Annotated in this window: 48 protein-coding genes and 3 pseudogenes (2 of these 51 cut by a window edge); 30 read left to right on the plus strand and 21 right to left on the minus strand. The window is 60.8% G+C overall.

Annotated features, from left to right (window positions below; translation table 11 throughout):
- The 11 genes from ggt to ntrC form a co-directional block, all read left to right on the plus strand.
- A protein-coding gene (ggt, locus tag V9K97_RS18250) for a gamma-glutamyltransferase (protein ID WP_337319775.1) crosses the window boundary here: on the plus strand, window positions 1-534 show its final stretch. Its footprint begins 1,203 nt before the window's first position; the window shows 534 of its 1,737 coding nt (coding positions 1,204-1,737); the start codon falls outside the window, past its left edge; its stop codon occupies window positions 532-534.
- A 55-nt stretch (window positions 535-589) separates the two neighbouring features.
- Complete coding sequence (locus V9K97_RS18255) at window positions 590-1,324, plus strand: pseudouridine synthase (protein ID WP_337319777.1); 735 nt, start codon at window positions 590-592, stop codon at window positions 1,322-1,324.
- 77 nt (window positions 1,325-1,401) lie between these two features.
- Entirely contained in the window at window positions 1,402-2,409 is a 1,008-nt protein-coding gene (locus tag V9K97_RS18260) for a YncE family protein (RefSeq protein ID WP_337319779.1), read from the plus strand.
- A 76-nt stretch (window positions 2,410-2,485) separates the two neighbouring features.
- A complete protein-coding gene (locus V9K97_RS18265) occupies window positions 2,486-3,232 on the plus strand; it encodes a polysaccharide deacetylase family protein (protein ID WP_337319781.1) in 747 nt (248 codons plus the stop codon).
- Between the two features lie 10 nt (window positions 3,233-3,242).
- Window positions 3,243-4,217 (plus strand): sterol desaturase family protein, encoded by a 975-nt coding sequence (locus V9K97_RS18270; RefSeq protein ID WP_258505070.1) that lies wholly within the window; start codon window positions 3,243-3,245, stop codon window positions 4,215-4,217.
- Between the two features lie 38 nt (window positions 4,218-4,255).
- Entirely contained in the window at window positions 4,256-5,131 is an 876-nt protein-coding gene (locus tag V9K97_RS18275; protein ID WP_337319784.1) for an EI24 domain-containing protein, read from the plus strand.
- Window positions 5,128-5,928: a competence/damage-inducible protein A gene (locus tag V9K97_RS18280; protein ID WP_337295395.1), complete on the plus strand. Its 801-nt coding sequence runs from the start codon at window positions 5,128-5,130 to the stop codon at window positions 5,926-5,928. The genes V9K97_RS18275 and V9K97_RS18280 overlap by 4 nt, the downstream gene beginning before the upstream one ends.
- 146 nt (window positions 5,929-6,074) lie before the next feature.
- A complete protein-coding gene (gene glnA, locus V9K97_RS18285; protein ID WP_126747480.1) occupies window positions 6,075-7,490 on the plus strand; it encodes a type I glutamate--ammonia ligase in 1,416 nt (471 codons plus the stop codon).
- Between the two features lie 143 nt (window positions 7,491-7,633).
- Entirely contained in the window at window positions 7,634-8,152 is a 519-nt protein-coding gene (locus tag V9K97_RS18290) for a hypothetical protein (RefSeq protein WP_126747479.1), read from the plus strand.
- A gap of 15 nt (window positions 8,153-8,167) precedes the next feature.
- A complete protein-coding gene (glnL, locus tag V9K97_RS18295) occupies window positions 8,168-9,247 on the plus strand; it encodes a nitrogen regulation protein NR(II) (protein WP_126747478.1) in 1,080 nt (359 codons plus the stop codon).
- A 23-nt stretch (window positions 9,248-9,270) separates the two neighbouring features.
- On the plus strand, window positions 9,271-10,809 hold the full coding sequence (gene ntrC, locus V9K97_RS18300; RefSeq protein ID WP_337319786.1) for a nitrogen regulation protein NR(I): 1,539 nt from the start codon (window positions 9,271-9,273) through the stop codon (window positions 10,807-10,809).
- A 21-nt stretch (window positions 10,810-10,830) separates the two neighbouring features.
- On the opposite strand, the gene V9K97_RS18305 is transcribed toward ntrC, so the two are convergent.
- Both V9K97_RS18305 and xth read right to left on the minus strand, forming a co-directional pair.
- The gene (locus V9K97_RS18305) at window positions 10,831-11,337 is read right to left on the minus strand and encodes a hypothetical protein (RefSeq protein ID WP_258505079.1); all 507 of its coding nucleotides are present in this window, start codon (window positions 11,335-11,337) and stop codon (window positions 10,831-10,833) included.
- Window positions 11,338-11,342: 5 nt separating this feature from the next.
- Entirely contained in the window at window positions 11,343-12,128 is a 786-nt protein-coding gene (xth, locus tag V9K97_RS18310; RefSeq protein ID WP_258505080.1) for an exodeoxyribonuclease III, read from the minus strand.
- An 855-nt stretch (window positions 12,129-12,983) separates the two neighbouring features.
- Between xth and V9K97_RS18315 the strand changes: the two genes are divergently transcribed.
- The gene (locus tag V9K97_RS18315) at window positions 12,984-13,355 is read left to right on the plus strand and encodes a type I restriction endonuclease subunit M (RefSeq protein ID WP_337319790.1); all 372 of its coding nucleotides are present in this window, start codon (window positions 12,984-12,986) and stop codon (window positions 13,353-13,355) included.
- Between the two features lie 32 nt (window positions 13,356-13,387).
- Here V9K97_RS18315 and V9K97_RS18320 read toward each other — a convergent pair whose 3' ends face one another.
- Window positions 13,388-13,675 (minus strand): helix-turn-helix domain-containing protein, encoded by a 288-nt coding sequence (locus V9K97_RS18320; protein WP_337319792.1) that lies wholly within the window; start codon window positions 13,673-13,675, stop codon window positions 13,388-13,390.
- A 236-nt stretch (window positions 13,676-13,911) separates the two neighbouring features.
- Between V9K97_RS18320 and V9K97_RS18325 the strand changes: the two genes are divergently transcribed.
- The 7 genes from V9K97_RS18325 (at window position 13,912) to V9K97_RS18355 (ending at window position 28,774) form a co-directional block, all read left to right on the plus strand.
- Window positions 13,912-15,267 (plus strand): hypothetical protein, encoded by a 1,356-nt coding sequence (locus tag V9K97_RS18325; RefSeq protein WP_337319795.1) that lies wholly within the window; start codon window positions 13,912-13,914, stop codon window positions 15,265-15,267.
- Window positions 15,268-15,414: 147 nt separating this feature from the next.
- On the plus strand, window positions 15,415-16,296 hold the full coding sequence (locus V9K97_RS18330; protein WP_337319797.1) for a hypothetical protein: 882 nt from the start codon (window positions 15,415-15,417) through the stop codon (window positions 16,294-16,296).
- Window positions 16,297-16,416: 120 nt separating this feature from the next.
- Window positions 16,417-17,412, plus strand: a complete 996-nt coding sequence (locus tag V9K97_RS18335) for a tyrosine-type recombinase/integrase (RefSeq protein ID WP_337319799.1) — start codon at window positions 16,417-16,419, stop codon at window positions 17,410-17,412.
- Between the two features lie 350 nt (window positions 17,413-17,762).
- A complete protein-coding gene (locus tag V9K97_RS18340) occupies window positions 17,763-19,526 on the plus strand; it encodes an HsdM family class I SAM-dependent methyltransferase (RefSeq protein WP_337319801.1) in 1,764 nt (587 codons plus the stop codon).
- A gap of 206 nt (window positions 19,527-19,732) precedes the next feature.
- On the plus strand, window positions 19,733-22,333 hold the full coding sequence (locus V9K97_RS18345) for a hypothetical protein (protein ID WP_337319803.1): 2,601 nt from the start codon (window positions 19,733-19,735) through the stop codon (window positions 22,331-22,333).
- Window positions 22,330-26,541: a DEAD/DEAH box helicase family protein gene (locus tag V9K97_RS18350; protein ID WP_337319805.1), complete on the plus strand. Its 4,212-nt coding sequence runs from the start codon at window positions 22,330-22,332 to the stop codon at window positions 26,539-26,541. The genes V9K97_RS18345 and V9K97_RS18350 overlap by 4 nt, the downstream gene beginning before the upstream one ends.
- A 1-nt stretch (window position 26,542) precedes the next feature.
- On the plus strand, window positions 26,543-28,774 hold the full coding sequence (locus tag V9K97_RS18355; RefSeq protein ID WP_337319807.1) for a hypothetical protein: 2,232 nt from the start codon (window positions 26,543-26,545) through the stop codon (window positions 28,772-28,774).
- Between the two features lie 208 nt (window positions 28,775-28,982).
- Here V9K97_RS18355 and V9K97_RS18360 read toward each other — a convergent pair whose 3' ends face one another.
- Together V9K97_RS18360 and V9K97_RS18365 are read right to left on the minus strand one after the other, a co-directional pair.
- Complete coding sequence (locus tag V9K97_RS18360; RefSeq protein WP_443303643.1) at window positions 28,983-30,062, minus strand: DUF4917 family protein; 1,080 nt, start codon at window positions 30,060-30,062, stop codon at window positions 28,983-28,985.
- Between the two features lie 148 nt (window positions 30,063-30,210).
- Window positions 30,211-32,103, minus strand: coding sequence for an endonuclease NucS domain-containing protein (locus tag V9K97_RS18365; RefSeq protein ID WP_337319809.1), 1,893 nt, complete (start codon window positions 32,101-32,103; stop codon window positions 30,211-30,213).
- Between the two features lie 422 nt (window positions 32,104-32,525).
- Between V9K97_RS18365 and V9K97_RS18370 the strand changes: the two genes are divergently transcribed.
- Window positions 32,526-33,923, plus strand: a complete 1,398-nt coding sequence (locus V9K97_RS18370) for a hypothetical protein (protein WP_337319811.1) — start codon at window positions 32,526-32,528, stop codon at window positions 33,921-33,923.
- Between the two features lie 167 nt (window positions 33,924-34,090).
- A complete protein-coding gene (locus tag V9K97_RS18375) occupies window positions 34,091-34,669 on the plus strand; it encodes a hypothetical protein (protein WP_337319813.1) in 579 nt (192 codons plus the stop codon).
- 111 nt (window positions 34,670-34,780) lie between these two features.
- Here the strand turns inward: V9K97_RS18375 and V9K97_RS18380 are convergent, their stop codons facing one another.
- Window positions 34,781-35,515 carry a hypothetical protein gene (locus tag V9K97_RS18380; RefSeq protein ID WP_337319815.1) on the minus strand — a complete coding sequence of 245 codons (735 nt, stop codon included), beginning with the start codon at window positions 35,513-35,515 and terminating at the stop codon, window positions 34,781-34,783.
- Between the two features lie 563 nt (window positions 35,516-36,078).
- Between V9K97_RS18380 and V9K97_RS18385 the strand changes: the two genes are divergently transcribed.
- Both V9K97_RS18385 and V9K97_RS18390 read left to right on the plus strand, forming a co-directional pair.
- Window positions 36,079-36,561 (plus strand): hypothetical protein, encoded by a 483-nt coding sequence (locus V9K97_RS18385; RefSeq protein WP_337319817.1) that lies wholly within the window; start codon window positions 36,079-36,081, stop codon window positions 36,559-36,561.
- Window positions 36,558-36,908, plus strand: a complete 351-nt coding sequence (locus V9K97_RS18390) for a hypothetical protein (protein WP_337319819.1) — start codon at window positions 36,558-36,560, stop codon at window positions 36,906-36,908. The genes V9K97_RS18385 and V9K97_RS18390 overlap by 4 nt, the downstream gene beginning before the upstream one ends.
- A 139-nt stretch (window positions 36,909-37,047) precedes the next feature.
- On the opposite strand, the gene V9K97_RS18395 is transcribed toward V9K97_RS18390, so the two are convergent.
- The 4 genes and pseudogenes from V9K97_RS18395 to V9K97_RS18410 all read right to left on the minus strand — a co-directional run bounded on the left by V9K97_RS18395 (window position 37,048) and on the right by V9K97_RS18410 (window position 41,532).
- Window positions 37,048-37,761, minus strand: coding sequence for a plasmid partitioning protein RepB C-terminal domain-containing protein (locus V9K97_RS18395; RefSeq protein WP_337319821.1), 714 nt, complete (start codon window positions 37,759-37,761; stop codon window positions 37,048-37,050).
- 220 nt (window positions 37,762-37,981) lie between these two features.
- Window positions 37,982-39,439 carry a phospholipase D family protein gene (locus V9K97_RS18400; RefSeq protein WP_337319823.1) on the minus strand — a complete coding sequence of 486 codons (1,458 nt, stop codon included), beginning with the start codon at window positions 39,437-39,439 and terminating at the stop codon, window positions 37,982-37,984.
- Window positions 39,440-39,707: 268 nt separating this feature from the next.
- Window positions 39,708-39,860 (minus strand): annotated as a pseudogene (locus tag V9K97_RS18405) (SDR family NAD(P)-dependent oxidoreductase); the annotation flags it as partial.
- 733 nt (window positions 39,861-40,593) lie between these two features.
- On the minus strand, window positions 40,594-41,532 hold the full coding sequence (locus tag V9K97_RS18410; protein ID WP_337319825.1) for a LysR family transcriptional regulator: 939 nt from the start codon (window positions 41,530-41,532) through the stop codon (window positions 40,594-40,596).
- 97 nt (window positions 41,533-41,629) lie between these two features.
- Between V9K97_RS18410 and V9K97_RS18415 the strand changes: the two genes are divergently transcribed.
- Genes V9K97_RS18415 through V9K97_RS18425 form a run of 3 tightly spaced genes read left to right on the plus strand, consistent with a single transcriptional unit; the run spans window position 41,630 to window position 43,166 of the window.
- Window positions 41,630-42,433, plus strand: a complete 804-nt coding sequence (locus tag V9K97_RS18415) for an NAD(P)H-dependent oxidoreductase (RefSeq protein WP_337319827.1) — start codon at window positions 41,630-41,632, stop codon at window positions 42,431-42,433.
- Window positions 42,430-42,741: a hypothetical protein gene (locus V9K97_RS18420; protein ID WP_337319829.1), complete on the plus strand. Its 312-nt coding sequence runs from the start codon at window positions 42,430-42,432 to the stop codon at window positions 42,739-42,741. The genes V9K97_RS18415 and V9K97_RS18420 overlap by 4 nt, the downstream gene beginning before the upstream one ends.
- The gene (locus V9K97_RS18425; protein ID WP_337319831.1) at window positions 42,738-43,166 is read left to right on the plus strand and encodes a RidA family protein; all 429 of its coding nucleotides are present in this window, start codon (window positions 42,738-42,740) and stop codon (window positions 43,164-43,166) included. Before V9K97_RS18420 ends, V9K97_RS18425 begins: the two co-directional genes overlap by 4 nt.
- A 534-nt stretch (window positions 43,167-43,700) precedes the next feature.
- Here the strand turns inward: V9K97_RS18425 and V9K97_RS18430 are convergent.
- The 4 genes and pseudogenes from V9K97_RS18430 to V9K97_RS18445 all read right to left on the minus strand — a co-directional run.
- Window positions 43,701-45,317, minus strand: coding sequence for an FAD-dependent oxidoreductase (locus tag V9K97_RS18430; RefSeq protein WP_337319833.1), 1,617 nt, complete (start codon window positions 45,315-45,317; stop codon window positions 43,701-43,703).
- A gap of 81 nt (window positions 45,318-45,398) precedes the next feature.
- On the minus strand, window positions 45,399-46,202 hold the full coding sequence (locus tag V9K97_RS18435) for an alpha/beta fold hydrolase (RefSeq protein ID WP_337319836.1): 804 nt from the start codon (window positions 46,200-46,202) through the stop codon (window positions 45,399-45,401).
- A gap of 87 nt (window positions 46,203-46,289) precedes the next feature.
- Entirely contained in the window at window positions 46,290-46,706 is a 417-nt protein-coding gene (locus V9K97_RS18440; RefSeq protein ID WP_337319838.1) for a hypothetical protein, read from the minus strand.
- A 231-nt stretch (window positions 46,707-46,937) separates the two neighbouring features.
- Window positions 46,938-47,113 (minus strand): annotated as a pseudogene (locus tag V9K97_RS18445) (quinone oxidoreductase); the annotation flags it as partial.
- Between the two features lie 141 nt (window positions 47,114-47,254).
- On the opposite strand from V9K97_RS18445, the gene V9K97_RS18450 reads away from it, so the two are divergent.
- From V9K97_RS18450 to V9K97_RS18460, 3 genes and pseudogenes are all read left to right on the plus strand, one after another.
- The gene (locus V9K97_RS18450) at window positions 47,255-47,584 is read left to right on the plus strand and encodes a hypothetical protein (protein WP_337319875.1); all 330 of its coding nucleotides are present in this window, start codon (window positions 47,255-47,257) and stop codon (window positions 47,582-47,584) included.
- Window positions 47,535-47,945: pseudogene (locus tag V9K97_RS18455) on the plus strand (IS66 family transposase); the annotation flags it as partial. The gene V9K97_RS18450 and the pseudogene V9K97_RS18455, both read left to right, overlap by 50 nt.
- Before the next feature lie 164 nt (window positions 47,946-48,109).
- Window positions 48,110-48,670: a hypothetical protein gene (locus V9K97_RS18460; protein ID WP_337319840.1), complete on the plus strand. Its 561-nt coding sequence runs from the start codon at window positions 48,110-48,112 to the stop codon at window positions 48,668-48,670.
- A 615-nt stretch (window positions 48,671-49,285) separates the two neighbouring features.
- Here the strand turns inward: V9K97_RS18460 and V9K97_RS18465 are convergent.
- The 7 genes from V9K97_RS18465 to V9K97_RS18495 form a co-directional block, all read right to left on the minus strand.
- A complete protein-coding gene (locus V9K97_RS18465; RefSeq protein ID WP_337319842.1) occupies window positions 49,286-49,951 on the minus strand; it encodes an Isoquinoline 1-oxidoreductase subunit in 666 nt (221 codons plus the stop codon).
- Window positions 49,952-49,953: 2 nt separating this feature from the next.
- On the minus strand, window positions 49,954-52,215 hold the full coding sequence (locus V9K97_RS18470) for a xanthine dehydrogenase family protein molybdopterin-binding subunit (RefSeq protein WP_337319844.1): 2,262 nt from the start codon (window positions 52,213-52,215) through the stop codon (window positions 49,954-49,956).
- The gene (locus tag V9K97_RS18475; protein ID WP_337319846.1) at window positions 52,212-52,688 is read right to left on the minus strand and encodes a (2Fe-2S)-binding protein; all 477 of its coding nucleotides are present in this window, start codon (window positions 52,686-52,688) and stop codon (window positions 52,212-52,214) included. The genes V9K97_RS18470 and V9K97_RS18475 overlap by 4 nt, the downstream gene beginning before the upstream one ends.
- A 583-nt stretch (window positions 52,689-53,271) precedes the next feature.
- Window positions 53,272-53,757 carry a hypothetical protein gene (locus V9K97_RS18480; RefSeq protein WP_337319848.1) on the minus strand — a complete coding sequence of 162 codons (486 nt, stop codon included), beginning with the start codon at window positions 53,755-53,757 and terminating at the stop codon, window positions 53,272-53,274.
- Window positions 53,758-54,836: 1,079 nt separating this feature from the next.
- Entirely contained in the window at window positions 54,837-55,292 is a 456-nt protein-coding gene (locus V9K97_RS18485; RefSeq protein WP_337319873.1) for an AraC family transcriptional regulator, read from the minus strand.
- 605 nt (window positions 55,293-55,897) lie between these two features.
- Entirely contained in the window at window positions 55,898-56,299 is a 402-nt protein-coding gene (locus tag V9K97_RS18490; RefSeq protein WP_337319850.1) for a RidA family protein, read from the minus strand.
- A gap of 62 nt (window positions 56,300-56,361) precedes the next feature.
- The gene (locus V9K97_RS18495) at window positions 56,362-56,949 is read right to left on the minus strand and encodes a CGNR zinc finger domain-containing protein (RefSeq protein ID WP_337319852.1); all 588 of its coding nucleotides are present in this window, start codon (window positions 56,947-56,949) and stop codon (window positions 56,362-56,364) included.
- A gap of 93 nt (window positions 56,950-57,042) precedes the next feature.
- On the opposite strand from V9K97_RS18495, the gene V9K97_RS18500 reads away from it, so the two are divergent.
- On the plus strand, window positions 57,043-57,671 hold the 5' portion of the coding sequence (locus V9K97_RS18500) for an alpha/beta fold hydrolase (protein WP_337319853.1). The gene runs 307 nt beyond the window's last position; the window shows 629 of its 936 coding nt (coding positions 1-629); the start codon lies at window positions 57,043-57,045; the stop codon falls past the right edge of the window.

Raw genomic sequence — 57,671 nt, forward strand, 5'->3', positions numbered from 1 at the left:
TTCGGCGCCAAGGTCACCGCCGACAAGACCGGCGTGCTGCTGAACAACGAGATGGACGACTTCACCGCGAAGATCGGCGTGCCCAACATGTACGGGCTGGTTCAGGGTGAGGCCAATGCCATTGCCCCGGGCAAGCGTCCGCTGAGTTCGATGAGCCCGACCATCGTCTCGAAGGACGGCAAGCCGGTGTTCGTGGTCGGTACGCCGGGCGGCAGCCGCATCATCACGGCCGTGCTCCACACCATCCTGAACGTGGTCGACTACGGCATGAACGTGCAGGAAGCCGTCGATGCGCCGCGCTTCCACCAGCAATGGCTGCCTGACGTGACCAACGTCGAAACCTTTGCCATCAGCCCCGACACCCGCAAGATCCTGACCGACATGGGCCACAACCTGGGCGTGCCGCAGCCGGCCAACCACATGGCGGCGATCATCGTCGGCGCGCCGTCGCTGGGCGGCAAGCCGGTGGGAGCCAACCGCTTCTACGGCGCCAACGACCCGCGCCGCAACACCGGCCTTGCCGCCGGCTACTGAACCTGCAAACCAAAGGCGGTCGTGCCATGCCGGCGCGGCCGCTTTTTTCATTTCCATGCACCTGCAAGACATTCTCTATTCCCAAGGCTTCGGCACGCGGCGCGTGTGCGCGGGGCTGATTCAGCAAGGCCACGTGACCATCGGCGGCAAGGTGGCCGACGATCCCTTCGACGATCTCGACCCTGAAGGCCTGCTTTTCACTGTTCAGGGCACCGAATGGGCGTATCACGAGAAGGCCTACCTGATGCTGCACAAGCCGGCCGGGACGGAGTGCTCGCAAAAGCCTTCCACCTACCCGAGCATCTACACGCTGCTGCCATCGCCGCTGCGTCTTCGGCCCAACAAGGGCGCGGTGCAGGGCGTGCAGGCCATCGGCAGGCTCGACCAGGACACGACCGGGCTGCTGTTGCTGACGGACGACGGCCAGTTCATCCACAAGATGGGCTCGCCCAAGCACCATGTTCCCAAGGTGTACGAGGTCACGGCCAAGCACCCGGTGGACGCCGCGCAGATCGAAAAACTGCTGGCCGGCGTGGTGCTCGACGACGACCCGAAGCCGGTGCGCGCCGCCGCCTGCGAGTCGGACAGCCCGCTGCACCTGCGGCTGACGCTCACCGAAGGCAAGTACCACCAGGTCAAGCGCATGCTAGCGGCGGTGGGCAACCGGGTCGAAGGGCTGCACCGTTCGCGCATCGGGCAACTGGCGCTGCCCGAAGACCTGGCACCGGGCCAATGGCGATGGCTCACGGCCGAACAGGTCGCGGCATTGCGTGCAAAAACAACGGTATAGGCGTTGCAAACACTGCCGGTCAGCCGCCGGTCGGGTCGGGCCGTTGATAATCGAAAGCACTCTTTCGGAACTTCCCCTTGCGATTCCTTGCCCGACCGAATGGCCGCCTTGCGGCCTTCCTGTTTTCTTGCCTGACGGTCTGGGCGGCACAATCCGCCGCCGCTGCGCCCCCCGAACCCCCGCCGATCTTCGTGCTCAATTCGCTCGACGCCAGCGTCAGCGTGATCAATCCGGTCGACTGGACTGAAAAGCAGCGCATCGCCACCGGCAAGGAACCGCACCACATCTACATGACGCCCGACGAAAAGTCGGTCATCGTGGCCAATTCGGCGGGCGACTCGCTGACTTTTCTCAACCCGAGAACGGCCGAAGTGCAGCGGGTGGTCTACGGCATCATCGATCCGTACCAGCTGCAGTTCTCGCGCGACATGAAGTGGTTCGTCACGGCGGCCAACCGGCTCAATCACGTTGACGTCTACCGCTGGGACGGCAAGGACCTGAAGCTCGTCAAGCGCATTGCCACCGGCAAGACGCCCAGCCACATCTGGATCGACCACACCAGCACCGTCGCCTACGTGACCATGCAGGACAGCGACGAGCTCATCGCCGTCGACCTGGCGACGCAGACCATCCGCTGGCGCACGACCACCGGCGCCATGCCGGCCGACATCTACGGCGTGCACAACGACAAGACCCTGCTCGTGGGCCTTACCGGCAGCGACGGCGTGCAGGTGTTCGACGTGGCGGGCGCCGAGCCCAAGCTGGTCGGCAAGATCCTGACAGGCAAGGGTGCCCACGCCTTCCGTTCGGCCGGCGACGGCAAGAGCGTCTTCGTGAGCAACCGCGTGGCCAACACCATCAGCCGCATCGACCTGGCGACGCTCAAGGTCAGCGCCACCTACGCAGTTCCGGGCGGCCCCGACTGCATGGATGTGTCCGCCGACGGCAAGACGCTGTACGTCACCTCGCGCTGGGCCAAGAAGCTCAGCGTGATCGACCTGGACAGCCAGAAGGTCGTGCGCCAGGTCAATGTCGGCCGTTCGCCGCACGGCGTCTGGACCCTGGCCCATGCGAAAAGAATCTGAACGGGTTCCTTCGGCAAGCCGGCAAAGCCGATTCCGCGGTGTTCCAGGAGTTGTCTTCGCCGTCGCCTGTGCCGCCATGCCGGCTGCCTGGGCGCAGGGCGCCTCGTGCGAAAAGCCGGTCTACCTGACCTTCGACACCGGCCACATGGGCGTTGCGGCGCTCGTGGCCGACGTGCTAAAGCGCCAGAACGTACGCGTTACCTTCTTTGCCGCCGCCGAGCGCACCCAGACGGATGGCGACAGCCTCGACAGCCACTGGGCGCCATGGTGGAAGGCGAGGGCGGCCGAAGGCCATGAATTCGCCTCGCACACCTACGACCACGCGTACTGGCGCGGCGATCTCAAGGGCGTGGCGCCGAGCTTCCGCATCAAGCCTTCGGCTGGCGCGCTCGCGGGCCGCGAGTTCACCTGGAGCGCGGCCGAGTACTGCGCCAACATCGGCAAGGCGTCTGAGCGGCTGGCTTTCATCACCGGCAAGAAGCCGCTGCCGCTGTACCGCGCGCCGGGCGGCAAGACCTCGCCCCGCCTGCTCGCCGCGGCCAAGGCCTGCGGCTTCGAGCATGTGGGCTGGTCGCCGGCCGGCTTCCTGGGCGACGAGCTGCCGAGCGAGAAGTTCAGCAACGAAAAGCTCCTGGCGCAGGCGCTGGAAACCATCCGCCCCGGCGACATCCTGCTCGCGCACCTGGGCATCTGGTCGCGCAAGGACCCGTGGGCGCCAGCCAACCTCGAGCCGCTGATCGTCGGCCTCAAGGCCAAGGGCTTCTGCTTCGAAACGTTGCGCCAGCATCCGCAATACCGCGCCTGGATCGCATCCCACCCTTGAGGCTGTCGTCGTGATCGATTGGTTGACGGACTCTTTTTCCGCGCTGCAGGGCTGGTTCTTCGAGACGCTGATCCAGCCGCTGGTGTTCGCGGTCGGCCTCGGCGGCTGGACCGAAGACGCCTTCGACGCCACCGGCTGGCTGCTGGTCGGGTTCATTCAAGTCGCGGTGCTGCTCATGGTCATCGGGCCGCTGCAGCGCTGGCGCGCCGTCGAACCGGTCACCGACCGCCGCGCCATCCGCATCGACGTGCTCTACACGCTGATCCATCGCCTCGGCCTGTTCCGGCTGGCCATGTTCTTCACGCTCGAGCCGTTCTTCGACGACGCCATCGGGAGCCTGCGCATCGCGGGCTGGGGCACGTTTCACCTCGACGAAGCCTGGCCCGGCGTCACCGACGTGCCGTGGGTCGCCTTTGCGATCTATCTGGTGGTGCTCGATTTCGTGGGCTATTGGATTCATCGCGGCCAGCACCAGCTCAACTGGTGGTGGGGCCTGCATTCGCTGCACCATTCGCAGCGCCAGATGACCATGTGGAGCGACGACCGCAACCACCTGCTCGACGACATCATTCATGACACCCTCATCGTCATCGTGGCGCAGCTCATCGGCGTGGCGCCCGGCCAGTTCATTGCGTTCGTCGCGTTCACGCAGCTCAGCGAAAGCCTGCAGCACGCCAACCTGAAGCTCGGATTTGGCGCCATCGGCGAGCGGCTGTGGATCAGCCCGCGCTTTCACCGGCTGCACCACAGCATCGGGCTGGGCCACGAGTCGCGCGGCGCCCATACGCTGGGCGGCCACAATTTCGGCGTGCTGCTGCCCTGGTGGGACATGCTTTTTCGCACGGCCAACTTCGAGAAGCGCTACGACCCGACCGGCATCCGCGATCAGGTCGAGCCCGGCGCCGATGGCCGGGTGCGCGACTACGGCAGCGGCTTCTGGGCCCAGCAATGGCTCGGGCTGAAGCGGATGGTCGGCCGCGGCTGACCGCCAGGGCGGCGCCCAGGCGTTATCCTTCGCACCCAATGCGTCTGCTTCTCGACTCTTTCTGGCGTGCCGTTGCCTATTGCATGCTGCCGCGCGTGATCGTGCTGTCTTTGCTGCCGCTCGCCCTGATGGTGCTGCTGGCCGCGGGCTTCGGCTATTTCTACTGGGACGCGACCGTGGCATGGACGCGCGAGGCGCTCGAGGCCTGGCCCCTGCTGGCGAGCTTCTGGGGCTGGATCGGGCGGCTCTTTTCGGGCGATGTCACGGCCATGCTGGCGCCCCTTGTGGTGGTGTTTGCCGCCACGCCGCTGATCGTGGTGGTTTCGCTGGTCATCGTGGCCGGTTTGATGGCGCCTCCGTTGACCGCACTGGTGGCGCACCGCCGCTTCCCCACCCTCGAGCGTAAGAAGGGCGCGTCGTTTTTCGGCAGCGTGGCGCGGTCGCTGGGCCTGACGGTGCTGGCGCTGGTGGCGCTCGTCGTCTCGATGCCGCTCTGGCTCATTCCGCCGCTGGTGCTCATCCTGCCGCCGCTGATCTGGGGCTGGCTCACCTACCGCGTGATGAGCTTCGATGCGCTGGCCGAACACGCAAGCCCCGAGGAGCGGGCCACGCTCCTGCGCGCGCACCGCCTGCCGCTGCTGTGCATCGGCGTGCTGTGCGGCTACCTCGGTGCCGCGCCCAGCATCGTCTGGGCATCGGGCCTGCTGTTCGCCGCCGCCTTCTTCGTGCTGGTGCCGCTCGCGATCTGGATCTATACGCTGGTATTCGCCTTCTCATCGCTCTGGTTCGGCCACTACTGCCTCGATGCCCTGGCGCAATTGCGGGCGCAACGTGCGGCAGCCGCGGCTTCGTCCGGCGGCGCACCGGCCATCGAAGCCGACCAGGCCGTACTTTCTCAATGGAAATCGCCATGACCCGCGCATTCGGCCTGATCGTCGTCGGAGACGAAATTCTTTCGGGCAAGCGTGCCGACAAGCACATGCCCAAGGTCATCGAACTGCTCGCCGCCCGCGGCCTGCAGCTTGGCTGGGCCGAATACGTCGGCGACGAACCCACGCGCATCACGGCCGCGCTCGGCCGGGCCTTTGCTTCGGGCGACATCGTTTTCTCGACCGGCGGCATTGGCGCCACCCCGGACGACCACACCCGCCAATGCGCCGCTCAGGCGCTGCGGGTGCCGCTCGAACTGCACCCCGAGGCCGAACTGCTGATTCGCGAACGCATGCAGGACACGGCGCGCGAGCAGGGCATTGCCTACGAGCCCGACCGGCCCGACAACATTCACCGCCTCAACATGGGCGTGTTTCCCAAGGGCGCGACGATCATCCGCAACCCCTACAACAAGATTCCGGGCTTCAGCGTCGATCACGTCCATTTCGTGCCCGGCTTTCCCGTCATGGCCTGGCCGATGATCGAATCGGTGCTCGACAGCCGCTACGCCGACATGTTCACCAGCGGCCAGTCGGCGGAAAAGTCGGTCATCGTTTTTGGTGCAATGGAGGCCACCCTCACGCCGCTGATGCAAGCCATCGAAGCCACGCATGCCGGCGTCAAGGTGTTCAGCCTGCCGAGCGTCGACCATCCCCAATATGGCCGGCACATCGAACTCGGCGTCAAAGGCGACCCGGTGCTGCTCGATGCCGCCTATTCCCAGCTGATCGAAGGGTTGCACGCCTTTGATGCCAAGCTTGGCCCAGAATTGGTGCGCTGAAATCGAGCGCACCAAATTGGTGATTATTCGCCTTCTTTTGGGGTTTGTACCCGTCGCTGGAGCCTCTTCGCAAGGGGCGACAATGGCACAGAAACTGCATCCCCCGTCCCTGTATTCCTAACCACCATCCAACTCAGGAGAAACTGATGGCAAAGACCGTCGCCGATGTACTCAAGCTCGTCAAGGAAAACGAGGTCAAGTTCATCGACTTCCGCTTCACCGACACCCGTGGCAAAGAGCAGCACGTGACCGTGCCGGTCTCGGCATTCGATGAAGACAAATTCACCTCGGGCCACGCGTTCGACGGCTCGTCCATTGCTGGCTGGAAGGGAATCGAAGCTTCGGACATGCAGCTCATGCCCGACCCGAACACTGCCAACATCGACCCCTTCTTCGAAGAAACGACGCTGATCCTGACCTGCGACGTGATCGACCCGGCCGACGGCAAGGCCTACGAGCGCGACCCGCGTTCGCTCGCCAAGCGCGCCGAGGCGTACATGAAGGCTTCGGGCCTGGGCGACACCGCCTACTTCGGTCCGGAACCCGAATTCTTCGTGTTCGACGGCGTTCGCTGGAAGAACGACATGTCGGGCTGCTTCGTCAAGATCGAGTCCGAAGAAGCCTCGTGGAACACCGACAAGGAATACGAGCACGGCAACACCGGCCATCGCCCGGCAGTCAAGGGCGGCTACTTCCCGGTTCCCCCGGTCGACAGCTTCCAGGACATGCGCTCGGAAATGTGCCTGGTGCTCGAATCGCTCGGCATCCCGGTCGAAGTGCATCACCATGAAGTAGCCAACGCCGGCCAGATGGAGCTCGGCACCAAGTTCAGCACGCTGGTTCAGCGCGCCGACTGGGTCCAGCTGCAGAAGTACGTGATCCATAACGTGGCCCACGCCTACGGCAAGACCGCCACCTTCATGCCCAAGCCCATCGTCGGCGACAACGGCTCCGGCATGCATGTGCACCAGTCGGTCTGGAAGGACGGCAAGAACCTGTTCGCGGGCGACGGCTATGCAGGCCTCTCGGACTTCGCGCTGCACTACATCGGCGGCATCATCAAGCACGCCCGTGCCCTGAACGCCATCACGAACCCCGGCACCAACAGCTACAAGCGCCTGGTGCCCGGCTTCGAAGCCCCGGTGAAGCTGGCCTACTCGGCCAAGAACCGCTCGGCCTCGATCCGCATCCCGTTCGTGGCCAACCCGAAGGGCCGCCGCGTCGAAGCGCGCTTCCCCGATCCGCTGATGAACCCGTACCTCGGCTTTGCCGCGCTGCTGATGGCCGGCCTCGACGGCGTGGAAAACAAGATCCATCCGGGCGAAGCCGCCAGCAAGGACCTGTACCACCTGCCGCCGGAAGAAGACGCGCTGATCCCGACCGTGTGCCACAGCCTCGACCAGGCTCTGGAATACCTCGACAAGGACCGTGCGTTCCTGACCAAGGGCGGCGTGTTCACCGACGCGTACATCGATGCGTACATCGAACTGAAGATGCAGGAAGTCACGCGCTTCCGCATGGCGACCCATCCGGTCGAGTTCGACATGTACTACTCGCTCTAAATCGGCGGGCGCAAGCCCCTGACGGGTAAGTAAGACAGAAAGGACGGCTTCGGCCGTCCTTTTTGCTTGGCGCGGAACATCTTGTCACCGATGGAGTCGAATTGCAGGAAAATGCGCCTTTGTCGCGGCATCCACCGATTCACATGAAGACTGCTTCCCTCATTTTTCTGGCTGGTTCATTGTTGGCCCTCGCCCTGCCGGCGTCGGCCCAGGAGCGCGTGTGGCGCTGCGGCAATGAATACACCAACAACTCGACCATTGCGCAGCAAAAAGGCTGCAAGGTCATGGAAGGCGGCAACGTCACCGTCGTGCAGGGCTCCGGCATGCCGGCCCCGGCCGCCAGGTCGTCGGGTGGCGGCGGTGGCTCTTCCGCCGCGCGTGCGCCGGCCGGCAGTCCGCGCGTGGAAGGCGTCGACCAGCGCGCCCGCGACGGCGAGGCCCGTTCGGTGCTCGAAGCCGAGCTCAAGAAGGCCGAAGCTCGCCAGGCCGAGCTCCAGAAGGAATACAACAACGGCGAGCCCGAGAAGCAGGGCAGCGAAGGCCGCAACTACCAGAAGTACCTCGACCGGGTGGCTGAAATGAAGGCCGAACTCGCGCGCAACGAGAGCGACATTGCAGGCATTCGCCGCGAACTCGGCCGCCTGCCGGCCAAGCAGCAGTAAGCATCAGGACATTCAATGGCATTTGGGAAGAAGGCGGCCGGCGCCAATCCGCGCTTTCAGTCCTTCGACCTGCTGTCCACGCTCATCGCAGTGGTCAGCACCAACGGTTCGGTGCTGTTTGCCAACGCAGCCCTGGAGGACGCGCTGGGCACTTCGCGCCGCACGCTCGAAGGCTCTCAGTTCGGGGCCTGCTTTCATGAGCCGCACGTGCTGCGCACCGCCATCGACGGCGCTCGCAGCAACGACTTTGCCACCCTGCGCTACGAAGCCTTCCTGCGCCGCGTCAATCATGAATTGATGCCGGTGCAGGTCACGCTGGCGCAGGGCGACAAGTCGGGCGAGCTCATCATCGAGATGTCGCCGCTGGAGCAGCAGGTGCGGCAGGACCGCGAAGAGCGCTTGCTCGACCAGGCGCAGGCCAACAAGGAACTCATCCGCAATCTCGCGCATGAAATCAAGAACCCGCTGGGCGGCATTCGCGGCGCGGCGCAGTTGCTGCAGATGGAAGTCGAGTCGCGCGACCTCATCGAGTACACGCAAGTCATCATCCATGAAGCCGACCGGCTGCAAACGCTGGTCGACCGCCTGCTGGCCCCGCACCGTCGCCCGCACGTGGTGGGCGACGTCAACATCCACGAGGTGTGCGAGCGCGTGCGCTCGGTCATCCTTGCGGAGTTTCCGCGCGACCTGCACATCGAGCGTGACTTCGACGTCTCGATTCCCGAGTTTCGCGGCGACCGCGAACAACTCATCCAGGCCACGCTCAACATCGTGCACAACGCGGCGCAGGCCCTTGCCGAGCGCCGTGCGGCGGGTGACGCGCAGATCACTTTCAAGACGCGCATCGCCCGCCAGGTCATATTCAACAAGCAGTGGTATCGATTGGCACTGGAATTGCATGTCATCGACAACGGACCGGGTGTGCCGGACACGATCAAGGACCGCATCTTCTATCCGCTCGTATCGGGAAGAGAAGGCGGGACAGGGCTTGGATTGACGCTCGCACAAACTTTTGTGCAACAGCATCACGGCGTGATCGAGTGCGACAGTGTCCCGGGCCGAACCGATTTCAAGATATTGATTCCGCTGCCCTAGCAGCCACGGCAACAAGGAGATGCATGAAGCCGATCTGGATAGTTGATGACGACCAATCGATCCGCTTCGTGCTGGAGAAGGCCTTGTTGCGCGAAGACCTGCCCACGCGCAGCTTCACCAACACACGTGAGGTGCTGGCCGCCCTCGAACTCGCCGCCGACGACGAACAGCAGGGCCCCCAAGTCCTGGTGAGCGACATCCGTATGCCCGGCGGCTCCGGGCTCGACCTGCTCGACAAGATCAAGGCCAAGCACCCCGGCCTGCCCGTCATCATCATGACGGCGTTCTCCGACCTCGACAGCGCCGTTTCGGCGTTTCAGGGCGGCGCCTTCGAATACCTGCCCAAGCCCTTCGACCTGCCGCGCGCCGTCGAGCTCATCCGCCGCGCCGTCGATGAAAGCCAGCGCGAGGAAGTGGCCGAAGAACGCATGGTCGCCGCGCCCGAAATGCTGGGCCAGGCGCCCGCCATGCAGGACGTGTTCCGCGCCATCGGCCGGCTCTCGCAGAGCAACGTCACGGTGCTCATCACCGGCGAATCGGGCTCGGGCAAGGAACTGGTGGCGCGCGCGCTGCACAAGCATTCGCCGCGCGCCAACGGCCCCTTCGTGGCCATCAACACCGCGGCCATTCCCAAGGACCTGCTCGAGAGCGAACTCTTCGGCCACGAGCGCGGCGCTTTCACCGGCGCTCAGACCATGCGGCGCGGCCGCTTCGAACAGGCCGAGGGCGGCACGCTCTTTCTCGACGAAATCGGCGACATGCCTTTCGACCTGCAGACGCGCCTGCTGCGCGTGCTGAGCGACGGACACTTCTACCGCGTGGGCGGCCACAACTCGGTCAAGGCCAACGTGCGCGTGATCGCGGCCACCCACCAGGACCTGGAGCAGCGCGTCAAGCTAGGGGGCTTCCGCGAAGACTTGTTCCACCGCCTCAACGTGATTCGCCTGCGCCTGCCCGCGCTGCGCGAGCGCGGCGAAGACGTGCCCGCACTCACGCGGCACTTCCTGCAGGTGAGTGCGCGCCAGCTCGGCGTCGAGCCCAAGCGCATCTCCGACGCCGCATTGGCCAAGCTCGCCGCCTTCAGCTTCCCGGGCAACGTACGCCAGCTCGAGAACATCTGCCACTGGCTCACCGTGATGGCGCCGGCCCAACTCATCGAAGCCAAGGACCTGCCGCCCGAAGTCATGGCCGCTGGAACCGGAGCAGAAGCGCATGCGCACGCCGGTGAAGCTGCCGTTGCTGCAACCCAGACCGCCGTGCAGCCCGCACCGCTGCTCTCACCCAGCCCCGAGCGCGAATTCGCTCCGCCAAGCGCCGCGCCCGAAGCCGCTGAAGGCCTGGTGGGCGCCAGCAGCTGGGAGAGCGGCCTCGAGGTCGAGGCGCAGGCGCTGCTGGCCGCCGGCCGCACCGATGTCTGGGATGTACTGTCGCGCCGCTTCGAATCACGGCTCATCCTCACCGCGCTGGCCAACACCCGCGGCCGCCGCATCGAAGCCGCTCAGAAACTGGGCATCGGCCGCAACACCATCACCCGGAAAATCCAGGAACTGGGCATCGAGTAGCTCGGCCCTGCCGGGCCTTGGCTAGCGGCTTCGCTGACCCAGGGTCAGCGAGTCGAGCTGGAAGTTTTCGCTCTTGTCCCAGAGCCAGGTGTCCACATAGGTGTGGCCGCCCAGGCGCCCGGGGCTCGGCAAGGGCGATGCCGCCTTGATCAGAGCCGCGATCTTGCCCGGCACTTCGGGGGCATGGCTCGGCACGCGGCTGAACGTCACGTTCGTGACGTTGCCATTGGCATCGAGCTCCGTCTCGACCACCACCACCGCATACACCAGCGGCGGAATCTTCCCCTTGTAGATGCGCTGCGCGTAGGTCTTGTAGATCTGCCGCGCGCCGGTCTTGCGGTAGGCCCGCACGGCCGGCGTTTGTGCCGTGATCAGGCGCACGGTCGGCACGTCGGTCTTTGCGCCTGCCACTTCATCGGGTGCGGAGGCGGCGGACTTGTCATCGCCCGTTTTGTCCGCCGGCTTCAAGGCCGAGCAGGCTACCAGGGCGAGCGCGGCTGCAACGGTTGCCAGAGTGCGAAGAGTCATTTTCATCAGGTACCTTGGTCGAGATCGAGCACCACCGGTGCATGGTCGCTTGGCTTTTCCCACTTGCGCGGCACGCGGTCGATGATGCAACCCTTAACGCGCGGCACCAGCGGTTCGCTCACAAGAATGTGGTCGATGCGCAGCCCGCGGTTCTTTTGATAGCCGAGCATCCGGTAGTCCCACCACGAATAGCTCTTCTCGGGCTGCTCGAAGAGGCGGAAGCTGTCCACCAGCCCAAGCTGCAGCAGCGCCTTGAACTGCTCGCGCTCCTCCGTCGTGTGATGGATGGTTTCCGCCAGCCCCACCGGGTCGTAGCTGTCCCGGTCTTCGGGTGTGATGTTGAAGTCGCCGAGCAGCACCAGGTTCGGATGCGCCGCCATTTCGGCCCGCAGCCATTCGCGCAGGGCGCGCAGCCAGCCCATCTTGTATTCGAACTTGTCGGTGCCCGGCGCCTGGCCGTTGACGAAGTAGCCGTTCACCACGCGCAGCGGGCCGGCCGCCGTGTCGATGGTGGCGGCGATCACCCGCGACTGGTCGTCGGTAAAGCCGCCGATGTTCTTTGCCACGTCCCGCATCGGCGCCAGGCTCAGGATGGCCACGCCGTTGTAGGTTTTCTGGCCGAACACCGCGCATTCGTAACCGGCCGACTTGAGCACCTCGAGAGGGAACTTGTCGTCGCTCATCTTGAGTTCCTGCAGGCACAGCACGTCCACAGGGTTGGCGATCAGCCAGTCGAGCACATGCTGCAGGCGGGCGGTGAGGGAGTTGACATTCCAGGTGGCAATTTTCATGAATTATGGTAACCTATTGATTTTAAAAGGCTTTCTAACGTGTTCTAGGCGCCTGTTTGGGTGCATACCCGCCAGCGTACCCGTTTTATGTTTCGCTACGCTTGGCCGCTGGAACGAAGTTAGCCAGCTTAGCAAAAGCCCTCGGCTTTGCCTTGTGGGTGCCCCAACAGGGTGCAACAGCGAGTTGAGTGGAAACGGGGGGCGGGGCTTTGGCACCCGTGCGCGGGGCGCGCTAAAGTGGGTAAGGCCTAAGCACGAGCCTATCGCCGGTAGCGTGGCGCATCGGCGGACACACTCTCCGCCGGCAACCCAGTATCCATGCGGGTTTGCTGGCAGGGCAGTCACTTTACCCCCCATTTTTACCCCCTTTTATTTTTGCGCTCAGGTGGGCTGCTTTGGATCACCTTGGGCAAGGCGCGGCGAACCACCGGTCTCTAGGCGCTGGCGTCCTAGGGCCTTTAGCTCAGCTCAGGCTCTGCGCAACCCGTTGCGGCACTACCCCCGGCCGGGCAGGCCGGCGCTTGCCGCCGCCTGGCAAATGCCGTTTTTGAGCCCAATCCGACAGGCCAATTGGACCCGGTTGAGCTAGCTTTTGTCCAAAAAATGTTACATTTTGTCGCATTTATGCCATAATTTACCCACGGGCCAGGCCTGCCGGCGCAAGCTAGGCTAGACCCTGCCCGTCTGTAGGCGCACGCCGCCTGTGGCCCCTGATGGCCGCCAAGCCAGCGCATTTGCCGCTGGCCTTGGCGGCCGTTTTTGTTTCCTCCCTGCGCTTTTTTTCGACTGCTGCACCTCGCCCCCGGGGCCCGGTGCGGCCGCCGCATGGGCGCTTCTTTTGTACGGAGATTTCAAGTGAAAGACCTTCTGAGCACCTTCCTCCAGCCCGGCAGCACACCACGCTTTGCGCTGGGCCGCGTTGTCGCAACACCGGGCGCCCTGGCGCTCATGCATGCCACCAACAGTAACCCGTTCGTGCTGCTGGCCAAGCATGTCACCGGTGACTGGGGCGAGATCGATCCCGAAGACGTAGTCACCAATGAAGACGCGCTTGAGCACGGCTTGCGTGTGCTCTCGGTCTACCGATTGCCGCTGCAAGCGGTGGTCGAAAAGGGTGCAGCACCAGCACAGCCATCACAGGAAGCTGATGACCACGACAACCGCATCTGGTTGATCACCGAAGCGGATCGAAGCGCCACGACACTGCTGCTGCCCGAGGAGTACTGACGATGGCTAGCCAAACCAAGCAGCGCAAGGGATCACTTTGCTTTCCGTCGACGCGAAGTGGGGGAGGGGCGGACCGGGGATCTCGGTGCCCTCACGAGCGTCGTGTCAAACCCTCGCTGTTCCGCCAGCTTTGGGTCAAGCAATTCGTGAGCCGGGATCTTCAGCGCCTCCGCGATCAATGCGATGTTGTCGATGGAGATATTCCTGATCCCCTGTTCAAGGCTCCCAATGAAAGTCCGGTCGAGGCCGCACTCGAATGCCAGCCTTTCCTGAGACAACTCGGCGGCGATGCGCGCCATGCGCACGTTCTTGGCAAACATCGAGCGAAGGGTGGGGTGCGGGGACTTTTTCGAAGGCGACGGTGGCATCCAACCGATGGTTGAAAAAAGACGTGTTTGAAACCACGGTGTTTGAATATCATTAGGATGTCCTTGGGGGCCTCTGAGCCGGCGCAGCACGCAAACTGGTCTGTCCAAAAAAGATACTTAAACACATCATTAATTGCGCGACTGGACACGTCGCGTGCATCGGAATTTGGAAAGTAAGGAGAAGAGATATGTTCAAAGCGATACGCATGCGTTTCTGCCGCTGGTCCTGCACTGGCGCACTGTTCGTTTCGGTGCTTGCGGGCTGCGCCCCCGAGGCCCCGCCCTGCAATGACGCCGAGGTCACGAGCTCCCTGCTCGAGATGCTTCACCAAGCACACGATGACCGACTCAAAGACCTTCAGGTCAAGAGCAAGGACCTCGCAACCATCAGCCTCGATGCGCCCGAAGTCACCGCCTACGACGACAAGCTCAAGACCCGCAGCTGTAAGGTCACCTACCGGGTGCAGGCGCCACAGGATCGAGTTCCAAGCATGTTCAAGTACATGAACGCGATCCAAAGTCCGATGATCAACTTGATGGGCAACTTGGGCGCGCTCTCTGCCGCGTTCGGTGGGCCGGATCCTCGCAAGGAGTTGGCCCAGCAGCAAACGGATGCCGCCGTGTTTCAACAGTGGAACCAGGGGCCACTGACGAGCGACCCGATACGCAAGTCCGTGGCGTACCGCATCCAAAAGGAGGAGGGCGGTCGGGATTTTGTCGTTCGCACCAACGTCGATGTGACCGGCTCCCTCCAATACCTTCGTATTGCTGCGCTGACCGACGTTCAGCTCAAGCGCCAAGCCGAGCAAGACAAGGTGCAATTGGCCAAGCAGGCCGAAATCGATCGACTCTCGGCCAGCGGCAACTGGCGCAAGGCGGTGGTGATTCTGGACTTCTCGACAGGCCACAACGACCCTTATCACTGCAGCAAGAACAAGCTCTATTGCATGCAGGCGCGCGACGTAGAGGATGGCAAAACCATTGTTCGCTATGAGCTCGATGCGCAGAAGGTGGACGAGCGCGGTGCTGAGTCCCTGCTGGCTTCTCAGCGCAGCGGCCAGGCAGTGTGCCTGGTGGGTGTGCAGAAGACACAGAACCCGCTGATCTTTAGCGTCAAGGGCTACTCGACGTTCCGTAACCAGAAGGGCGAGGCTGTCGATTGCCTGCCAGGTGCGGAGAAGGAGAACTGGGCCGCATTGGTATCGCAGACGAAGAAGGAGGAGGCGGCCGCGGCTGTAGGCTCGGGCGCCGCACCCGCGACGACGGCCGCAGCCACTGCTCCGCCACCTTCGAATGCTCTCCCTAGCACTGGGCCCGAGAGTCTCATGTCGCTCATCACCAAGTACGAGCCATGCGGCGAGGAGGCCGTGTGCCTGCACACCGGCAAGGGCAACGTCGTCTGGATGCAGGCCAGCATGATGCGGCGCATGGACTACGCACTGCTCGACAAGGCGATCAGCAGCAAGACGCCGGTGTGCCTGCGCGACTTGACGCGCACCGATGCCAAGAACTTCGCGGCCGATGGCCTGGACAGCGCGTGCTGAGGTCCATGCAGTAGCGGCAACACGCTACTGATACCGCCTTTTGCGAAGGCGCCGTGCTGGCCGAGAGGCTGGTGCGGCGCTTTTTGCTTTTTCCGTCTTCATTCCATCGCCGCCGCCCACGTGCGCGCGGCATCACAGGTAACTCCCATGAATGTTCTACACACGCCCGCCGACAGCGGGGCGAACGCCGCTGTCCGCTTGATCGGCATCGGCTCCCTGGGCCGGCACTTTGTCCAACGCTTTCACGCCGACATCGACGGGCCGCCGCACACGCCACTGGCCGATTTGCTGGTCCAGCCACCTTGCGTCCTCGAGGTGGTCGCCGGCCAGGCGGCCGAAGCGGCCGTCAACCAAGTGGAGCTGGCGGACACGCGGATCCTGTGCCTGGCCTTTGGACTCGATCTCACCCCGGTAGAGATCGAAGCGGCGATGCTGCTGGTCTGGCGCCTCTGGGCACAGGAGGCGCACGTCATCGGCGTGGTTCTCGGGGCGCACCAGCCTCCGCCGCCGGACCGCGACTCGCTCCTCGGCATCCTTTGTGATTCGATTGACGCACGCGTCGACATCTCGGATCCAGACGATCCGGTCGAATTGGCACCGCTGCAGTGGTTCTATGTAGGGCTGCAGCGCTCGGTGCTGGCGGGCCTGTCGATCATGGAAGCGGCCTGGGACCACAGCGATGTGGTCGAAACCCTGGACTTCGGCCAGGTGCGGCTGGAGCTTTTTACGCAACCGCTGGACAAGCCGGCGCAGCTGGATGCCGCCATGGTGGAAATCCTGGAAGAGCTCCATCATCGGGGCGTGTGGCTGGAAGACGCGCTGGGTGCTGTCCTCGTGCTGTGGGCGCCGTCCGAGTACCAGCTCACGGTGCGCATGGTGCGCGGTCTGGGGCGCAGCTTGAGCGAGGCATTGGGAGCGGGGGCCTTGCACCTGACCATCCGGTTGCGCAGCCGGCCTACCGGTGAAGACCAGACCGCGTATCTGACGCTGGTGGTAAGCACGCCGCGATTGCGCACCCATCTCCAGTAGACCCCCTCCAAACGGCCATGGGCATTTGCCATGGCGCTCAACGCCAACCGACGCCCGCCCACGCGGGCGTTGCTCATTTCCAAGAACAAACCCCATCCGCTTCAACAGCGAGCAAACATCATGAAGAAGGTTCGCATCGATTCATCGACCGGCGCCTCCGTCGCGCACAGGCCCACCAGGGCGGTCAAGGCTCGGAAGGCCCATGCCCAGTTCGATCACTATGTCGCCAGCGCCGTTGCCGACAGCACAAGGCGCGCCTATGCCGGCGACCTGAGACATTTCCGAGATTGGGGCGGAAGGGTGCCGGCCACACCGGCGATGGTGGCCCGGTACTTGGCGGCCTTTGCCGGCAAGGTCAAGGCGAGCACCTTGAACCGGCGTCTGGCTGCGATTGCCAGCGCGCACACGGTGCTGGGCAAGCCGTCGCCCACACGGTCAGAACTGGTGCAGACCACAATGCGGGGAATTCGACGAATCCACGGATCGGCACAGAGGCAGGCCAAGCCCATCAGCATCGAAATGCTGCGCCTGCTCGCCAAGCCGCAGAGGCACTTGGATCCGGTGAGAGACCTGCGAGACCGGGCCTTGCTGGTGGTGGGCTTCGCGGGAGGGTTTCGCAGATCGGAGCTGGCGAGGCTCAAGCTCGAGAACCTGGCCTTCGACGCTCAAGGCGTGACGGTGACGCTGGTGCGTTCGAAGACAGACCAGCAGGGCAAGGGCAGGGTGGTGGCGCTGCCACATGGGCCGGGGCGGATGTGCCCAGCCAAGTTGCTGAAAAGCTGGATTCAGCTGGTGCATGAGATGGCCCCGGAAGAACTCGACACAAAGCCATTGTTTCGCAGGGTGGATCGGTATGGCAAGCCTGGTAGCGGGTTGAGCGGGGCAGCGGTCGGCGGGGTGATGCGGCGGCGCATGCGCGATTGCGGACTCGATCCGAGTGGATTTTCGGCGCACAGCTTGCGATCAGGCTTGGTCACTTCGGCAGCAAGGGCCGGGGTGCCGACCTGGGCCATCCAACGGCAGACGGGGCATCGCTCTGAAAGCACCGTGCACCGCTACATCCGGGAGCTTTCGCTGTTCGAGAGGAACGCATTTCGCTCTTTGACTAAGGGCTAGTGGGGCAAGGCGGGCATTTCAGAACCGATTCCCGGTTTAGACATGCCGTAGGGCTATCTGGAATGATCTCTCCATATCGAATTTGGCGTTGGTACGTTATGCGTGAGCGACGTGGCGCCGATTCGAAGATTGCTGCCCGCGCCTCTCACTCGCCGCCGAATGCCAAATCGCGCTTCGAATAGGGCCGCTGTTATGCTGCGCGAAAACAAGGCTGTTCGACGGCAATTCGGGGCTGGCTTCACGCCGGCACCGAAGCACCGGGAAGACGGGAGGATTCAACGCTTGCGTCGCCTATATCGCACTTTAGATTACAGACATTGCTGCTCAGATCGTCCATGGAGCATCTGGGCGTGAGCCAGCCGTCTCGTCTTACCTTACTACGTCGAATTCGACTTCTGGGTGAAGCCGCGCTCGAGTTCAACTGCGACGCGGCGACCGTCGCGGGCACTGCTCTAAGGCTGTGGTGCCAGTTGGATTTTCCAGCTGCTCCGAAAGCGAAGCTCTCGTACTCCAACCAGCTCCAAGTCACAGTTCAGATGAAGAGCTTCGTGGGGTTGCTTCGGCAGTTGGACTTCTTGGAAGCCTCGTATTGGCTGAGTTCGGCATACGCGATGCTTACGGACGAGACCTACCGTAAGAAGCTGGCGATGTTCTTCACGCCTGCATCGCTGACGCGGGGGCTCCTCGACGATCTAGCCGCCCAAGGTGGCGACTTCGGTAAGCATAGCTTTTTGGATCCGGCGTGTGGTGGCGCCGCATTCCTCGCGCCAATCGCTTTCCGGATGCGGGAAGCGCTCAAGGCTCAGGGCCTGTCGCCCAGGGCAAGGCTTAAGCACATCGAGCGGCACCTGTTCGGGACCGACAAGGACGCCACCTTGTGCAAGCTGTCCCGCCAGTTTCTCTACATGGCCTTGCATGAGGACATCGAGACCTCAGGCTACATTCCTACCTTCGCCATTGAGGCGGCCGATTCGCTGAAAAGTCGACGCGGCAAGCTCGGCCGTCGCGACGTTGTCGTCTGCAATCCGCCCTACCGCAAACTTGCATCAGACGAAGCAGCTATGCTTGCCCCCGCCTTCGAGCACATCGTCGAAGCTCAGCCGAATCTCTACAGCGTCTTCATCTTCCAGTGTGCCCGACTGGTCCGACCAGGAGGGTTGGTCGCACTCGTCACGCCGACCAGCTTCCTGTCTGGCCAATATTTCAGCCGCCTGCGCAGTTTCCTCATCCGCAATACTGAGATCGAGCACATCGGCATGGTCAGTGAGCGGCTCGGCGTCTTCATCGACGTTGAGCAGGAGACCGCTCTCACTGTGCTGCGCCGCCGAGTTCCAGACAACCGAACCGAGGCTCAGGCCACTGTTTCAGTGGTCTCGGTAGAGGGCAAGTACACCCCAGTCGGAACCTCAGTGCTTCCAAACGGAGGGGGCGTGTGGCCAATTCCGCGCACGGTGTCTGACGTTGCGCTCCTGAAGCTAGCCGCAGTAAGCAAGTTTCGACTCGCGGACTACGGCTACAAGATTCGGATCGGGGCTTATGTCTGGAACCGCGACAAGCGCCCCAAATATGCCACTTTGCGGGACGTGCGAAAGGCGAAAGCTGACACAGCGGTTCCCCTTCTTTGGTCACGGAACATCTCGCCTGACAGGTATCTCAACTTTGAACCTGACCTGAAGGCTGATGGCCATCACTTCGTAGACCTGGGCGACAAGCTGCACGCAGCGGTCGTGCGTCAGCCTTGCGTCGTTATGCAGCGCGTGACTTCAAATGACCAGCCACGGCGCCTGGTGGCGGCACCCGTTTCAATGAACATCTTCATTGACTACGGCGGCTTCGTTGGGGAGAACCACGTTGTCATTCTCGAACCAGCCGTAGACATTCTGCAATTACAGCCAACTCAACTCGCAGAGCTGCTTAGCACGCACGCGGTCGACCGAATCTACCGCTGCATTTCTGGGGCGACAAACGTCTCAGTATTCGAGCTGACCCAGCTTGCGCTGCCAGACCCGGCTAAGCTCAAACAGAGCCTCAGTCAAGGGAGCACCATGGAAGAAGCGGTTAATCGCTTATTTGGACTTGGACCGTCAAGCGTGACTAAACAAGCCAAGAATTAAAAGCCCCCGAAATGCCGCCGTTCAAGTCACTTGCTGATCGTCAAGCGGACCGAGCGAAATCGCTTCAGCGTCAGGCTGACCGTACCAAACAAATTGCGATGCGACGCGCAGCGGCTTCAACGCCCGCCACGAGTTCGGCGCCTTGCAAGTCGCCAGTTCCGAACGCGCCACGACCAGCGAGCGAGCCGCCGAGTGTGGCAGCGCGTGTGCAGCAAGCACTCATCCCGTTGTTTCGAGATGACAGTGCTGAGTCAAGCGCCCCCTCGTCGGCGTTGATTGCGCTGGCTGACCTCTATTTGCATGCGGCACAGTATCGGTCTCGGCATATCGCCATGATCTGGCCAGTGACGCTTAAGACATTGACGGTTGTTCACGCTCTGGCCACGCTCGCGCGGTGGCAGATGGGTGACAAACTGGGGGTCCGAGGGCTTCTGTTCCCCGTTAAGTCGAACGTCTTCTACCCACTGAATCACATTCACTTTGATCGTAAGGCGGTCCTGGGCATCGCAAGGAGCCTCGAAGAGGTAAACCCCAACCCAAGAGTCACGCGGTCGCTTCCTACTAAAGACGCCTTTCACTTCTGGCTGACGGACCGTAGCCTCCCTAAGCTTAGAGGCGAGGCCTTCAACCCAACCATCGGCGAGTTGCTGCCTCACTTCCTCGGCCCCGCCGAATTCAAGGGATGGCATTCTTGCCACGACAGGTTGCTGGCGCTCATCCGTGCCAAGGTGCTCCGCCGGACAAATGCCAGAGCATTGCAGCAAAATACCGAGGCCTTTGGACAGCCCAAAACGGCCCCCGACGCGCTTTTTGCGCTCGACGGTCGCATGAGCGAGGCCGACCTGCGGCGCGCATGCTGCGAAATGGCGCGCGTGGGCTCGCCAGAGGTTGTCTTGGTTTTAGCAACCAGGGCGGTTCGATTGGAAGCCCCTGGCTGGCGGGGCCGCTTGGTCCGCTTCTGCCTCATGCTGGAAGAGACGTTTCCGCACCGCCCGCCGGGTGTGGTCATCGTCACGGACGAGCCTCATGCGGCACACAGGCTCAAGAACGAGCTCTGGGAACAAAACAACAAGCGGGACCCAGCCCGGCGGTGGAAGACTCCGCACGAGTTCAAGATTTGCGGGGTCCCGAGCACCGTTGACGCGGAGGGCCTGCTCGCACCTGGTGCAGTCGAGGCATTACACCCCTCGCCGCGGGAGTTCGATGTGCACATCGTGGACTCTGCGGTAGCCAAGGTTGCGAACAAACTTGTGCGAATCGCGCAAGACGTTCCTGGCGGCAAAGAGAATGCCCGAGCACTAGTGGATGCAGCGAGCTACATCTCACGCATTGCTGCGCTCCCATGTGGCGTGATGCACATGGCCGAATACCTGGGAGGTCCAGACATCTCTGACCGGACACGCGCCGCTTTCGATTGGCCACTGCACCTCGGAGCAGCCAACGACTTCGAACGGGCTGTCGGTGTCGGCGAACACCGCGCCGCACTGCTGGACTGCCTAGCCAAAGCCTCGAACTACTTCGGCAATTACAACCGGGCTACCCCGTTTGCGCACAAGCTCGCAGAACTAGTCGCCGCCGCGGCGGGTAGTAAGGGCCGTAGCGTGACAGTAGTATTCACCAACGCGCTGTATCGACGCTTGGCCGAACGATTCCTGCAAGACTACGACCAGTATCCGGGCGGTGTCGCGTTCAGCTCGTTCCAGCAGCACATCCACTTCATGTCGGCAGCGCACTTGGAAGAGCATCTGATTAGGCTTGAACGCTCCACCTTGATCTTCGCTGGTCTGAACGAAGACTGTCTGCGTTTGCTCCTAACGGACGACCGTATTCCGACACATTCAGTCGTACTGTTGACCCAGCGCGCTGGCCAGTTTCTGCGTGCAACGTTGAAACCCATCGCCGATAGCTACCCAGAGTTTCGCTCCTACAAACCTCGCATCGAGTCCATCCTTCGTCAGCTCAAAGACTTGCCCGAGGACGCTTCGGTCCTGTCGACGAGTGACTATGTTCTACCCACCTTCCGCGTTGAACTGTCCTCGGACATCTCGACAAGCGAACGTGAACTGGACCCAGACTCGTGGGCGATTCGACTCGAAAACGGCATCACGCAGTATCGACGGGACACTGCCGAGGTCTACGTCTACGACCCAGTCTCCCAGTACGCGTCCGACGCGGGTTTCCGCACGTGCCAGGTCCGTTCCTTGGAGCAGGGCGACAAGCTGTTCGTGATGTCCGCAGAGCTGCGAGAGATGGTCGAGCAAGTGCTTCGTGACGCCGGGGTTCAGATTCAAACGGACAAGACGTTCGAGGCCGCGCTGCGAAGCTACCACGAGCAAGTCCAGAAGCGCTTCGCTCAGCGCTTCCCAACGGGCACGGTTCAAGACAAGGTCCGTGCGATGCGGAAGGCCATCCTTGCTGTTGATGGCCGCCTGGAAGCCGACTTGGCAAAGGAACAGGCCATGCGTCACTGGATTGACCTCCGCGACTCAACCAACACAGTTTTCGACCAACTCAGGCCTCAGGCACCCTTGCGCGAATCGGCCTTCAAGGCGTTCGCCCACGTTCTGGGCTTTTCATCGCTTGAAGCGGCCTACCAGTGGCAGCGGGTCATCATGGCCGTTCGCAACTCCCGCCGCCTCGATGGGCGACATGTCTCCGATATCTACGCCTACATGCTTTTGCAGCCCGAGTCCGCAATGGCCAACTCGAACATCAAGCGGCAAACGCTTGCGCTGCTGTTCGGCAAGGCGCGCTCAAACGTAGTGACAGTTGAGAACGCCAGCCCTCTGAAGGAGTTGAAGAAATGAACCAGCCCGTCCTGCGCGCGGATCCAACATCGGTTTCTTCGACTCTGAAGGAGGCGGTCGTTGACGGCCTGCTGAACCTCACCTACTCGAAGCTCAGCGGGACCGGGCCAAGTGGCCAACACTTGTTTGGTGCTCGACCGCGAGCGCTGCTCAACTCAGGTTTCATCCTCCCGCAAAGGAACCCGACCGGCGATGACGAGGTGACGTCGCCCATCTGGATCTCGTCGCACGGGATTCAGATGCAACTCAACGCCGGGACACATTCCGTAGTCAAGGTGTCACCGCGACTCTCGATGTACGTCCGCGCGCTCCCGCGCGAAGAGGACCTCACGCGGCCCAACTGCCGGCCCGTCTTTATGCTTCGCCAAGCTGTTGTCGCAGAGCTGAAGGCCGAGCGAGACAAACGGCTGAACGAGGCTTGGGAAAAGGTTAAGGGCGAGTACACCTCTCGGTGGAAGCACCCGCAGTGGGCCGAGACCAGGGCAAGGGTCGTTGAAGCAATCTATCTCGAGAAGGGCATCCCACATCGCCTTCTCACGTCGGACCTACCACCGGAGACCGCTGAAGAAGAGGTCCCAGTCGAAGCAGCCACCTCCGAGGATAGAGCCGGCGACCTCACCAAGGAGGGCATGGCTGTTTCGGCCGCGGCTGGATTGCCCATCAAGGACGAACACTTCGAGCCACTGACCGTGCCTCACAAGTGGTTCCGGCTTGAGGTGGTGCTACCCGACCTCGAACTGGACACGGCCAAGGCCGCCGACCAGCTCGTACATGACATTGCGGACCATGCCGCACACATGAATGCGGCTGTGTTCAAGCGGCTGGAGGCTTGGGTCAAGAGCAACGACCCTGAAGTTGGTGGCAAGGCGTGGGGCTACCGGCACAACCTGCAGATTCCAGCGAGCCAATACACCAGATGGTCTGAGTTCCTTGACCGAGTGCGCAAGTCAGACCTCCGCATCGCCATTCCGGACATCCAACTTTCCTGGGGCTTGGAACTCCACACGGATTGGTTAGATCCTTCGAAGCGCAACCTGTTCATTGCGCTGGAGAACGTCAGCCAGCCGCCTCGGCAGTTCGCTGACGAGACCGAAGAATCCGTCTTTCAAGTCTCGCTGCGGCTTGAGTTGCCATCGAGTCTGCATCAGCCCTTGAAGTTGGAACGCATCGAGCCCTCCTATCGGTACAACAAGTATCTGGCCTACCCTGCGATGGGGCACAACTGTGGCGTCGAGCGGGTGCAATCCGCGCCGCACGTACGGATCCTTCAAACCACCTGGACGCCAAGATACGTCCAGCCTCGAATCGTACCCACGAGCGCCAACGGCGTGCAACGCTTGGTCCGAGCGCTGGCTTCACCGAGCGGGCTGGATGGTTTGGCGCCGTTGGTTCCCGCAATGGACGCCTGGCTGAAAGGCCTCCCTTCACAAGTCAAAACAGCCGAAGGCTTGGACCCATCCGACAGTGCCGGAGTGGCCCGCGAGGCTGAAGCCTTCAAGGGCGACCTTTTGAAGTGGCGGTCGGAGTTGAACTCGGTCGCCGCCGGTCTGGAGTGCTTGAAAGAGTCCAAAGCCGCATGGAGGACCCGCGGAGCTCAAACGGACAAGAAGGCTTTTGTCTTTGAGGCGTGGCTGGCCATGAATGAGGCTATGGCCGACTTCATGAAGGCGCGGTTTAAGCGTGACGACAACGAGTGGCGTCTATTTCAACTGGCGTTTGTCGTTGCGAACATCCCAGCATTGGCCTCGCGCATTCCAGAGTTCGCTCACATCTTCGACGAGCAGCGCGATGACGCTGTCACGCTGCTGTACTTCGCAACCGGTGGCGGCAAGTCCGAGGCCTTCTTCGGCCTGCTCCTGTTCAATCTCATGCTTGACCGGCTACGCGGCAAGCATAGGGGCGTGACGTCGCTGATTCGATATCCACTTCGTCTGCTCACGATCCAGCAGGCCCAGCGGTGCGCCCGCGTTTTGGCGCACGGAGAACGGGTGCGGCGCAATCAGGGCTATGGCGGAGAGCCGCTCTCCATAGGATTCTGGGTCGGAAGCGGGGGCTCGCCAAATCGGCATAGCACGAAGGGTGTCAAAAGCATCCCTTTGGCAAGTGCAGTACCGCCGACGCTGGCCAATGAGGAGGCGCTTAGGTCGAACGACTCCAAGTACTCTGCAGCGATGAGGGCATGGCGGAAGTTGCCCAAGTGTCCCTTCTGCGGAAGCGAAATTGCGCTGCGGCTTTTCGTGGAGCACGGCGGCCAGACCTTGGGTCATGTCTGTACAGACATCAAGTGCGACTCAAATGACGGCGCGTGGAAGCCTCTCCCGTTTTACATCGTTGACGAGGACATCTACGATCTGGCCCCATCCGTGCTTCTGGGGACCGTGGACAAGCTCGCACTCATCGGACATTCGGGCCGGACCATTCGCCGCATCTACGGCATGTTTGGTGCCGCCCCTTGGTACAGCCCGGTAACGGGTCGCCTCTACATCCCAGAAAACAAGGAACTCGCAGCAGGCCCGACCGGAAAGGGCATGGCCGGCGTCTTTCCTGCCTACCAGGGCGGGCAAAAGCTCTTTCACGACCCGTTCCCCAGCCTCATCATCCAAGATGAGGCGCACCTGCTTGATGAGTCGCTAGGGACGTTTGCAGGTCTGTTCGAATCGACATTGGACGCGATATTCGCCCACCTGGCCGGCCCGCTGACGGGCCTTGTGGCGGTGGACGCACAAGGCAAACGCCGACGAGCGAAGGTGATTGCGGCCTCAGCGACGGTCTCCGACCCGGAACGTCAGCTTGAACACCTGTACCAGCGGTCCATCCCCGCGACCCAGTTTCCTGAACCGGGCCCGTCCCTCTACGAGTCGTTCTACGCGAAGCCCTCAGAGGCTGCGCCAGAGGAGCCGGAGCGGCGCACAAACCTAGATGTGGAGGTTGCAAGCCGTCAGGCGCGCGTCTACACCGCATTTATGACGAACGGTAAGCCGCACACGTCGACAAGCGTCTCGGTCTTGTCCGGTTTCCACCTCACAGTCACCCGTCTGTTTGACCTCCTGGCCGCCGGTGGAGACCCAGGGCTGCAGGAAGCCAAGGACCAGCTGATTGGCCACCTCTCGCCAGGCCCGCTACAAGTCCTTCATCGGCAGGCTCTCTTAATCGCAAGCGCTTCGGAATTGGCAACGCTGGTTGACCTGCACCGCATCGCGCTGACCTACGTGACTAACAAGAAGGGTGGCGACCAAATCATGGCCGCAGAGGCAGAGGAGACCCGCAAGCGGCACTTGAACGAGGGCATTTTTTTGGAGGGCATCGACACGCGTCTCATCACCGGCTCTGTCGAGCAGGGCGAGATTCAGGGTGTTGTCGACGCAGCGCAAAGGCGCGTCAATCCGGGCGAGCCCCTGCCGCCCATCCGAGAGCAGATGCGGTCGGTCATCGCGACGTCTGCCATCTCTCATGGCGTTGACGTTGATGAGTTCAACTCAATGTTCTTCGCGGGCATGCCCTCGGACATCGCCGAGTACATCCAAGCGTCCTCGCGGGTCGGGCGAACTCACATTGGCTTTGTGGTGCTTGTGCCAACGCCGCAACGTCGACGCGACCGCCACATCGTCCATATATACGACATCTTCCATCGCTTTCTTGAGCGCATGGTGCAGCCCGCGGCTATTGACCGGTGGGCTGAGAAGGCTATCGAGCGGGTGTTCCCAAGCCTCTTCCAGGCATACCTGCTGGGCGTCGTTCCGAGTAGAGAGCTGTTGCGTTTGCGGGAAGACGAGAAGGGCAAAACACCTGACTTCAGCTTCATCCCCAATGTCCGCAGCGAGTTCAAAGCTCGAGGAGATGCGTTCCTTGATGAAATCAACAAGTTCATCGAACTGGCTGTGGGGCTGCGCGATGGCTTCTCGCCAGAGGGGGAAGAGCACTATCGACGTCAAATCGACCAGCGCACGCGCAACCTGATTGTTGATACCTGGAGCAGCCCAGTCTGGGGCAGCGGCACCATGGACGGATTCTTCAAAGGCCAGACGGACCCGATGCTCAAGCCCATGACATCGCTTCGGGACGTCGACCAAGGAGGCATCATTCAGGCATCGCTGCGGGACACGGCCGGGCATCGGCAAACACTTTCCGAGGTCCAATTGGTGATGGATTTAGTGCGGAACGGCGTGGCCGAAAACGGCGGCGCAGATAACGCACAGACTGGAGACTGATGTGGCAACAACAGGAGCATTTCTCGCTTCAGACGAGGACGAAAAGACACTGAGCGCACCGACTATGACTCGGTCACGCGGCCAACTTGGCTCTGCCTATGCGCCAGGTGCGTTCTTCACGTTCGAGGGCGGCCTAGGTGCCTGCATCTCGATTCCGGACCTTTCGGCTTCTGTGGACGACGCCCCCATCACCGCGCCGACGAAAGCACAAATCATCCTGCGCCTGCAAGAAATCTGGCAGACCTGGTTCTCACGTGCCTACTCGGTAGGCTCCAACACGCGGCCGATCGAGCCCGAACAGTGTTTGGATGAGGCCCTTCTGAAGGGCGTCTCAGTAGTGCCTCTGGCTGGTGACCGCATCTCTTTCCTGAGCCCATTGAAGATGGGCTACGCACCAGCGCCGCTCACCTTCGTATGCAACAAATGCCGTCTGTTTAGGCGGTTTGAGTCTGCCCATGACCTCTCGAAGAACCTTCATGGCATGCGGAAGACCAAGTGCACTGCGCCGGATGCAAAAGGACCGTGTCAGTGGCGCCAAGTCGACGTTGTGTTCGTTCATTGGTCCGGAGAGTGGATGCCCGTCACTCCTGGACGATGGGAGTGGAGCACTCGCACGGGAGCCTTACGACTGCATGGCGAAGAGTGCACCGTCTGCGGCGGAAAGTCCTTCAAGTTGAACACGGACTCACCGCGAATCGGTAAGTGGCACTTCTACTGCGCGAACCCCACTTGCGGCCACAAGGGGTCCGATGAGTGGCGACAGAACGACCCGTTCACCACCGAAGTGTTCCGAGACCGCCCTGGCATGGACAAGCGAGTTGGCGAGCGACGGATGGAGCCCATCTCGTATCGGGCGTCTTCGGCCTACTACGCGCAGGCCGACCAGTTCGTTCTGTTCCCGGAGTCCGAGCATCAGCTGCTCACCCTGCTGGAGCCCCAACGACAGCTTGAGCTTTCGGAGTTCATCGGTATCCAGTTCCGTTTCACCAGCGGCGAACCCACTCTCGACGATATGAAAAACTCGCTCGAGGCAGCAGGAAAGGCAAGCGAATGGGAGTCCTATGAGCGATTCGCAGCGCTACGTGATGACGCTCGGAGCAAGAACGACCAGATTGTTGCCGGAGTCTTCGACAGTGAGGTCAAGAAGCTGATCACACGATGGACCACAAGTGACCCGCCTCTCGTGCGTCCGCGGGTCGAACTCCCGCCCGTCATCTTGGCGCAGATGGCGCTTCGAAGTGAATACACAAGTCGCTTTGACCCGTTCGTTCTAGCAGTGGAGCATGAGGCCCTGAATCGAGGGAAGCTCTCCGCGCTACCGGACGGCAGCCGGGCGAAGTTTGTAAGGTTCAAGCATTTGGACAACGACCTTGCACCGAAGGACGCAACGGTCAAGTCCACGCAGGAGGCAGAGACCGCGCGGCTCATGAAGAAACTCGGCTTCGCAGACCTTGGCTTGATTCGGGAGTTCGACCTCTGCCGCTTCACGCATGGTTACACGCGCGTTTCGGCCACGCCCGTTCTGGAGAAGCGCGGGCAGAACGTCCCGGTTCGGCTGCGCCTGTTCGACTCCCTGCGCAACAGCAAGCGACCCATCTACGTTGTCACACAGGCAAATGAGGCGGTCTACGTTAGGCTGGATCCGGAGGCGGTATATGCTTGGCTGCAAGCTGTCGACGTCATGGATCTGCCGGACTGGAACAAGGACAGCACCGTCAAGCTCGGTGGCCGTCTACTCGAGGTGGCTCAACCGTTTGGGCGCTACTTCTCGCTGTTGAAGGAGGGGGATGCAGCCACCTACCGCTACGTCTACACGCTGCTGCACACCTATGCCCACGTGCTAATGAAGAACATCGCTGAGCTTTCCGGCCTCGACTTGGGCTCGATGGGCGAATACATCTTCCCGTTGGACCTCGCTTTCGTCGTATATCGCAACGGGACGACGATGGACCTGGGCAACCTGTCAGCCCTCTGGCGAAACGAGAACAACCGGTTCCTGGCCCGACTCTTGGAGTCCTCAACTCATCGCTGCAACTCTGGCCGCCTTTGCGACACCGCTGGCGGTGCTTGCCCAGACTGCATCATGATTCCGGAGACGTCCTGCGTCGCTCAGAACCAGCTCCTTTCGCGAGCTGTGTTGAAGGGCGGCCCACCGCCACGCGAAGACGCGACACATAAGGGCCAGCGCATCCGTGGTTTCCTTGAGGTGGTCAACGACGGCGATGAACTCTAGTCTGCTGCAGACAATCGACGCATTGGGATCCCATGCGGGGGTTCCATCAGTAATGGGGCACCGACCATGCCTGTAGTCGAAGCTGGTTCCAGCAATCGTTCAGAATCGCACTTCGGACCAAGGACTGGCAAAGACTGCGGCAGCCTAGAATGACATCTGTGCGCGGACACTTTCTTGACAATACTTTGCGTTGAGTCAAAGCTGTGTGTCAGTACCCGTATTTGCCGGATCTCGGAGCGGGCGGCGGCGCGGGTTGAATCCAACATCCTGGGCTTTCGCTGTCAAAGAAGTCCACCTTAACTGGCCCTAGTTCGTCCTGAATGACCTGATGGGCGTAGTTGCAGTAGGCTTGATCGCCACGAAATACAGAGACCGCCACCCGTTGGATTCCGGTTCCGCGCATTCGTTGCAGCAGGTGCCAGTCGTGTTTTCCGAGTCCCCATCCGTACAGCGTCAACGTCGATCGCCGCGATGCGAGCACCTCTCGATACACGGTAGACAAGTAGTAGCTATTCTGGATCGAGGACACCTTCTGCTGCGTTGTTCCCTCGCTAACAAACAGCGGAACGACTTGTTCGCTGCGCCATGCCTCAAGAATTGCGTCCAGCAACCCTGCCCCGGCGCGATGAATCTTGGATTCCTGCTCCACGGCATTGCGGCACAGAGCCAAGTTTCCATGAGGATAGAACACTAAGGTGTTGGTCCGCTCCCTATAAGGTTCACGAAATCTCTGCCAGTTGTCGTCGAACATTCCATTTCGGAAGCAATCCTTGAACAGGTGACCGTCCTGAACGTTGAGTCCATAAGTCATCGTCCAATAGACCAGCAGGTCGTAGTTCAGTGAAAGGACCGTATCAAACCCCTTGAGGAATTCATACATGCTAGGTAATCGGCCACTCACCGGGTCATATTCAGGATGCACATCGCGCACTGCTCGAATCAAACACTCTCTGACATTCAGATAGGCTTGATGCGTGCGGTTGTCCGGTATCCGGAGTGACTTATTGACGTTGGACGCCTGCCAAACCAAGCGAAGGACGAGTTCGAAATCCGAAGTTTCAAAGAAATGGAACAATAGGGACACATCTTCTTCGAGCAAGCCTCCTTGCTGAGCATGGTCCAACAAAGAGCCATAGCTGAAGCTTGGCGATACAGCAATGCTCGCTCCATTGGCCAGTAAGAGCGTGTCTTGATGGTAGATACGAGAAATCTGTACCCACTGCTCAATGGGAAAAGGCATATCGATTTCCTCCATTTTTCGCTTACCGAAGCGGTATTTTCCATCCATTGCGCGTGGGCCAGCCCGCGCACATATGGAAACGTCACGCCAACCTCGCCGCGCATCCCGAACTCCACGATGGCACGTCGTCTCCAGTGCTGACATTCCTGTGCAGGTGCGCCGATACTGGAAGTTGACTCAGGTGAGAGGAGAGCGTTTAGCGCTCGTCCTGTGCGATCTCGCTTGCTTCGCTGGAAGCGCCACCTCCTACCAGACGCCAGCCGCTTTCGTTTTTCTCGTACAGCTGACCCGAACCCCATCCGATCTCCCCGCCTGCTTTATCAAAGCAGACAGCACACATGCAGCCCCACGGGCCATTGCGCACAACGGCGCTGTCCACCATGAATCTCGCTGATCCCATGTCCCGCTTGCATACGTCACATTGATCGAAGCTGCCACTCCAGTATGTCGGATCAGCATCGTTGCCGACGTTCTTGAGTGCATCCAGTCTGGCCTCGCAAGCCACGAATGCGGCTTGTTCAAAAAGGTGTGCAAACGCTTGTTCATGCCGGTGAAACAGACCGACCAGTGCCCTCGAAAAATCCAAGTTCTCGTCGGTAAGTTCCGCCAGAGCACGACGCCGAGGCCCGCGGACATCCTCGATGCGCGCCGACGATACTCGCACTGGAATCAAACTTTGATCTTCCAGCCTTCCGACAGCATAGGAGAGGCCCATCTCAGCCATCAAGTCTGCGTTGAGTGCCCGGTGTCCTCCGAAATGACGCTCCATGAAGTACTGGAACGGGTCGCCGGCAAAATACTCTGCAATGATGTGAGCGAAGTCAGCTTTACGACCATCCCATTCGATCACCCCAAGGATCAGCTCAATCTGTCCGCCGCGGTGGATCTCGAAAGCGAAAGTCGGTGCATAGTCCGGACAGCCGATTGCGATGCAAGCGACAGTCCGAAGAATATCGTCGTTCGAGAATGCACGCATCCGAACAGCGTCTGTCCCCGTTTTTATGGCGTAGCTGCACAGATCGTGAATGGCTGTCCGCCAGATGGGATTCAGATGAAAAAGGCTATCGGCCGCCGAAAGCAGCGCTGCCATCTCGGTCTTCGATCCGGTCTGTGCCCTGATGTCAATGTGATGGTATGAGGTGCCGTCGTGCCCCCGTATTTCCTCTACGATTAGACTGTCCGTGATGTTCGGATCGTCGAAGCGGCCGAAGCGGAAGACCTCCATCGAGACCAGCGTCTCGGACGAAAACCAGACTTCTGCCTTTTCCGGATAGGCAATCTGCGCGTGGATGGCTCCGGAGGCTTCGAAGACTGAAGCGGAATCTGTAGTCTCTTCCCAGACCTTATCGGCGGCTTCGCTGACTTTGTCCTCTAGTTCGCTGATGTCGCTTAGCCACCCTTTGAACTCGACAAAGGACTCGTCCGAGGATCGCGCTCGGATGAGGTCCATGTAGCGCTCGAGTGAGAGCTCCTGCTGTACGAAGTAGACAAAACGCATGGCCGGGTCGTCGCCACTGTTGATCGCCAGCAAGAGAAGAAGGAAGTCCCGTAAGCCGGCCTCTTTCATATGGGCTGCGATGACTGAAACGGCGGTCCTAGCCTTGGCTTCGTTCTTGTATCCCCAAATGAAGTGCCTTCGGCTCAGACGGCGCGGTCGGTCCGCTGCTGCAAGTTCGACAGGGATGGCCGAGGTGACGAGCCCGTCGTTGCCGAGCACAAGCTGAATACCTGTGCAGTCGTACGGCGTCTCGCGCACAAATTCTGAGAACGGCACCAAGAGTTCGTGCCACGCGGTGGACGCAACCATCAAGCGGACTTCAGTGTCCTTGACCAAAAGATTCTGTCTTAGGAGGACTGCGTATTTCACCAGCTCCTGAATGGCTTCCCGAGCGGCTGCATCGCTGCGCTTCACCTCGATGATCAGGAATTTTCCGGAGGCCGTTCGACAGAAAATGTCTAGGAATCCCTTCGCGCCCTTGTCGTTTCGAAGCACTACCTCCCGACCGATGAGTGTTAAACCGGGCTCGATCAGATTTAAGTTTGCGATGAGATGATCTCGAATCTCATTCTCGGTCCGCCTCACGCTCATTTTTTTTCCTCGTCTTCTGCCAGAACAACACCATTGTCAGCCACGCGCTTGAGGTTCCCGCGTGCCAAACGTCCGGAGCCCCTTGACCTTCGTAAATGCCTGCTTATCGGGAGTTGAATCTTGGACTGGGCGGCGACGAGCGCTCCTTCCATAGCTTCCCCGGCATTGCGGCTTGTCGGGGCTACCAGGTCTCGCCCTGGCGCACAACCCAATGAGGAACGTGAACAGGCCCGGGACCTTGTAACGCGCAAGCGGATCTTCGTTGACCTCATGTTCGGGTCGAAGAAGCAGTCGCGCATTCCTCTTCGGAGGCCATCCGCGCTGTTCTATGATGTAACTTAAAGTAGCAAGCAGCATGTGACTACGAATCCGCACGGCATAGGGCTAGAGATTCGTCGATGCACGAAACCCGAGGAGAAAACTTGAAGCATTTTGTTGGAAGGCAAGATTCGGCAGCCCGTCTGAAAGCTGTTCTTCGGGGTGAAGAGAGGTCGAGGTCAGGCAAGCTAAGCGTTCTCAGCGTTGAAGGTCCAGGTGGTATTGGAAAAACCTCGTTCTTCGACCACGTGAGCCAAGAGATCGATCTTGACGCGCGCAATTTCCTGGTCGTACGCATAGGGGGGAACGGCGACACAGGTAAATCGGTGCAGCATGCCGTGCGGAGCCTAACGGCTCAACCCAGTAGCAAAAATCTGCCGCTGCGTCCTCCGGGTGCATATTTCCCCGGCTTGTTGGAGGCCGTAACAGCGTACGAGGACATCCTGCGTGAAGCCCTCGAGGAATACGCAAGGTCACCGGCCCAAGATACTGCGGCAGAAATGGTTATGTCCGCGATTGATGTGCTCGTGGGCCTCGGCAAACCCGTAAACAAGTTGGTGCCCAAAACCGAGGAGTACTTGAATTTCAGCGAACTCGGTAAGCACCGTGATGGCATCTCGAAAGCTCTCGCTGGTCTGAGTGCCCTGCAGAGTTCCGACATCGGCTTCCTTGAGAAACTTGGACTGGACAGTTCGGCGACGATGCGCAATGCATTAAAAAAAGGTCCACTCCAAGTCTTTAGCCAGCGGCTGTATGAGGACCTTTCTGCAATTCTTGTGGGCTACGACAGCAAGGACTTTTTCAAGCCGAAACTCGCCAAGTTCGAAAAAGTTGATCGACTCCTGCTCATCATCGACGACTATGAAGCAGTCAAAGGATCGCTGGAGCGCTTCCTGGTCGACCACTTTCTCCCTCTGCTCAAGGATGCCAAGTTCGACACCATAGCGGTGATTATCGGCCGTGATCGCCTCGCCGATACGGCTAGTGGAGATTGGGATCGGCAACTCGGGGGCGTACTGCTGGATCCTATTACGCTGCGAGGGTTGAATCGCATTGAGCTGGATGAACTGGCGCGCTTAAACGGGATAGATGACCCGTTGGAGCTCGAGCGGGCTTGGCGCGATACTGAAGGGTACCCATTCTTCATTCAGCTCTGGCTAGAAGAAGCGCAATCGGGCGGCCGCAGCGCCATGCTGCTCAAGCGGGCCTACGAGCGAACCACGAAATGGATGAACGATGAAGAACGCCGCTGGCTTGCACACGCGTTGATTCTGGACAAGGTGGACATCCGGCAGTTTCGAACGGTGCTTGGTGACGAACAAGAGGCGCGCCGCGCATTCGCCTGGTTCGAGGGGGACGCATCGGTGCGAGACCCGGAAGGTAAGACCTTCAAGGTGCGTGAATACCTACGCTCTCGATTGTTCGACTACATCGAACTGAGCGATCCAGATTTCCACGATGACCTCTTGAGGCGGCGCGCCGCGATTGCAGTGAGTCAGTGACGCCAGAGTTTTGTAGGGCTACGTGGTGTTGCTCAGAACCGCCGAAGTGGAAGAAACGTCTGGAGTCCGCACCGAGGCGGAGAGGGGCGGAACGACAGGCGGTCGCAGGCGTAAGCGCCGTGTGGGTGCGCTCTTTCGCCCGCGCAGGAAAGTCTCCAACCCAGTTAATGCAGCAGGATTTTTCTGTTCTTTTTACTTCGCCGGTGAGCAACTTGTACCTAGCAACACTCTCTTCAATTAACGACGCTCAAGAAGGTCATCTTCGAAAAATTACCAAATCAGCAAAGGGGCGCCTCAAACTGGAGGACGGACCTCCAACGAAGGCTGATGGACTGTACTGGCTCTACACGAGCTACAAAGATGAGGATCTTCGTGCTTCTCAGCCAAGCCCGAAGAGGAAAGCCGTGCCAGTCAACCGAATTGCGTCGGAGCGCGAGGGCCTCGACATGGTCTGCAATCGACGTGTAGGTGAATTTCGGCTCGTGTACAACGGCATAGGCGGCTTAGGCATAAAGGGATACGGAGGCCTTCGAGAGAGAATTCTTGAAGAGTTCCGGGGGGGTGACGGAACCGGGTCTCTTGCGATCTGCGACACGTCACTGAACGACCTTGAGCGCTGGCGGTACTCTTTCATCCTCTGGCCAGAGATCACTCATGCTGAGAAAATTGAGTACTTAGCGCAGGCCGTAAGGGTCGAGACGTTGTGGCGACTCCATTTTGGATGGCCTATTCTTTGTATAAGATGAAAAGCTCGAAATGCGAGCACTGAGCTCCAAAGTATTTCAGCTCCGGTTTGAGGCGAAACGAGAATGGAAATGAGAGGTCTTCGCCCATCACTTCTCTGGAATTGCGAATCTCTAAGCGCTGAGTACCTGGAAACTTGTGTGCGCACATTGCGGGTGGTGGGCGCGGCGTTGGCGTACTTGGTCCCGTACCTCAGCGGCGAGGCGAGCTCGTGAGAATTCATCGAGGGCTCGCTGTCCAGTCAGCATTCCGCTCAGGAAGAGGGTAGTCTCTTCCATCTCGGTCCAGTAGTGACTTCGGCCGCCGTCGCGAGTTGCCAAATCGAGCCGGTCGCGAATCTTTCGCGATGCCTCAGCATTGGCTACGACAACTATCTGCGGTTTCAAGCGAAGCAGAGCTTCCTCGAAGAGTGCAAAGCATTCTTCGACGACCACGTGGGCTCTTCCAGCCTTACCCCAGTAGCTAGAAACAACCTCTGCTTGGCTGGTATGGCGGAGAGGCAATAAATCGAGATGCTCAACCTGTTTCGCATCAACGCCTACGTCATGTGCAAAACGCTCTAGCGGGCGAAAGTACACGGCGTAATTCTGCCGAGACATGTGCTCATGCGCCTCGAGTTCGCTGAGTTCTTCGTCTGTGAAAACTGGTCGCCAGACGAAGCGATATCTCATCGGGCATTTTTTTAGCCGACTTGCGAACGAGGGGTTCATGCCAACGAAAAGAAGCTCGGGTTCAAGTACGAACTCAGGACGCTGCATGGGCACTAGCGACATCCCAGGCAGCGCCGCGTGTGCAGCTGCATGTCTCGTCCAGATGTCACGTGCTTGGCTGTTGTACCAATTTTTCATAGTGAAGGAATTTCATCAGCGCAGCGTGCCTGCTGCAGGGGAGGATTTTGGCGCGCAGCGGTCGATTTCATGTCTGCCGAACAGTATTAACTAACCATAAGGGGGTATTGACGTGCCTGTGGTTATCGTCATATAGCTTTGCTTCGAACTGGCTGCTCCGTGGTTCACCAGTCTTCACCGCCTTAAGCGCCAGCAACACCGGACCCGGTGCGCCGCAGCGCAGCGGGAGTCTCGACGAGCGATAGTGCATCGTCGGCCCAATGGATTCAATCTTCGGCGGCATGCCCGCAAAGGCGACTCGTTGGAACGAAGCCAATAAGTGATTCTGCATACGCGAATCCCGTGCCTTGTTTCTCTCACTCCCGCCCAAATGGTAAGGCACTCTCTCGCTGGTTTCTCACGCCGAGGAGGAGGGCGACGAATTCGAATTCCAACTCGCTCAGCAGGCGGCGTAGTTTGTTGGCCCTCGGTCCGACAACTGGCGCACCGGCCGTAAGCAACATCGGTAAACGGGAGCGAACCCAAAATCTGCTGCACAGAAAGTGCGCATCCGCCGAGGAGCGTTGAAGCGCGAAGTTTCGAATCTGCCGTTTCACGCTTACCGCATTTGGCGCGCAACGGCGCGGCTAGGCGTTCTACAGCCGATGCACACGGCACCGGTCGACCTCGCACCGCAGGAGGCCAGCGATGACGACACACCCTTCCGGTTCGAAGAGGTGGAGCCCGAACCCCGCGTCGCCTATCTCGTCCGGCTCTCGGACTATCCGCATCCGGCGGTCGATGCGGTGAAGGTGGCGGAACAACGCTTCCGGCGCGAGCTCGACCGGCAGTTGGGCAATGACGTGGTTCCGGCGCTGCGCGCGCTCCAGAACGCGAGTGAGTCGGGCGAAGCGATCTCACCAAAGACGAGATCGCACTGGCCACGCGCTGGATCAAGGCCTTCGACGCGGCCAGGACGGTGGGCTTTCGCGATCTGGGCGATACCGACGAAGCCTATTTCGCCGTTCGTGTTCTGTGAGGTGGCAGCGGCTACGATTTGGTCATGACGAAAGAGATTGCTCGCCTTTCCCCGGCAAGCTGCGTCCAGCTACTCGATGCCCTGCAAGCGTTCGGGTGGGAGTTCGAGCATCCCGTCAGCGCCGAGATCACGGGCTGGAGCAATCTAGGTGAAGAGATCAGCCTCATTTCTCCAGAGGAGGCCTTCGTTTTTCTTACAGCGACGGTTGGACACGGTGTCCAGCTTTGGGCGGCTCCGGATAGAGATCTGTTTCTGAGCTGCGGGAAGACGCTGCAGATCTACTTCGATGGATTTACTCCTGAGGAAAGCACATCGCTGCAAGCCGCATTGCGAGCCCGCGGATTGAAGTTCGATGTGAGCGACGACGGCGCCTAACGGAACCGATTCACAAGTACGCGCTCGCGTCCCCCGGGCGGGGTTAGGCCCCTGGCGGAGAGATGAGGGATTAAGGTTGGCGTGGGAAATCTCAGTGCTTCCTCGGATGAGGGGGCCGTTTAACCCCCCGCGACAACTTTCAAACATCTGCCGAGGTTGAGTTAACCAACCCCACCACTTGCTCGAGCACTGCCCCATGGTTGCGCTCCAGGTACCGGAACACCGATTTGTTGTCGACTAGCTTGGCCACATAGCCTCGGGCCAGCACGAGGTTGAGCGTGTCCTCCCCAAAGCCCTGCTCGATCATTCTGTACTGATCCTGCACGCCGGACATTTCCCGCTCCATCCGATCGACTTGTTCTTGGTCGATCCCTCGACCTTTGCGCGGGCGCTTTCCGGCCGCCAGCATTTCCTTGGCGCTGGCCAGCTCCAGCGCCCTCGCATATGAGACCGTGATGCTGTTCGCAGCGATCATCAATTCGACCGCCTCGACCTGACGCGCCGGCTTCATTCGGCGAAGTGCGGCTGTGACCTCCGGAGAGAACTGGCGATCCTTCAGCAGGTCGACCGCCTCAGGACAGACCCCATCGAGCAGAGTCACCTTTCTATTGATCTGGCCCAGATCCACGCACAGGGCTTTGGACAACCGCTCCGGCGAGATGCCGCGATCAATGGCGCGGCGCATCTTGAAGTGCTCCTGCACAGAGGACAAGCGGTTGATCCGGTTGTTGTAGGACCACTTGGTCCTCAACACCGATGACGATACGTGGTAATGCTGCTGACGCGGCTTCTTGGCATTCCGGAAAATCGCACCGATGCCGCGATCGAGCTCAGCCGCGAGAGCGGCAATCACGAAACTGCTTGCGCAGCCGCTTGCCGCTGCCTCCGTAGTTGCGGACGCAGAGGGCGCCGCCGGGATAGTCGTCAAAACGGTATCAGTGCCGTCGGCACTCCCTGCCTATACGTTCTCACTGTGATCGGGGTTCGGCTTGGCTGAGAGTGAACCTCAAACACCACTGAATAGCCCGCAACATGTCTCTTGGCCCGGTCTGCGGCTACAACGTTAACGCTCTCTAAAGGAAAGACTCCGGAATCAGCAACGATTGCATGTAAAGTTTTAGACGGGTCCAGACATCCGAGCCGGGCTCGGAATCAATCGTCTTTTGAGTGTTACTCTCGACAAACAACCACTCCAAATCGCGCTCCGATCCTTGCTTCAACCGAACCTGGTATGAGGCATTTTTCTTAAGCAGCTCCATCAGGCTAAGCGCCTCCGCAGCCAGACTAGGGCTGCGTATGAGAAGTCCGAACTCGGTGTTTAGCCCTTGTGAGCGAGGATCAAAATTTACCGATCCGATGAACATCTGCTTGCGATCGATGACCGCAGCTTTGGAATGCAGACGCAAGGGTGCGTTGGCAATCTCACCGGGAAGCAGCAATCGCTGGCCAAGTTGTGGATGCAACTCGTATATTTCTATCCCAGCACGAAGCATATTGTCCCGGTAACGACGGTAGCCGGTGTGCACGACGGGCTCGTCAGTGGCCGCCAATGAGTTGGTCAGCAGGCTAATCCGGACACCGTCTCTGCGACTAATGTGCGCGTGCTCCAGAGCCTCTGGTCCGGGAACTAAATAAGGGGAGGAGAGCCAGATCTCACTTTGTGCGCCACGAAACTCAGTCGCCAGCAATTGATGACTGTTGTCCAACAGTGCCCCGTTTGGCAAACGATAGCTTTGCTGCTCGCCCCGGGCCTTTGCAGGCGAGTCGGCAAAAGCTTGGGCAGCGCCATATACCATCCGTACCGACCCGGCATTTATCTCGTCCACTACTGGCAAGCGACCCATTCGGTCCAGGCCGCGATACGGCGAGGGATTAGGTGTGTCTATTCCGTTCACGCGCTGGTCGAAGGCACGCCGCAAAGTCTCAACTGATGCAACTGGCTTCAACACTGATGGTGCCGTCCTCACCTGAGTCGAGTTCCAGTACTCGTCAAATAGGCTGGACATCTGTGGAACCACGGGGCCGGCAACGAGTACCTCAAAATCGAAGAAGTTCGATTGCGTGCTTCGCATGAAATACTGGTCTCCAATATTTCGCCCTCCCGTAATAGCCAGGACGCCGTCTGCGACGAACATTTTGTTGTGCATTCGTCGGTTGAGTCGGGCGAAGTCCAGCAGTGCAGCCGCAAAACGGCTTGCGATGGCGCCGCGCGTCGGGAAAGGATTGAAGAGGCGAACTTCAACGTTCGGAAATGCGCCAAGTCCGTTGAGCAACGTTTCCAGATCCTCGGTGTACAGGTCGTCCAGCAACAGCCTCACGCGAACACCACGCAGTGCGGCGTTGCGCAGTTCACGTAGCACCAAGCGCCCGGTTGCGTCGTCGTGTAGGTGGTAGTACTGGAGGTCAAGCGAACGCTGTGCGCCACGCATGAGCTCCAGCCTTGCGTCGAGGCCGCCTGGGCCGAGCATCATTCGAAAGCCGCTTGCCTCGGGCGGTGCTTCACTGATCGAGGACCGTGCAATGTTGTCCAAGCGGGTGAGAGGCCCTTGAACTGCAATTGCAGTGGTCGGAAGGCGAGGATCCTCTTCGGGAAGAGTAGCGCAAGCAACGAGTCCAAGCGCTAGTACGACGACGCCAGCAAGGCGTGCTGTTCGACCATGGCCAAGGATGGCCAGACAGGTAGCAATGACATCGCGCCGAATTGGTGAGATGAGCGCGCTAAAGCGGAAGCCATGTGAGCGGCGCATACTAAGACTCTCAGGCGATTGATCCTTCATCCACAGCCAACATGGCGCCGGTGATCGCGCTTGCAGCTGATTCAGCCTTCACAATCGATTGCCGGTAGGTGATAGCGCCGTCGGCGCCGTTATCTGCCAGCGCCAGTGCGATTGCAGCGCCGATACCTCGCGATCCTCCAGTGACCAAAGCCCGTTTCCCCGTCAAAGCAATCATTGCGTCCTTCCCGCTCTGGTGTGGTTCTGCGTGTTCCCACGAAGAGACATGCACATTACGCCGTCCCGCCGGACGGTTTTAACCGTGACGCACGCCATCGTCAGCGCACCCAGAGATGTTGCCGAGGCCAACGTTGCCCGTCACTGTCAGATTTTGCTGTGGCCAGTTTGAAATCATCATTCGTCTGAGGGACAACAGACGTGCGTTATTCTTGACTCGGTCCGTGGGGGTGGCGATGGCGATACCCAGCTAGCTCCAGCACCACCGGACTCGCTCGCGACCTATCGGGAACAGACTATGCAATGGGAGGCTTGTGACATCAGCGTCCTCGGGATCGACGATGAGGTCACCCGCGCCAGATGGCGGGCGCTAGGCGACCGAGTTCGCTGTACGAATGTGCGTGTCCCGTTGGACTACGAGAACACTGCGCGAGGCCATGCCTCAGTGGCCATGCTGCGTGTGAGCGCTGCCCAGCCGTCCCAGCGGCGCGGTGCAATTTTCTTCAACCCGGGTGGCCCGGGAAGCTACTGCGATCCGGGCGAGTTTTTCAACACACTCGGCGGCGGTTCCGGCCATTAATCGCTTTTTGCCGTGACCAAGACCGTCACAACGGCCCCGCGATCAGGCGCTCTTCAAGGTTCTTCAGCATGCGCGCATGCTCTCCATGGCGGGCTGCCGTTTGTCGAGAGCTGCGCACAAAGTGCGAGGCTGGCCAGTAACAAAAGCGATCTGGTCATTGCGCCAGCAGCTCTTCCGCTAGTAGCTGCACCACTGCGTCGCGGACCCAGCGCTGAGCAGGGTGGCCGTGGCTGCGCTCATGCCAGACCATGCTCACGTCGAAGCCTTCTACCGGGAACGGCGGCGAGATGCAAATCAGTCCTGCACTGCGGCGGCCTTTCAGCAGCCGCGACGGCACCAGAGCGACAAAGTCAGACTCCTTCAAGATGTCCGGCACCGTAAGGAAAGATGCTGCCGACAGCACCACTCTCCGGCCGTACCCCATCGCTTCTAAGGCATGGTCAACCGCAGTGACAAAATTGCCTCCGCGCAGTGACACCACCACATGCTCGAGCAGCGCGAACTCCTCGACGCTCAGTCCTTCCCGCAGCACTGGGTGCCCCTGGCGGCCGGCCAGCAGATACCGTTCGCGAAATAGCGGGCGGCTTCGCAAGCCAGATGGCGCGGTGTGGGCAGTCATCAGTGCCAGATCGACCTCTCCCCGCATCATTTGATTCTCCAACTGCGGCACGTCGAGGTTGCGTACACCCAAGCGCACGCCAGGCGCATCGCGGCGCAGCCGAAGCGCTAGTGACTGCACGGCCGCCGCCTGGAGGTAGTCGGTGCATGCAATATGAACCACCAGCTCTGCCTTGGCCGGATCGAAATGCTGGTGCGTGGCAATGGTGGCTCGCACCTGATCCAGTGCCTGGCGCAAAGGCGCAAGAAGATCCAGCGCCTTGGCGGTCGGCGTCATGCCGCGCTGAACAGGTAGCAGCAGGGGGTCGTCGAACATCTGACGCAGCCGCGCCAGCTGTGCGCTGACGGCAGGCTGGCTCAAGTGCAGGCGGGACGCTGCGCGGGTGACGTTCTGCTCGGCCAGCAGCGCCTCCAGAGTGACTAGCAGGTTCAGATCCAGGCGTTTTCTGCCATCCATGGCTTGGATGATAGCCATCTCGTTTCTCGATTTCACTGATAAGACCAAGTTGGCCAAACTGCAGCGCTGGCTCTCCATCTCTCGGACGGCCCAACCCCCTGGAGCACCCTCTCTCATGTCCAAGACTGTTCTGATCATCCATGCCCAGCCCGAGCCGACCTCGCTCACCCGGCACCTGGTAGGCGTATCGCGTCAAAGCCTTCAAGCCCAAGGTCACACGGTGCTGGGGTCCGACCTGTATGCGATGCGCTGGAAGGCGGTGTTCGACGCCGATGACTTCCCGCAGCGGTCCGATCCTGAGCGCCTATCTTTCGGCGCCGAATCGGGCCACGCCTATGCCACGGGTCAGCAGACGACCGACGTGGCGGCCGAGCAGAGGAAGGTTTTGAGGGCTGACGCCGTGATTTTTCAGTTCCCGCTCTGGTGGTTCGGCATGCCGGCAATCATGAAGGGCTGGATCGACCGGGTGTGGGCCGCTGGCCTCGCCCACCAGTACAAGAACGCGGGTAACGCATACCGCTACGGCGCGGGCGCTTTCCAGGGCAAGCGCGCACTGCTCGCGGTGTCCACAGGTGGCCCCGAGACCGACTACGGGCAGCGCGGAATCAATGGGCCGATCGAGCAACTGCTGTTCCCTGTCACCCACGGCTCGCTGCACTTTCCGGGCTTTGACGTGCTGCCCACCTTTACCGTCTACGGCGCCGGCCGGATGGACGCCGACCACGTAGCCCGCGCCGAGGCCGCATGGCGGTTGCGCCTGGATGGCCTGTTCACTGATGCGCCTATTCCGTTCCGGGCCCAGAACAATGGCGACTACACAAACCGCAACGAACTCAAGCCGGAGATCGCGCCAGGTCAAACCGGCCTCATGGCACACATCGAGAACACGAACGATGACATGGTGGGGACTACCACGTGAAAACGCTCGCCATCCTGACCCGTCGCCCGGACGCTGGCGCCGACGATTTCGAGCGACTGGGCGAACTGGAAATCCAGGCTGTGTGGCGGGGCATGGGTGCCGGGATCGTGCGCGCCGTGCACGGGCTGGCCGACAGTCCCGGCACTGCGCTGGAGCTGGAAACCGGTTCCGCGGAAGAAGCCCGCAACTACGTCGACGCTTTGCCGCTTGTGGCTGAGAACCTTTTGCACGTGCAGATGGTGCCGCTGAAGCCGTTCCCTCAGTTTGCTGCGCTCGCACAGGGCCGCTGCATCCGATCGCGAACATGACTGAACCGACCCTGGAAGAGAACCTCGAAATGCCTTTGCAATCCATCCAGCCTGCGAACCTGTGGGACTCGTCGCCGTACCTGTTTAGCCAAGTCGTCAGAGCAGATTCCCCCCGAGGGTTGGTCTTCATCGCTGGCCAGGTCGCGCTAGCTGCCGACGGCACGCTGATCGGTGTGGGCGACATTGATGCTCAACTCAAGCAAGTCTTCGCAAACCTTCGGGTAGCGGTTGAGGCGGCGGGCGGCACGCTGAAGAACGTTGCCAGCTTGACGGTGTACCTGAGGGACATCGCTCATCATCGCAACTACCTGCTCGTGCTGGCCAAGGAGTTCGCCGGAGCTCGGCCGGCAGAGACGCTGGTCCAGGTCTCAAGGCTCGGGTTGCCCGAACTGCTCGTTGAGATCCAGGCCCTCGCTGTCCTTTGATGAAGCGTCAGGAAACCAGCTTTTAAGCAAGCTCAGAGCCGTCAACGACTGCACGTCTCGACTTGGACGTTGAACTCCCAGGTATGTCGCTTCGCCGATTAGTCGGCGCCGGGGCTGCCGCAGTTGGATAGCCGGAGCAGGGGGGGCGATCCACCATCACATGCTCGCTGTGCACACGCTAGCGCATCCCCTTCGTTGTCAGAAGCGACGAAGGTCCGCTTCTAGGCCGGATTCTGACGTACCGGGGCCAGGTCGTGCTATGGGGCGCAGCGCTGCGCTGTGCGTTTTTTCGGCCGATCGCGAGCAGGGCATTGGCGTGGCCGCACCATTGAGGCTGTCGGATGTTGTCGAACTTTGTTTCTTCATGCACGGTAGAGTCGCAGGCAGTTTTTTTGAGCTCGATTTGCCTGCTTTGAACTCCAATAGCTTCGACCAGCATGAGGTTGAGATGGCAGTTGCCTGTGCCATCGCGTCGCAAAAGTGGTTTGGGACAAAGTCACGCGCTCAAACGCTTCTGCGATGGAGTGCGCCAACTTATACGGCCTCTTTGACGTGCGCCCAAACGCGCGAGATCACGACTGATCCCTCGCCGACAGAAGAGGCAACCCGCTTGACGGATCCCGCACGCACGTCGCCTACGGCAAAGATGCCACGGCAGGAGGTCTCGTAAGGGGAAGAGGCGTCCACATCGCTGCCCGTCAGTACAAAACCATTGTCGTCCAATCGCACGAGGCCAGCGAGCCAGCTGGTATTCGGCACTGCACCGACCATCACGAACATGGCACAGGTGTCCACTAGCTCATCGCGGCCTTCTCGGTGGATCGTGACCGCTTCAAGCCGATCGTTGCCGTGCGCGGCTGTCACTTGCACACCGTAATCGATAGTGATGGACGGTTCAGCTTCCAGTCGGGTCGAGAGATAGCTGGACATCGAGGCAGCCAGCGTATGGCCACGAACGAGCAACCGGACGCGCTGCGCAACGCGACTGAGGAACATCGCGGCTTGACCTGCAGAGTTGCCGCCGCCCACGACGATCACTTCGGCGTCGCGGCAGAAGCGCGCTTCGTTCTCGGTCGCAGAATAGTAAATTCCTGCGCCCTCGAAGTCCGCCAGCGAATGGATCGAGGGTCGGCGATACCGAACGCCGGTGGCGATCACGCCTGCGCGTGATCGCACGCGATGTCCATTGCTGAACGTGGCGCAAAAAGAGCCGTCCTCCAGCCGCTCTAGTGCGTCGACGCGAAGCGGCATGGCGAACCTGGTTCCGAACTTCATGGCTTGCACCTCCCCGCGCCACACCAGGTCGGCACCGGAAATCCCGGTTGGAAAGCCCATGTAGTTTTCAATCCTGCTCGACGTGCCAGCCTGACCGCCGATCGCGATGTCCTCCACAACGAGCGCGCTGAGCCCCTCGGCCCCCGCGTAAACGCCTGCGGCGACGCCGGCAGGGCCAGCCCCCACGATGAGCACGTCAACCGCTTCGTCGTCTACCAGGTCGCGGTTCATGCCAAGAAGCCGCGCGATCTTCTCCGGGGTCGGATCGGTGACCACTGTGTCTTTGCCGAAGATGGCCACCGGCCGGTTCGGCGCAGCGGAGCAACTCTGCGCGATCGCCTTGGCCTCGGCGCTTCCCAGCGCATGGGACGCACAGGGCAGTCGGTTGCGACCCGCAAATTCGGCGATGCGCCCGATGTTCCTGTCGACTTCCTCGCCGATTAGCACGAGCGAGCTGGCCCCGGACTCGAGCTGTTTGCGACGACGGGCGGACAGGACTGTGATGATGATGTCAGACATCTCGGGCATGTGCGCCATAAGCCTGAGCATGTCCCCGCGACGCACCTGAAGCACCTTGGTATCGCGGACAGCTCGGAACGCCATTGACCAGCTCCCACCTGAGAGGAGGGAGATCTCGGCCATGAACTGCGATGGCCCGAGGGTTGCAGCCACGAGTCGCTCACCGGTGTAGGCGTTCATTACCTCGATCTCGCCGTCCTCAACGTAAACAAAGTGCTCCGCAGGATCGCCAGGACGAACCAATACTGTGCCGGCGGCATATCTCATCTCGCTGCCCGCCGCGCGAATCGCTGCCACGTGCGATGCAGCCAGCGGCACGCGCTGCATCTCGGCAAGGTCTCTCCCAATCGTTTCCAACGTTGATCTCCCATATTGAACTTCGACGTCACACACGCGACGCCCGCACCGCTCGGACGAAGCTTTATTACGGCCCGGCCGTCAGTTCCCTGCTGCCTCCCGGATGAGCGCTGCCACATTCGCCGGATGGGACACCATCAATGCGTGTGAGCCATCCTTGATCACAATGGTCTTTCTTGCCTTCGCACGCTCTGCCATAAAGCTCATTGCCTGAGGCGGGATATTCAGGTCTGCCGTTCCGTAGATGGCCCAGCTGGGAATGGATTTCCATGCAGGGTCATGCAATGCTTCCTCCAAGGCGGCTGCCCTGATCGGCCGTTGGGTGGCCGCCATGGCCTTCGCTTGTGCGATCGGAACGTCCGCAGCGAACTGTTGCGGGAACTTGGCCTGCTGGACGTACAGGTCTTTGCCACCGTCAGGCAACTCCACGGGCGCAGCCAAAGCCGCTCCGAGCGTCGATCCAGGAAACTTTCCTGCCAGGGCCAGCGCAGACTCGCCCTGGTCCGGAGCAAAGGCTGCGACGAATACGAGCGCCTTCACGTTACCTAGGCCGTTGGCTGCGGCGGAAATGACCGCGCCACCGTATGAGTGGCCGACAAGTACGACCGGTCCGGCAATCGATCGTGCGAGCGAAGCCAAGTACTCCGCATCGCTGGCGACCCCTCGCAACGGGTTGGCGGCGGCGACAACAGTGAATCCGCTGCCGGTCAGTAGCGAGACCACCCCGTTCCAGCTGGACGAGTCAGCGAATGCACCGTGAACCAAGACGATCGTCGGCTTGGCTTCGGTAGCGCCGGCCTCGGATGTAACGGATGCAACGGATGCAACGGATGCAACGGATGCAAGGATATTGACCGCAAGAATGCGCGAGATGAACTTGAACATGGTTTACTTCGGAGCGTACGTTGAGTTGTCAGCTTGATCGGATAGCGTCCGGCAGGGCTAACCGGCAATTCCAAACGGCGGACGGCTCTAGCGCTGCCTGTTGCCGTAGGAGTCGCTATAGTTCGGAAGAGCACCCGCCTTGTTTTCTGCCTTCAGTTCCGCTCGTTTGGCGGTGCGCTCGGCCCTCCGTTCGGCCTTTGGGGGCCGCGAGACCGCACTACTTGGTTTGGGATTACCTTCCCCCGGCGCGAAGGTGCGTGCCGCTTCGCCTCCCGCGGTCTTGCGGACTTCGCGCGCTTTTACCCGGTCTGAGCGCGGCACCTTGGGGCGACTTTCAGGAACTGGATCACCTTCACCAGGTTTGAACTCACGAGCAGCCTCCGCCGCCTCGACTTTTCGCTGCTCGTGAACCTGCGCCGCTTGAGGCTTGATCTCAGCCAAACAGCTCAAAGAGAATCCTAGGAACGCAACTCCGATGACCGACACGTTGGCGATTGATTTCATGATTGGTCCTAACTGGGGGGTGGAAGAAGGAGGATGCCCCCATGACCTGTGAAAACCAGGTCTGAGAGGCTTCCAATCATTGGTCAGCAGCGCTTTGCCGGCAACGTTCTGAAGGCCGATGCCTTATCCTCCTTAAGAGAGACGCTACCGATTCACGAAGCGATAGCTCACGCGAGGGGCACGGCATCAATTTGCGCTTGGTCGAACCAAGCCGTTGCGCCGCACTTTTCACATCATCGGCATCATCGTGAAGACACCGGAATAAGTGGCGCCGCGAAAAGACAGCGGTGCTAATGCGTGCGTGCCCCAACCCAGCGCGCTCACGACATGGCCTGTATACCGACGCAGGCCTGAAACGACATATCGAGCGTGGCGCCGCCCACGGTTTCATACACGACGTCGAACCCCCTCGTCCGCCATGTGCTTGACGTCTGAGCATCGTCGGCCTCCTCACCCAGTCGGCACAAGAGATGCTATGTGGGACTACCCGAGCGAGACCCGTTTGGCTAAAACGGGATTTCCTCAACCTCGTAGCAAAGGAGACGGAAATGTCCACCGCTAAGACAGTCCCACAAGTGAAGGTTACGGCGATCGCGGGCGATCTGTACGTGAGTTTCGAGCTCGGCGACAAGTCCTGGAAGGTGACGGTGAGCGATGGCCAGCGCGCTCCGAGCCGATACAACGTGGACGCCGGTGACACGGCCGCAGTTGCGCACTGCATCGACAAGGCCCGGGAGCGCTGCAGGCTCGAGCGGCAGGCCACGGTGCACTCGTGCTACGAAGCGGGGCGCGACGGCTGGTGGCTGCATCGCTGGCATCCAATACTTCGCTCAGCTCTACGAGATCGAGCGCAAGGTAAAGGACTTGGACTAGGATGAGCGGCAGCGGATCCGGCAAGCGCGGGGGCCGGCCGATCGCGGAGGCGCTGCATGCCTGGATGATCGCCCAGCGGCTGAAGGTTCCGGAAGGCTCAGGGATAGCCAAAGCACTGAACTACAGCCTGAAGCGCTGGACTGCGCTCACACGCTACTTGGACGACGGGATCCTGCCCTCGGACAACAACTGGGTGGAGAACCAGATCCGGCCCATCGCTGTGGGCCGAGGCAATTGGCTGTTCACCGGGAGCCTGCGCGCCGGTCAACGCGCCGCTGCCACATGAGCCTGATCCAGTCGGCGAAGCTCAACGGACACGATGCGTATGCCTATCTCAAGGATGTGTTCCTGCGCCTGCCAACATAGCCGCACAGCCGCATCGACGAACTGCTGCCACATCACTGGCGGCCAAACCTTACGGCGTGATCGTCGGCGCGAACGCTTGCCTTACCATTGGCCCCTGCGCGGCCATCGGCTCGCAGTCAGGCGCGATCGTCAGCGACCGACGAAGATCGAATCAGAGTGCGCTCATGACTTACCGCCCGATGTTCCCCGCTGTGCTATGGCCAGCCGCATCAACGCTGCTACTCGCGCTTCCCCACGCGGAGCTTGCACCAGCCACGAACGGGTTCACCGTCCTCGTGCAGGGCGAGCAGTTGTCTGTTCCATACCGCGTCTATTACGCACCGCAAAACCTTCAATCGGTCATCGCGCGTTCGAGTGGCGACACTCGAATGCTCGCGCTCTGCCTCGGCACCAGGCATTGGAATGGCTATGTTCGCGAGGATTGCCTGCGACAGCTCATCGGCAACGATCGACCATGGGTTGTTCCATTCGTCGTTCAGCTTCTGGGTGAATATGTCATCGAGATCGTGGAAGCCATTGCTGCCGCTGTCTCTGACGCTGACCCTGAGCCGCTCTCTGCATTCGCGCGCGAGAACCCCGACTTTATGGCGACCACAAGACGGCGGGCTTCAAGCTACTGGGACTGCTACTACCGCCGGCGCTTCCCAACGCTGCAGTCCTATCCGGCCTTCGTTGCACTCGAAGCAATCGAAAAAATGGGCACGCGCTTCGTAGTCATCTCGTGACGTCAAGATGTGTTTGCAGTACGCATACATGGTGCTCAAGTTCGAACAAGGTCGAAGTGGGCGTTTCGTACCTCCGCGACGACCCGAAGTTCCGCAACCAGCGCACTCTCGTAGTGACGGGTGAGCGCGCCGAAGAGTCAACCTCGCGCGCTCTACGCGGAATTCGAGTGGCATCGCGCCGACAGTCGCCAAGGTAAGAGCGCGCGGCACACCGATCACTGGCGCGCGGTGCACGGTGGTCGGAGGAGCAGGTGTGGGCGATCATTGCGCACCGCCGCATACGGTCACAACATGGACCAAGACGAGCTGCTGTGCAGATGCAAGCCGATCTGGTCGCGCTCGGCTACCAGGGCTCCTACAACCGCGTAGTGGCCTTCGAGCGCCCGTGACCCCGCGCCCCGCCGGCGAAGCCAGACCAGTTGCGCCCAAATTGCGGATGCTGCTCCGACGCTCCAGACGCTCCAGACGCTCACGATCACGGTCTACGAAAGACGTGCGCAAGGAGATCGCCGCCCGGCAAGTCCTGCGGTTCACCCTTCTGCCGTACACGGACGTAGCGCTTCGTCGCGACGAGAGCCTTTAGGAGCTTCGAAGATTCGCTTTCCGTCGCCGCGCTCAATGCTTACCGCGTGCCTCGCCTGTGTTCGGGCAGTGCCCACCAGTTGCAACCCAGGCCTTCATCAGTTCACCGAACTCCTTCTGCGTGCCCGGCGGTGATGCAGGCCCAAAGTTCCAGCCCATGCCGATCACTTTGTCTTCGGCGCTATGCTTAAGCATCTTGTCCGTGTCGGACTTGCCACGTCTATCCTTGAGCTGCGCGCATATCTGCGGCAGGGTCAGCCCTTGCCACGCCATTTTGGCCGGAGCCACACGCCAGCGAATGTCGTCGAAACTGCCACCCGTAGGTCCACTTACCGACGAGTGGCAAGCGACGCAAGTCATCGCCTTGCTGGCACCCCAGCCACCCGCACCGCGCACTACCAGCGGACGATGCAACGTCATCTCATCCCGCTGCGTCGGCGAGTCGCCATTGGGATGGCAGTTCAAGCATCTCGGGTGCTGAAGCACCTTGCCGGCCTCAATGAAGAGGGCCGCCGAGCGCGCTCGGGGATCTTGAATGGCATCGAATTCCGAGACTGCCTTCAAAGGTACCCCCGATGGCGATTCGGCCGCCTTGCTCGACTGCGGCGGTCCCGAGTCGGCCTGGGCCAGCAGCAATCCGGACAATGCCGCCACTGTGCAGACAGCGCGGCCAGCCGTCAATAAACGACACACAGCCATGGTCACACTCCTTGCACGAAAGGCAGCCGTAACGGGCGCGCCTTCCCCAGCCGTGCCAGCGCATTGGCCACCGCGGGGGCGATTGGCGGCACGCCAGGCTCACCTACTCCGCTCGGCGGTGCGTCAGACCTGACTAGGCGCACGCTCACTGTGGGCATTTCGTGAATGCGCAGGGACCGGTAGTCGAAGAAGTTGCGCGAGATGCGGACACCCTTGTCGAATTTGATCTCGCCGTACATTGCCACGCCCAGCCCGAAGCCGATGCTGCCTTCCATCTGCTGACGGACGATGTCCGGGTTGACGACCTGGCCGCAGTCCACCGTGCACCAGACCCGGTGCACGACCGGCTCGCCTCTCTTGCCCAGCGAAACCTCGGCGATCTGCGCGACATAGGTGCCGAAACTCTTGACCACGGCCACACCCATCGCGCGGCCTTGCCGGGGCTGGCCGCCACGCCAGTCGGCCATCTCCGCGACCAATTGCGTCACCTGGCTCAGACGCGGTGCGTCTTTGCCGGCGAACAGCTTCAGCCGCGCGGCAACGGGGTCATCGCCGATCAGCTCGAAGCAGTGGTCGAAGAACGTCTCTGTCACGTAGCCCGTGTGCATGTTCGCCACCGATCGAAGCGTGGCGACCGGAATCCGGTTTGTGACCGGATGCAGAACGCAGCGCACGTTGGGCACGTCGTAGGGCATATCCTCCATTCCTGCGGCCATCAGCTCCACTGCCGCGGGGGTCACCTTGCCGCCCGGATCGGTGATCGGCAGCGGCAGCGGCATCTGCGTCGACACATGCGCTTCGAGCGCCACGATCTTGCGGCTCTCGATCACGGCTTGCCAACGGTGCGCGACCATCGGGCGGTAGAAGCCACCCTGGATGTCGTCTTCGCGCGTCCACACCAGCTTGATAGGCCTGCCCGGGCCCATCGCCTTGCATACCTGCGCCAGCTCGCCCACCATGTCGCCCCCGGTGTCGATACGGCGGCCGAAGCTGCCGCCGGCCATCACCACCGTCTGACTGACGGCCGATGGTGGAACGCCGAAGACCTTGCCGATCTCGATCAGATCCGTTGTCGGTTGCTGAGCGGCAAAGCGGCAGCGCACCGAATGGCCGTCCCATAGCATCCAGCCGTTGAGCGGCTCCATAGGCGCGTGCGCCAAGTACGGAAATAGGACTTGCGCTTGCACGCGTTGGCCCGGGCCGGAAACCCGTGCCGGGTCACCGCGGCTGCCGACATCCAAGCCTTCATCGTCCAGCGCCCCGACGAATTCCGCATAGAGCTCTTCGTTGCCCCGAGACTCCGCCTCGCTGTCGTCCCACGTGGCTTGCACCAGCCGGCGTGCCTTGATTGCGGGATAGGTGCTCTTTGCGTAGACCGCAACGCCGCCGGGCACTTCCCTCACATCAACGACGTCGCGTACCTCCCTGGCCTTTGCGGCGTCGAAGGATTTCAGCTTGCCGCCGAAGCGCGGCGAGCGCAGGAGCAGAGCGACCAGCGGCTCGCCTTCGTCGATGTCTAGGCTGAATATGGCGCGGCCGTTGGTCTTGTCGTCGATATCCAGTCGAGGCGTAGCGCCTTCGACACCGATCAGCCGAAACTGCGATGGCGACTTCAGCATCACGGTGGATGGCGGAGCAAGCTTGGCAGCGGCATCGACGAACTCGCCGAACCCGCTGCGCCTGCCGCTGGCCGCGTGCACTATTTGGCCACGCTCGGTGCGCAACGCTTGGGCCGGCACCGCCCACGCCGTCGCAGCCGCTTGTAGCAAAACTGCGCGGGCTTTGGCCCCGGCTTCGCGCATCAGCATGAAGCTATTGGCGATCGAGCTTGAGCCGCCGGTGGCCTGCAGCGGCGATTCCGGTGAAGACAACATCGGATTGCTGAAATGCTCGATGTCAGCCGGCGCGAGCCAGACTCTGACCTGCTGCCAATCGGCGTCGAGCTCTTCTGCGACCAGGGTTGCCAAGCCGGTGGCCACTCCTTGCCCCATCTCGAGGTGTTTGCACACCACGTGCACTAGGCCGTCTCGGCCGATGCTCACGAACGCATTAGGCGTGAACTCCTTTGCAGCGAGCGCTGTCGGCGCGATGCCGGCAGAAGCCGTACGAGCGGTGGCCGCCGCCGCGGCCCAGGCGCGGCGAGGCGCGGCGAGCGCGAAGGCGCCGACGAACAGGCCCATAAGGGCCAACATGTCGCGACGGGAAAGCTTACCGATGCGCCGCGCATCATCGTTGCGGAGGACATCCGTGTCATCGAGCATCATGCACTTCTCCTCTTGCGTTGCAGCGTCCGCGCGGCGTCATGCATCGCGGCGCGGATGCGGGTGTAGGTCGCGCAGCGGCAGATGTTGCCGGCCATCGCCAGGTCGATGTCTCGGTCGGTCGGCCACCTGTTCTCCTTGAGTAGAGTCACGGCGCTTACAACCTGCCCGCTCTGGCAATAGCCGCACTGCGGCACGTTGTGGTTGATCCAGGCCCGCCGCACCGCGGCCGCTTCGGGGCCTTCGAGCTGCTCGATCGTCGTCACTGCCTTGTCGCCGACATTGGAAACTTGCACGGTGCATGAGCGCACTGCCTTGTCGCCAACGAGCACGGTGCAAGCGCCGCATTGCGCCACCCCGCATCCGTACTTCGTCCCGGTCAACCGAAGTTGATCGCGCAAGACCCACAAAAGCGGCGTGTCGGCGTCGATATCGAATTGGTGGACGTTTCCGTTAACGCGCAAGGTGTAAGGCAAGTCACTCTCCTCGTAATCATTGGATGCGCAGCCCCAGATTGAGGCAGGGGCATGTGACAAATGTCCATCGCACGGCCGTGTGACGCATCATCCCTTGGGACGACCTCGTTGCTGGTCTTCGGGTCTAGACCACGCCTGTTCTCACCAACTTCCTTTGGCGGGCGCCACCCTAGGCTCCGAACTCGCGCTAGCTGTGGTGCTCGGCGTAGAGTGAGCGGGCGAGGCCCCCTTCAAGATCAAGGGCATCTGCGCCCGACAGCAAGCGGCGTCGACGCGATCAGCTCGCCCTAGAAGTCGCGACGTATGCCACGCCAGCCCGAGCCGTACACCAGGCCGACGCAGGCCATGTCCGTACACCGATTGCCGGTCTGGACAGCGGCGGCGTTGAGGGCGTCGGGGCCAGGAACAGCTGGCGGTCTAAGCACAGCGTGGCGGCAATGAGGGCAGCTAGAACGCGCTGATCGATGCAGTCACGTTCCGGGAAGCCGTCCCATGGGTCTGCACGCCTCGATGGCGCCCGAGCTCAATGACCGAAGATTCACCGTTGGTTCGGATCGAGGATTCCTGCCTAGCGCCGGAGCCGTCACCCGGCTGCGACGAAGCGGTCCGCCAAGGCCGCTTCGTAGACGGCACCACCGTCCCGGCCAACGATGTCGACCGGCAAGGCACCTTGGAGCCAGTCATTCGGTTGAGCAAACCAGAACGCCAGCTCCCAGTCGTCGAACACGTCCGACAGATGCGCGAGCACGCTAGCCACGCTCGGCCGTACGACGAGGCCGGCCGGGTCAAACTGGAACATTGGTATGAGCAGCTGGGAGCGCCACTCCAGGCTCAGGATCGTTCTCCGGACGATGCCCCGCGCCAGGTAAGAAATGGGCTGCGCACACTGTGTTCGCATGGACAGCTCGAGCGCGTCGCCCGCAGCCAGGCCACCATGTTGCCGGAAGGCCTGTTGCACGATCTCGAACTGACGCGCCTTGAGTTGGTGAGACGACACCTGCGCCGCGTCATGCAGCCCATGCACCGGAAAAATGCCCGAGCGACCGAGTTCCAGTGCGACGTGGTTCATGAGCGTCTCCAAGCGCGCGACCCGTTCGCGCGGCGCACTGAATATCGCGGTATTGATCAACTATTGAACTGCCCTGAAGGCGGTCCGCCCGGGACTACTTAGCGGTAGCAGTTCGTAGCCCCAAGGAGTAACCTGGCAGCAGCCCGGAAGTTGCGGGATTCGGCGCGACGACGGGATCGCTCCTGCGATCGTAGGCACGCTCATTTAACCCCTTAGCCCCGCCCATGGGCCTCCCGTAGACTTGCGCTTCCGTGACCGGATCCGCGTCGGGAGCTCATGCTCAGGCACGGCGCCACGAGGACAAGTCATGCGTTACACCCTTGGCCGATAGGAGTTGCAACCTGCCCTAAGATTGCTCGCCGAGCTTAACCCGTCCACCATTGATGCCATGCGTAGACATGTTGGTGGCGCTTGCGGAGCCAGTCGTGCCCGCCGGCCAATGAGCGGCGCTGTTCATGGTTCTGCAACTCTGCGCGCTGTGGGCAGCGCCCGGCGGTTCGTCTCGCGGCTCGCGGCAGTGACCCTGCAGAAGCGCCTATAGCATGGGGCTGCTGAACGGTCTCGGAACAGCGGCGGTTTGGAGGGCTCCCGCGGTCGCCGACGACGTGTTGCAGGCTAGGCCCACCGACGTCGCGGAGCGCTAACGGTAAATCCAGTTGCAATGTGCTCTGCATCACGTGGAGCCGTACGGCCTGGCTGCGGAATTTCATTTTGGTGTTTCGGCGACCCTGGCGCCACCACACAGCGGGCGACTGCGGCAACCTGACGCACTCCTCGCCCATGGTCCCAGCCGAACGGTGGCCTCAAGGTACGCGGACGCAGCCCTCTCGACGGCCCCCGCGAAGACTGAGCAACTGCGCCGCATGGCTTAAAAACATTGAGCTATGTGCACTAACCGCGCCTCACGACAGCAAGGTAAGTCACTTACCTTGTGGCCGGGCGGGTGGTGGAGGCTTGGCCACTTGGGTCTAGTGCCTTAGTTGCTGAGTCTCGCGTTTGCTGCTGCGCCAATCGAGAGGCCTTCGCGTCTCTCTTGATTCGCTTAGGAAACAGGCAAGGTGGTTCCTTAAGCAGGGTCTTTATGAAACGCGGTCCTTACGCCATGCAGATGGGGTTGCCCCCGTAAGCTTTTTGAACGTGCGCGCGAAGTGCACGGCATCTGCAAAACCCGTTGCTTCGGCCACATCGTCGAGGGACATCTTGGTTGATAACAAGAGAGCTTGCGCTCGCTGGATTCGCGCCTGCAGCTGCCATTGGTAAGGCGCCAGACCGGTCGCCGCCTTGAAAGCGCGGTTGTAGTAAGAAGGTGAAAGTCCCGCAAGCGATGCTAGCGTGTTCAGGTCAACGCGAAGAGGCATATTAGCTTCAAGAAAACTCACTGCGTTCCTGAGCTGCATTGGTGACAGTTTCGCTGCGCTCTTTGCCTCGGAATCTGCTCGCCCGAACATCCGAACTGCCAACGCCGCTATGAGTGCGTCGCCATACAACTGAACAGATGGATCCGGATCGTCAATGACGTCGGCGAGTAGCTTCATCAACGTGGCAATATGATCATCAGAGAACCGCAGAAGAGGAACGTCTCCAGCATTCCGAACTCTTTCCAGTTGGCATGCTTCGCGTAGCATTGCGGAATCGAAACATAGCCTAACGTCCCTTGCATACCGAATGTCGCTGCTGTATCCCCATATAGTCATTCCCGCTGGAACGAAATTAATTTGACGCGGCTTGTAGTCAACGCGGCAAGGAGCATCCCGATTCAATCGTGGTTCTGATCGATATGACCCAACTTCTTCCAGTATTAGGCCAATCCGGGATTCGTCCTCGAATGGAACTTCATACATTACACGACCCGCACAGGTGAACTCTGCGTGAATGACGGTCACACCCGACCACACGCGTGTCGAACCAGTTAGGTTGAGTACATTCTCCGGCAACTCGACAGGGGTTTGCATCATTGAATCGGTGGTTTATCTTCCACTACCATGCAATTGGGTAGCAGCGTCATAGCCTTGATAGATTACATGAGCACGAGAATGCGCCCAAAGTTTTCCAAGCTAGAAGGCGCCCCAGCTTATAGCGACCGCAACGCTCTCCGAACAAAGGGCAATGTGCAGGTCGGCGCCATCGGCACCCTGATGGATCACTGAACGATAGCTGTGACGCGGATTTCGAAGCGCATCGTCGGAAGCCCTAGTTCCTCAATGCCCACTTGTGTCCAAATCGGTGCATGGTTCGGCATGTACTGTCTGTAGAGCTTCACTATCGTTTCGTTCACGATCGGCGGGAAACCGCCGACGTGATACGTGTTCACGTGAACGACGTGCGCCCAAGTCGCTCCTGCAGTCCGCAGCACGAGCTCAACATTCCGAAACGCTGCCGCGATTTCATCCTCGATCTTTTCTGGAATCTGCAGTGAGTCATTCCAGCCACCTTGTCCAGACGTCTCAATTCGATCGCCAATCTTGACCGCACTTGAAAAGTGCAACTCTTTACGGAAGATATCGCCAGCGCCGGGCACGACAAAAAACTCAGGCTTGCTCATGTTTCGCTTTCCAAAATTGAAAGGTCAGTTGGTGTGAAGTCTTCTGATCGTGGCGTCGACAGCTACTCTCGAAGCTTCTTTCTTTCGCGGAAGGCTGCGACCTTCATCCGGTTTCCACAAAGGGCCATGCTGCACCAGCGACGACGGTGTGACTTTGTATGATCATGAAACATAAGCGTGCAATCGTGGGCCTCGCACTGCTTCACTAGGTCCAAGGAGGGACTAACAAGTAGGTCTACTATCGCCTGCGCGACCGGATACAGCAGACTGGCGGCGCCGTTGTCTCGACGTCGTGACAGCAAGTGATAGGTCTTGCTGCTGCTGTTCCACGCCAGCTCGTGTGAATCTCGCCCCATCTCAAGCATGTGGTTGATAGTTCGGGTGTCAGCGTGCTCCTTTGCCTTTGCCGCTTGAATAAGCGCTCTCGCGCTTTCGCGCAGGACGAGTGCGAGGCTCAGTAAGCCAGGCGGCACTCCACGGAAGTCGTCAGAAAGCACGGCAACCTGCTTCAGCCACGCCACCACACTCGCATCGTCCACAAGGCATTCGCGATGCGCCGAACCTGTTCCATAGCGGGTATTTAAAAAGTCGAGAGCGAGGTCATCGCCGATGAGTAGCGCCGGGCGCTCAGTCTGCGAGTAGCTTTGCATCGCACCATTGTAACCGGCTAAGCATGCATTGACAAGTTACTATGATCCGGGGTAACCTCTAAAATCAACTTCAACAGGTTACAAGGTATGCGCATGTCCCATGTATCTCCCGCAGCCGCAGCTGGGCTAGCTGCAGTTATCGCATCCGGTGTTGTAAATGCGGCCGATCTTCAAATCCACCACCGCTTCGCGCAAGTGGGCGATGTGAAGGTGTTCTATCGAGAAGCAGGGAACCCGAACTCGCCCAAAATCCTTCTTCTGCACGGCTACGCAGCATCCTCGTTTATGTACCGCGGACTGATTCCGCTGCTCGCAGACAAGTATCACGTGATTGCGCCCGACCTTCCGGGCTTTGGGTTCACAGAGGCACCCGCCCGTGGCTCGTACTCGTATACCTTTGACCAGCTCGCCAAGACCATTGGTCAGTTCACCGAGCAGCTGAAGCTTGACCGCTACGCCATGCAGGTGTTTGACTACGGCGCCCCAGTCGGATGGAGGCTCGCTGTAGCAAACCCATCACGTATAACCGCGATCATTTCTCAGAACGGCAACGCGTACGAGGAAGGGCTTGGCAATGGCTGGGCTCCGATTCAGAAGTACTGGAAGGAGCCTACGCGGGAAAACCGCGAATCCTTGCACGAGTTCCCAACGCCGTCTTCGATCAAGTGGCAGTACCTGGAAGGTGTGCCTGATCCGAGCCTCGTGCCGCCCGATGCCATCGC

Origin of the sequence: Variovorax sp. CCNWLW186, from assembly GCF_037203865.1 — a bacterium.
In the GTDB taxonomy this organism is placed as follows: Bacteria; Pseudomonadota; Gammaproteobacteria; order Burkholderiales; family Burkholderiaceae_C; genus Variovorax.

Excerpts from the sequence above, each read along its gene's own strand:
- V9K97_RS18255 (WP_337319777.1), top strand. The coding sequence starts at position 590 with ATGCACCTGCAAGACATTCTCTATTCCCAAGGCTTCGGCACGCGGCGC.
- V9K97_RS18265 (WP_337319781.1), top strand. The coding sequence starts at position 2,486 with ATGCCGGCTGCCTGGGCGCAGGGCGCCTCGTGCGAAAAGCCGGTCTAC.
- V9K97_RS18275 (WP_337319784.1), top strand. The coding sequence starts at position 4,256 with ATGCGTCTGCTTCTCGACTCTTTCTGGCGTGCCGTTGCCTATTGCATG.
- V9K97_RS18280 (WP_337295395.1), top strand. The coding sequence starts at position 5,128 with ATGACCCGCGCATTCGGCCTGATCGTCGTCGGAGACGAAATTCTTTCG.
- glnA (WP_126747480.1), top strand. The coding sequence starts at position 6,075 with ATGGCAAAGACCGTCGCCGATGTACTCAAGCTCGTCAAGGAAAACGAG.
- V9K97_RS18290 (WP_126747479.1), top strand. The coding sequence starts at position 7,634 with ATGAAGACTGCTTCCCTCATTTTTCTGGCTGGTTCATTGTTGGCCCTC.
- glnL (WP_126747478.1), top strand. The coding sequence starts at position 8,168 with ATGGCATTTGGGAAGAAGGCGGCCGGCGCCAATCCGCGCTTTCAGTCC.
- ntrC (WP_337319786.1), top strand. The coding sequence starts at position 9,271 with ATGAAGCCGATCTGGATAGTTGATGACGACCAATCGATCCGCTTCGTG.
- V9K97_RS18305 (WP_258505079.1), bottom strand. The coding sequence starts at position 11,337 with ATGACTCTTCGCACTCTGGCAACCGTTGCAGCCGCGCTCGCCCTGGTA.
- xth (WP_258505080.1), bottom strand. The coding sequence starts at position 12,128 with ATGAAAATTGCCACCTGGAATGTCAACTCCCTCACCGCCCGCCTGCAG.
- V9K97_RS18320 (WP_337319792.1), bottom strand. The coding sequence starts at position 13,675 with ATGTTTGCCAAGAACGTGCGCATGGCGCGCATCGCCGCCGAGTTGTCT.
- V9K97_RS18325 (WP_337319795.1), top strand. The coding sequence starts at position 13,912 with ATGTTCAAAGCGATACGCATGCGTTTCTGCCGCTGGTCCTGCACTGGC.
- V9K97_RS18330 (WP_337319797.1), top strand. The coding sequence starts at position 15,415 with ATGAATGTTCTACACACGCCCGCCGACAGCGGGGCGAACGCCGCTGTC.
- V9K97_RS18335 (WP_337319799.1), top strand. The coding sequence starts at position 16,417 with ATGAAGAAGGTTCGCATCGATTCATCGACCGGCGCCTCCGTCGCGCAC.
- V9K97_RS18350 (WP_337319805.1), top strand. The coding sequence starts at position 22,330 with ATGAACCAGCCCGTCCTGCGCGCGGATCCAACATCGGTTTCTTCGACT.
- V9K97_RS18360 (WP_443303643.1), bottom strand. The coding sequence starts at position 30,062 with ATGGATGGAAAATACCGCTTCGGTAAGCGAAAAATGGAGGAAATCGAT.
- V9K97_RS18365 (WP_337319809.1), bottom strand. The coding sequence starts at position 32,103 with ATGAGCGTGAGGCGGACCGAGAATGAGATTCGAGATCATCTCATCGCA.
- V9K97_RS18375 (WP_337319813.1), top strand. The coding sequence starts at position 34,091 with ATGCAGCAGGATTTTTCTGTTCTTTTTACTTCGCCGGTGAGCAACTTG.
- V9K97_RS18380 (WP_337319815.1), bottom strand. The coding sequence starts at position 35,515 with ATGAAAAATTGGTACAACAGCCAAGCACGTGACATCTGGACGAGACAT.
- V9K97_RS18390 (WP_337319819.1), top strand. The coding sequence starts at position 36,558 with ATGACGAAAGAGATTGCTCGCCTTTCCCCGGCAAGCTGCGTCCAGCTA.
- V9K97_RS18410 (WP_337319825.1), bottom strand. The coding sequence starts at position 41,532 with ATGGCTATCATCCAAGCCATGGATGGCAGAAAACGCCTGGATCTGAAC.
- V9K97_RS18415 (WP_337319827.1), top strand. The coding sequence starts at position 41,630 with ATGTCCAAGACTGTTCTGATCATCCATGCCCAGCCCGAGCCGACCTCG.
- V9K97_RS18425 (WP_337319831.1), top strand. The coding sequence starts at position 42,738 with ATGACTGAACCGACCCTGGAAGAGAACCTCGAAATGCCTTTGCAATCC.
- V9K97_RS18435 (WP_337319836.1), bottom strand. The coding sequence starts at position 46,202 with ATGTTCAAGTTCATCTCGCGCATTCTTGCGGTCAATATCCTTGCATCC.
- V9K97_RS18440 (WP_337319838.1), bottom strand. The coding sequence starts at position 46,706 with ATGAAATCAATCGCCAACGTGTCGGTCATCGGAGTTGCGTTCCTAGGA.
- V9K97_RS18450 (WP_337319875.1), top strand. The coding sequence starts at position 47,255 with ATGTCCACCGCTAAGACAGTCCCACAAGTGAAGGTTACGGCGATCGCG.
- V9K97_RS18460 (WP_337319840.1), top strand. The coding sequence starts at position 48,110 with ATGACTTACCGCCCGATGTTCCCCGCTGTGCTATGGCCAGCCGCATCA.
- V9K97_RS18465 (WP_337319842.1), bottom strand. The coding sequence starts at position 49,951 with ATGGCTGTGTGTCGTTTATTGACGGCTGGCCGCGCTGTCTGCACAGTG.
- V9K97_RS18470 (WP_337319844.1), bottom strand. The coding sequence starts at position 52,215 with ATGATGCTCGATGACACGGATGTCCTCCGCAACGATGATGCGCGGCGC.
- V9K97_RS18480 (WP_337319848.1), bottom strand. The coding sequence starts at position 53,757 with ATGAACCACGTCGCACTGGAACTCGGTCGCTCGGGCATTTTTCCGGTG.
- V9K97_RS18485 (WP_337319873.1), bottom strand. The coding sequence starts at position 55,292 with ATGAAGCTACTCGCCGACGTCATTGACGATCCGGATCCATCTGTTCAG.
- V9K97_RS18490 (WP_337319850.1), bottom strand. The coding sequence starts at position 56,299 with ATGAGCAAGCCTGAGTTTTTTGTCGTGCCCGGCGCTGGCGATATCTTC.
- V9K97_RS18495 (WP_337319852.1), bottom strand. The coding sequence starts at position 56,949 with ATGCAAAGCTACTCGCAGACTGAGCGCCCGGCGCTACTCATCGGCGAT.